This is a genomic window from Candidatus Centipeda massiliensis, from assembly GCF_900290285.1.
Lineage (GTDB): Bacteria > Bacillota > Negativicutes > Selenomonadales > Selenomonadaceae > Centipeda > Centipeda massiliensis.
On record NZ_LT985756.1, the window covers coordinates 115,343 to 173,013 of the forward strand.

The 57,671-nt window shown below is 58.1% G+C and carries 56 protein-coding genes, 2 tRNA genes and 1 other RNA gene (2 of these 59 running past the window's edge); 12 read left to right on the forward strand and 47 right to left on the reverse strand.

Annotated features, from left to right (window positions below; translation table 11 throughout):
* Positions 1-350, forward strand: the end of a protein-coding gene (gene fumC / locus C8273_RS09035; RefSeq protein ID WP_106627402.1) for a class II fumarate hydratase. The gene continues 1,015 nt to the left of window position 1, outside the view; the window shows 350 of its 1,365 coding nt (coding positions 1,016-1,365); the start codon falls outside the window, past its left edge; the stop codon is at positions 348-350.
* Positions 351-438: 88 nt separating this feature from the next.
* Here fumC and C8273_RS09040 read toward each other — a convergent pair whose 3' ends face one another.
* The 4 genes from C8273_RS09040 to C8273_RS09055 all read right to left on the reverse strand — a co-directional run bounded on the left by C8273_RS09040 (position 439) and on the right by C8273_RS09055 (position 2,444).
* A complete protein-coding gene (locus C8273_RS09040) occupies positions 439-849 on the reverse strand; it encodes a protein-export chaperone SecB (protein ID WP_106627403.1) in 411 nt (136 codons plus the stop codon).
* Positions 850-859: 10 nt separating this feature from the next.
* Entirely contained in the window at positions 860-1,105 is a 246-nt protein-coding gene (locus C8273_RS09045) for a hypothetical protein (RefSeq protein WP_106627404.1), read from the reverse strand.
* Positions 1,102-1,620, reverse strand: a complete 519-nt coding sequence (locus tag C8273_RS09050) for a hypothetical protein (RefSeq protein ID WP_234343994.1) — start codon at positions 1,618-1,620, stop codon at positions 1,102-1,104. The genes C8273_RS09045 and C8273_RS09050 overlap by 4 nt, the downstream gene beginning before the upstream one ends.
* A 128-nt stretch (positions 1,621-1,748) precedes the next feature.
* Entirely contained in the window at positions 1,749-2,444 is a 696-nt protein-coding gene (locus tag C8273_RS09055) for a Crp/Fnr family transcriptional regulator (protein WP_106627406.1), read from the reverse strand.
* Positions 2,445-2,609: 165 nt separating this feature from the next.
* On the opposite strand from C8273_RS09055, the gene C8273_RS09060 reads away from it, so the two are divergent.
* The 5 genes from C8273_RS09060 to C8273_RS09080 all read left to right on the forward strand — a co-directional run bounded on the left by C8273_RS09060 (position 2,610) and on the right by C8273_RS09080 (position 6,291).
* Complete coding sequence (locus C8273_RS09060; protein ID WP_106627407.1) at positions 2,610-3,974, forward strand: FAD-dependent oxidoreductase; 1,365 nt, start codon at positions 2,610-2,612, stop codon at positions 3,972-3,974.
* A gap of 13 nt (positions 3,975-3,987) precedes the next feature.
* Positions 3,988-4,644 (forward strand): hypothetical protein, encoded by a 657-nt coding sequence (locus tag C8273_RS09065; protein ID WP_106627667.1) that lies wholly within the window; start codon positions 3,988-3,990, stop codon positions 4,642-4,644.
* On the forward strand, positions 4,605-5,603 hold the full coding sequence (locus C8273_RS09070) for an alpha/beta hydrolase (protein ID WP_106627408.1): 999 nt from the start codon (positions 4,605-4,607) through the stop codon (positions 5,601-5,603). The genes C8273_RS09065 and C8273_RS09070 overlap by 40 nt, the downstream gene beginning before the upstream one ends.
* 79 nt (positions 5,604-5,682) lie before the next feature.
* Positions 5,683-5,940, forward strand: a complete 258-nt coding sequence (locus C8273_RS09075; RefSeq protein WP_106627409.1) for a type II toxin-antitoxin system HicA family toxin — start codon at positions 5,683-5,685, stop codon at positions 5,938-5,940.
* Between the two features lie 12 nt (positions 5,941-5,952).
* Positions 5,953-6,291, forward strand: coding sequence for a type II toxin-antitoxin system HicB family antitoxin (locus C8273_RS09080; RefSeq protein WP_106627410.1), 339 nt, complete (start codon positions 5,953-5,955; stop codon positions 6,289-6,291).
* A gap of 72 nt (positions 6,292-6,363) precedes the next feature.
* Here C8273_RS09080 and C8273_RS09085 read toward each other — a convergent pair whose 3' ends face one another.
* From C8273_RS09085 to ilvB, 17 genes are all read right to left on the reverse strand, one after another.
* Positions 6,364-7,989: a peptide chain release factor 3 gene (locus tag C8273_RS09085; protein WP_106627411.1), complete on the reverse strand. Its 1,626-nt coding sequence runs from the start codon at positions 7,987-7,989 to the stop codon at positions 6,364-6,366.
* Positions 7,990-8,086: 97 nt separating this feature from the next.
* Positions 8,087-8,839 (reverse strand): exodeoxyribonuclease III, encoded by a 753-nt coding sequence (locus C8273_RS09090; protein ID WP_106627668.1) that lies wholly within the window; start codon positions 8,837-8,839, stop codon positions 8,087-8,089.
* Between the two features lie 14 nt (positions 8,840-8,853).
* Positions 8,854-9,381: a signal peptidase I gene (gene lepB, locus C8273_RS09095; RefSeq protein WP_106627412.1), complete on the reverse strand. Its 528-nt coding sequence runs from the start codon at positions 9,379-9,381 to the stop codon at positions 8,854-8,856.
* A gap of 71 nt (positions 9,382-9,452) precedes the next feature.
* Positions 9,453-9,794, reverse strand: a complete 342-nt coding sequence (gene rplS, locus C8273_RS09100) for a 50S ribosomal protein L19 (protein WP_021685579.1) — start codon at positions 9,792-9,794, stop codon at positions 9,453-9,455.
* A 114-nt stretch (positions 9,795-9,908) separates the two neighbouring features.
* On the reverse strand, positions 9,909-11,711 hold the full coding sequence (locus C8273_RS09105; protein ID WP_106627413.1) for a GGDEF domain-containing protein: 1,803 nt from the start codon (positions 11,709-11,711) through the stop codon (positions 9,909-9,911).
* Positions 11,712-11,768: 57 nt separating this feature from the next.
* Positions 11,769-12,857: a 3-dehydroquinate synthase gene (aroB, locus tag C8273_RS09110; protein WP_106627414.1), complete on the reverse strand. Its 1,089-nt coding sequence runs from the start codon at positions 12,855-12,857 to the stop codon at positions 11,769-11,771.
* Between the two features lies 1 nt (position 12,858).
* Positions 12,859-13,380: a shikimate kinase gene (locus C8273_RS09115; protein WP_106627415.1), complete on the reverse strand. Its 522-nt coding sequence runs from the start codon at positions 13,378-13,380 to the stop codon at positions 12,859-12,861.
* Entirely contained in the window at positions 13,377-14,546 is a 1,170-nt protein-coding gene (gene aroC / locus C8273_RS09120) for a chorismate synthase (RefSeq protein ID WP_106627416.1), read from the reverse strand. Before aroC ends, C8273_RS09115 begins: the two co-directional genes overlap by 4 nt.
* Before the next feature lie 167 nt (positions 14,547-14,713).
* The gene (gene pilO, locus C8273_RS09125) at positions 14,714-15,256 is read right to left on the reverse strand and encodes a type 4a pilus biogenesis protein PilO (RefSeq protein ID WP_106627417.1); all 543 of its coding nucleotides are present in this window, start codon (positions 15,254-15,256) and stop codon (positions 14,714-14,716) included.
* A gap of 8 nt (positions 15,257-15,264) precedes the next feature.
* Complete coding sequence (locus C8273_RS09130; protein WP_106627418.1) at positions 15,265-16,443, reverse strand: PilN domain-containing protein; 1,179 nt, start codon at positions 16,441-16,443, stop codon at positions 15,265-15,267.
* Complete coding sequence (locus tag C8273_RS09135) at positions 16,421-16,909, reverse strand: hypothetical protein (RefSeq protein WP_106627419.1); 489 nt, start codon at positions 16,907-16,909, stop codon at positions 16,421-16,423. Before C8273_RS09135 ends, C8273_RS09130 begins: the two co-directional genes overlap by 23 nt.
* On the reverse strand, positions 16,899-17,429 hold the full coding sequence (locus C8273_RS09140; protein WP_106627420.1) for a prepilin-type cleavage/methylation protein: 531 nt from the start codon (positions 17,427-17,429) through the stop codon (positions 16,899-16,901). Before C8273_RS09140 ends, C8273_RS09135 begins: the two co-directional genes overlap by 11 nt.
* Positions 17,395-17,787, reverse strand: a complete 393-nt coding sequence (locus tag C8273_RS09145; RefSeq protein ID WP_106627421.1) for a hypothetical protein — start codon at positions 17,785-17,787, stop codon at positions 17,395-17,397. Before C8273_RS09145 ends, C8273_RS09140 begins: the two co-directional genes overlap by 35 nt.
* On the reverse strand, positions 17,777-18,286 hold the full coding sequence (locus C8273_RS09150) for a prepilin-type cleavage/methylation domain-containing protein (protein WP_106627422.1): 510 nt from the start codon (positions 18,284-18,286) through the stop codon (positions 17,777-17,779). Before C8273_RS09150 ends, C8273_RS09145 begins: the two co-directional genes overlap by 11 nt.
* Entirely contained in the window at positions 18,286-18,849 is a 564-nt protein-coding gene (locus tag C8273_RS09155) for a prepilin peptidase (protein WP_106627423.1), read from the reverse strand. Before C8273_RS09155 ends, C8273_RS09150 begins: the two co-directional genes overlap by 1 nt.
* Positions 18,850-18,863: 14 nt before the next feature.
* Positions 18,864-19,304: a competence type IV pilus major pilin ComGC gene (locus C8273_RS09160; RefSeq protein WP_407695413.1), complete on the reverse strand. Its 441-nt coding sequence runs from the start codon at positions 19,302-19,304 to the stop codon at positions 18,864-18,866.
* The gene (gene ilvB / locus C8273_RS09165) at positions 19,288-20,952 is read right to left on the reverse strand and encodes a biosynthetic-type acetolactate synthase large subunit (RefSeq protein ID WP_106627425.1); all 1,665 of its coding nucleotides are present in this window, start codon (positions 20,950-20,952) and stop codon (positions 19,288-19,290) included. The genes C8273_RS09160 and ilvB overlap by 17 nt, the downstream gene beginning before the upstream one ends.
* A 433-nt stretch (positions 20,953-21,385) precedes the next feature.
* Here ilvB and C8273_RS09170 point away from each other — a divergent pair, with 433 nt between their 5' ends.
* The gene (locus C8273_RS09170) at positions 21,386-23,545 is read left to right on the forward strand and encodes a PTS transporter subunit IIABC (RefSeq protein ID WP_106627669.1); all 2,160 of its coding nucleotides are present in this window, start codon (positions 21,386-21,388) and stop codon (positions 23,543-23,545) included.
* Positions 23,546-23,683: 138 nt separating this feature from the next.
* On the forward strand, positions 23,684-24,796 hold the full coding sequence (locus tag C8273_RS09175; protein ID WP_106627426.1) for a 5-methyltetrahydropteroyltriglutamate--homocysteine S-methyltransferase: 1,113 nt from the start codon (positions 23,684-23,686) through the stop codon (positions 24,794-24,796).
* Between the two features lie 79 nt (positions 24,797-24,875).
* Here C8273_RS09175 and ttdB read toward each other — a convergent pair whose 3' ends face one another.
* Genes ttdB through C8273_RS09190 form a run of 3 tightly spaced genes read right to left on the reverse strand, consistent with a single transcriptional unit; the run spans position 24,876 to position 27,822 of the window.
* Entirely contained in the window at positions 24,876-25,487 is a 612-nt protein-coding gene (gene ttdB, locus C8273_RS09180; protein ID WP_106627427.1) for a L(+)-tartrate dehydratase subunit beta, read from the reverse strand.
* Positions 25,487-26,386, reverse strand: a complete 900-nt coding sequence (gene ttdA / locus C8273_RS09185; protein ID WP_106627428.1) for a L(+)-tartrate dehydratase subunit alpha — start codon at positions 26,384-26,386, stop codon at positions 25,487-25,489. The genes ttdB and ttdA overlap by 1 nt, the downstream gene beginning before the upstream one ends.
* 35 nt (positions 26,387-26,421) lie before the next feature.
* Positions 26,422-27,822 carry an anion permease gene (locus C8273_RS09190; protein ID WP_106627429.1) on the reverse strand — a complete coding sequence of 467 codons (1,401 nt, stop codon included), beginning with the start codon at positions 27,820-27,822 and terminating at the stop codon, positions 26,422-26,424.
* Between the two features lie 343 nt (positions 27,823-28,165).
* Here C8273_RS09190 and C8273_RS09200 point away from each other — a divergent pair, with 343 nt between their 5' ends.
* On the forward strand, positions 28,166-29,083 hold the full coding sequence (locus tag C8273_RS09200) for a LysR family transcriptional regulator (protein ID WP_106627430.1): 918 nt from the start codon (positions 28,166-28,168) through the stop codon (positions 29,081-29,083).
* A 66-nt stretch (positions 29,084-29,149) separates the two neighbouring features.
* Here the strand turns inward: C8273_RS09200 and C8273_RS09205 are convergent, their stop codons facing one another.
* The 7 genes from C8273_RS09205 to dhaL all read right to left on the reverse strand — a co-directional run bounded on the left by C8273_RS09205 (position 29,150) and on the right by dhaL (position 33,223).
* Positions 29,150-29,569, reverse strand: a complete 420-nt coding sequence (locus C8273_RS09205) for a rhodanese-like domain-containing protein (protein WP_106627431.1) — start codon at positions 29,567-29,569, stop codon at positions 29,150-29,152.
* A 21-nt stretch (positions 29,570-29,590) separates the two neighbouring features.
* The gene (locus C8273_RS09210) at positions 29,591-29,995 is read right to left on the reverse strand and encodes a rhodanese-like domain-containing protein (protein WP_106627432.1); all 405 of its coding nucleotides are present in this window, start codon (positions 29,993-29,995) and stop codon (positions 29,591-29,593) included.
* 39 nt (positions 29,996-30,034) lie between these two features.
* The gene (locus C8273_RS09215; RefSeq protein WP_106627670.1) at positions 30,035-30,793 is read right to left on the reverse strand and encodes a sulfite exporter TauE/SafE family protein; all 759 of its coding nucleotides are present in this window, start codon (positions 30,791-30,793) and stop codon (positions 30,035-30,037) included.
* 79 nt (positions 30,794-30,872) lie between these two features.
* Positions 30,873-30,947 (reverse strand) — tRNA-Glu (locus tag C8273_RS09220).
* An 8-nt stretch (positions 30,948-30,955) separates the two neighbouring features.
* Positions 30,956-31,030, reverse strand: a tRNA-Glu gene (locus C8273_RS09225).
* A 68-nt stretch (positions 31,031-31,098) separates the two neighbouring features.
* Positions 31,099-32,571 (reverse strand): glutamate--tRNA ligase, encoded by a 1,473-nt coding sequence (gene gltX / locus C8273_RS09230; RefSeq protein ID WP_106627433.1) that lies wholly within the window; start codon positions 32,569-32,571, stop codon positions 31,099-31,101.
* A gap of 28 nt (positions 32,572-32,599) precedes the next feature.
* Positions 32,600-33,223, reverse strand: a complete 624-nt coding sequence (dhaL, locus tag C8273_RS09235) for a dihydroxyacetone kinase subunit DhaL (protein WP_199821064.1) — start codon at positions 33,221-33,223, stop codon at positions 32,600-32,602.
* Between the two features lie 241 nt (positions 33,224-33,464).
* On the opposite strand from dhaL, the gene ssrS reads away from it, so the two are divergent.
* A non-coding RNA gene (gene ssrS / locus C8273_RS09240) (6S RNA) lies at positions 33,465-33,639 on the forward strand.
* A 152-nt stretch (positions 33,640-33,791) separates the two neighbouring features.
* Complete coding sequence (locus C8273_RS09245; protein ID WP_106627434.1) at positions 33,792-36,272, forward strand: cell division FtsA domain-containing protein; 2,481 nt, start codon at positions 33,792-33,794, stop codon at positions 36,270-36,272.
* Between the two features lie 63 nt (positions 36,273-36,335).
* On the opposite strand, the gene C8273_RS09250 is transcribed toward C8273_RS09245, so the two are convergent.
* The 15 genes from C8273_RS09250 to C8273_RS09320 form a co-directional block, all read right to left on the reverse strand.
* On the reverse strand, positions 36,336-37,205 hold the full coding sequence (locus tag C8273_RS09250) for a lysophospholipid acyltransferase family protein (RefSeq protein ID WP_106627435.1): 870 nt from the start codon (positions 37,203-37,205) through the stop codon (positions 36,336-36,338).
* 1 nt (position 37,206) lies between these two features.
* Entirely contained in the window at positions 37,207-38,232 is a 1,026-nt protein-coding gene (lpxD, locus tag C8273_RS09255) for a UDP-3-O-(3-hydroxymyristoyl)glucosamine N-acyltransferase (protein WP_106627436.1), read from the reverse strand.
* A 14-nt stretch (positions 38,233-38,246) separates the two neighbouring features.
* Positions 38,247-38,678, reverse strand: a complete 432-nt coding sequence (locus tag C8273_RS09260) for an OmpH family outer membrane protein (RefSeq protein ID WP_106627437.1) — start codon at positions 38,676-38,678, stop codon at positions 38,247-38,249.
* 36 nt (positions 38,679-38,714) lie between these two features.
* Positions 38,715-39,770: a hypothetical protein gene (locus C8273_RS09265; protein ID WP_106627438.1), complete on the reverse strand. Its 1,056-nt coding sequence runs from the start codon at positions 39,768-39,770 to the stop codon at positions 38,715-38,717.
* Between the two features lie 79 nt (positions 39,771-39,849).
* Positions 39,850-40,314 carry an OmpH family outer membrane protein gene (locus C8273_RS09270; protein ID WP_106627439.1) on the reverse strand — a complete coding sequence of 155 codons (465 nt, stop codon included), beginning with the start codon at positions 40,312-40,314 and terminating at the stop codon, positions 39,850-39,852.
* A gap of 72 nt (positions 40,315-40,386) precedes the next feature.
* Positions 40,387-40,791 carry a hypothetical protein gene (locus tag C8273_RS09275; RefSeq protein ID WP_106627440.1) on the reverse strand — a complete coding sequence of 135 codons (405 nt, stop codon included), beginning with the start codon at positions 40,789-40,791 and terminating at the stop codon, positions 40,387-40,389.
* A gap of 92 nt (positions 40,792-40,883) precedes the next feature.
* Positions 40,884-42,344: an ArnT family glycosyltransferase gene (locus C8273_RS09280; protein WP_106627441.1), complete on the reverse strand. Its 1,461-nt coding sequence runs from the start codon at positions 42,342-42,344 to the stop codon at positions 40,884-40,886.
* Entirely contained in the window at positions 42,337-43,293 is a 957-nt protein-coding gene (locus C8273_RS09285; RefSeq protein ID WP_106627672.1) for a glycosyltransferase family 2 protein, read from the reverse strand. Before C8273_RS09285 ends, C8273_RS09280 begins: the two co-directional genes overlap by 8 nt.
* Positions 43,294-43,313: 20 nt before the next feature.
* Positions 43,314-44,624 (reverse strand): acylphosphatase, encoded by a 1,311-nt coding sequence (locus tag C8273_RS09290; RefSeq protein WP_106627442.1) that lies wholly within the window; start codon positions 44,622-44,624, stop codon positions 43,314-43,316.
* A complete protein-coding gene (locus C8273_RS09295; RefSeq protein WP_106627443.1) occupies positions 44,624-46,570 on the reverse strand; it encodes a BamA/OMP85 family outer membrane protein in 1,947 nt (648 codons plus the stop codon). The genes C8273_RS09290 and C8273_RS09295 overlap by 1 nt, the downstream gene beginning before the upstream one ends.
* Positions 46,571-46,625: 55 nt before the next feature.
* Positions 46,626-47,159 (reverse strand): preprotein translocase subunit SecG, encoded by a 534-nt coding sequence (locus tag C8273_RS09300; RefSeq protein WP_106627444.1) that lies wholly within the window; start codon positions 47,157-47,159, stop codon positions 46,626-46,628.
* An 83-nt stretch (positions 47,160-47,242) separates the two neighbouring features.
* Positions 47,243-47,869, reverse strand: a complete 627-nt coding sequence (locus tag C8273_RS09305) for a sigma-70 family RNA polymerase sigma factor (protein ID WP_106627445.1) — start codon at positions 47,867-47,869, stop codon at positions 47,243-47,245.
* 13 nt (positions 47,870-47,882) lie between these two features.
* Positions 47,883-52,214, reverse strand: a complete 4,332-nt coding sequence (locus C8273_RS09310; RefSeq protein ID WP_106627446.1) for a translocation/assembly module TamB domain-containing protein — start codon at positions 52,212-52,214, stop codon at positions 47,883-47,885.
* A 10-nt stretch (positions 52,215-52,224) separates the two neighbouring features.
* Positions 52,225-53,742, reverse strand: coding sequence for a TolC family protein (locus tag C8273_RS09315; RefSeq protein WP_106627447.1), 1,518 nt, complete (start codon positions 53,740-53,742; stop codon positions 52,225-52,227).
* A gap of 184 nt (positions 53,743-53,926) precedes the next feature.
* Entirely contained in the window at positions 53,927-55,969 is a 2,043-nt protein-coding gene (locus tag C8273_RS09320) for a flagellar hook-basal body complex protein (protein WP_106627448.1), read from the reverse strand.
* A gap of 530 nt (positions 55,970-56,499) precedes the next feature.
* Between C8273_RS09320 and C8273_RS09330 the strand changes: the two genes are divergently transcribed.
* Positions 56,500-57,270 carry an enoyl-CoA hydratase/isomerase family protein gene (locus tag C8273_RS09330; RefSeq protein WP_106627450.1) on the forward strand — a complete coding sequence of 257 codons (771 nt, stop codon included), beginning with the start codon at positions 56,500-56,502 and terminating at the stop codon, positions 57,268-57,270.
* A 58-nt stretch (positions 57,271-57,328) separates the two neighbouring features.
* On the opposite strand, the gene C8273_RS09335 is transcribed toward C8273_RS09330, so the two are convergent.
* A protein-coding gene (locus tag C8273_RS09335; protein ID WP_106627451.1) for an RpnC/YadD family protein crosses the window boundary here: on the reverse strand, positions 57,329-57,671 show its end. Its footprint extends 548 nt past the window's final position; only the last 343 of its 891 coding nucleotides appear in the window; its start codon lies off the right edge, out of view; it ends in the stop codon at positions 57,329-57,331.

Below are 57,671 nucleotides of genomic sequence, written 5' to 3' on the forward strand. Positions count from 1 at the left end.
CCGCCATCGGCTTTGCCGCCTCGCAGGGCAACTTCGAGCTGAACGTGTTCATGCCCGTCATGATCTTTGACTTCCTCCAGTCCGCACGCCTCCTCACGGACTCCCTCAAGTCCTTCAACGACCGCTGCGTCGCGGGGATCACGGCGAACCGCGAGAAGATGCACGAGAACCTCCACCGCTCACTGATGCTCGTCACGGCGCTGAACCCGTACATCGGCTACGAGAATGCGGCGAAGACGGCACACAAGGCGTTCGACGAGAACATCAGCCTCAAGGAGGCATGCGTCGCCCTCGGCTTCCTCACCGCCGAGAAATTCGATGAGGTCTTCCATCCCGAAGAGATGGTGTAAGATTTACGTTTCATGAGAAAAGACCTGCTGCAAAAAAGCATCAGGTCTTTTTGTTTACAAAAACTGAATGAACATTTCCGCAAAGACGTTATTCGCTATACGATTCATTCTGTTTATCTATCATTTTATTAATATTGAATACAGGTAGAACAACAGGGGTCAAGTTCGGTTGTGCGGTCAAAAGTGAAATTTGACTGCGCATATATGGCATCAAGATAGCAACGGCGTTTCTTGAAAGCAACACTCGTTTCGTTGTATCCTCCATATCGGTAGAATTAAATTCAAAAAAACCAATAAGGCTCATAGAAAAAAAGTATTCGTCTTCTTTTTCTCCTTCGATCTTAAGGTTTACAATGTAAGGAGCATTTTTCTTTTCTCCGATCTTGATTCGGATATGCGTTTTCAGTTCATGGTCACTTTGATCTCCTCGTCTTTCAAAGTGAATTTGATCGAACATCAATTTAACCAACCGCATAGGGCTTAATACATCTGTTGGCATAACATTCTCCTTATGCAGCACAGATCACTAAATCAAACGACTCTGCGGCTTCCACTTTAGGTACTTCCTCCCACGAAAACTCTGCAAAATCTATTGCCAGTGTCTTATGTTCGTTTTTCACCTCAATTTGATAGCAATAGCTTTCCATAAATTCAATTGCAAAGATTCGTTCAAAGCTCTCTGGAGTATCACTCGATTCCATCTCTACATCAAGACCATATTTCTCTTTTGCATATTTTATAAATTCTTTCATCATGAGGACACTCCCTTTCTAACATTGCCTATGATACTTGTATCCTTGATACAAAATATTTCTTCTTTACGATTGATAATATGAAGGTCTTGTGCAAACCGATCATATTCATCTTGTTCTCTTTCCTGCTCAAAATCTCCAACAATCAACTTCTTGTTATGTTTATAGGCATAAAAAGAAATTAAAGCCGCCCGAATTTGACGTAACGTCTCATTATCCCCTCTAATCTTAGCTTTCACTTCATCAAACATATCCTGAACAAAATCCTTAAATGACTTAAAATCCTTTTGTTTTCTTAAATCTAGAATATTATTTACAGGCAGTTCACAAATATCGGCAAATAGAATTATAGCTTTAACTTTTCTCCCTCGCCCCTTTTTTAGCTGATGACACTTTCTTTTTGCGGCCCACCACGCCTTATCTTTATCCCGATAAAAATATACACCTTCCCCACACCAGCTACTCAAATTCCCTCGCAGTTCGAACCCTTGTGCTAGTATATTTTCAGCAGACTCCATATCCGTCCCGTGTACGAGGTCTCTATACGTCGACATAATCCCTCCTATATGATATGACATGAAGGGAACTCTTTATTAAGATTATATCACACTGAAGTGCAATTTTTCAATTCACAATCTACGTGACATCAGATTGCCAAAAAATCCGGATTGAGCACGCGCAGCGTCTTGCGGTCATAGTCAATGATCCCCTCGTCGCGCAGATGGCTCATCTCGCGGCTGAGTGCGCTGCGCTCCACGCCGAGGTAGCGCGCGAGCTGCGTCTGGTTCAGATCACGCACAGCGGTACCGCCCTCCTCCACGGGGATCGCCTGCAGATAGACGCTGAGCTTTGCGCGGATGCTCTTCTGCCCCATGATGCGAATCTTGTGCTGATAGAATATACCCTTCTGCGAAATTCTGCGCAGCATATTCAGCGTGAAGCGCCAGAGATGCGGATCGCTGCACGCGGTACGCTCATAGAGCTGTCGGAACTGCAGCCGCAGGATCAACGTATCATGGAGTGCCTTGACAAACATCCGGCTTGCTGCGAGATTCGCTCCCTCCATTGTCTCGCCAAAACTCTTGCCAGCCTCGAAGATGTTCATGTCGATCTGGTCAGCGTTCTCGTTGAGAAAGGATACCTCGACCGCACCCGTGAGAATGATGCCCGTCACAATCGGCGCACGTCCCATGCGCATGATGTTCTCTCCCGCCGCATAGTGCTTCAGCTCACCGCCAAGTGCATTCACGAGATCCAGCAGCCCCTCCTCCGGGATTCCATCGAACAGGTCGTGCCGCAGCAGCAACGTTGTATGCGGCACCAGCATTTCATGCGTCAGCATAGCCCGCTCCTTTCCGTTGACAGAGAATAATTCTCTATCATTATAAGGGGGATCCTATACTTTGTAAATGAGGCGCACATTTTTTCCACGATATTTCTCTGCATTTTGTCAAAAAATGCTATAATAACAGCAGTCATACAAATTTCAACAGAAATGGAGCATACCATGCAGAACACATCATATCAGAATCTCATCATCGGATTTGGCAAGGCGGGCAAGACACTCGCGGGCTTCCTCGCGAAGAAGGGGGAGACGGTCGTCCTCGTCGAGCGGTCAAAGGAGCGCTACGGCGGCACCTGCATCAACGTTGCCTGCATCCCATCGAAGTCCCTTGAGTACAGTGCGCGGCTCTCGGCAGCGGCGGGCGGAGACTTCGCGGCAAAGGCAGAGCGCTATCGTGCGGCGATTGCAGAGAAACGCCGCCTGACTGCAATGCTGCGCGAAAAGAACTACGCGAAGGTGACGGGCACAGGTGCCGTCGTGATCGACGGCGAGGCATCGTTTGTCGATGCACATACGGTACGCATTGTCGGTGCAGACGGAGAGCAGACCGTCACGGCGGAGCACATTTTCATCAACACGGGCGCACTCCCCTTCGTCCCGCCAATCGAGGGCGCGGCAGAGAGTACCCATGTCTACACGAGTGAGACGATGATGGAGCTGGACGCGCTGCCCGAAAAGCTTGTCATCATCGGCGGCGGCTACATTGGTCTCGAGTTCGCATCGTACTACGCCAACTTCGGCTCGTCCGTCGCCGTCGTGCAGGACGGCGATGCCTTCATTCCGCGGGAGGACAGAGAAATCGCCGAGCGCGTCCGCACACAGATGGAGGGGCGCGGCATTCATATCCTTACGGGTGCAAAGATTCTGCGCATCGAGGACGGCGCGGCCGGTGCAAACGTCATTGTGCAGACATCGGAAGGGGAGAAAGTACTTGCGGCAAACGCCATCCTCATCGCCACGGGGCGCCGTCCGAACATCGCCGCACTGAACCTTGCGGCGGCAGGCATCACTGTGACGGAACGCGGTGCGGTCGCCGTTGACGAACATCTGCGCACGAACGTCCCGCATATCTGGGCGATGGGCGACGTTACGGGCGGGATGCAGTTCACCTACATCTCCCTCGACGATTTCCGCATCGTCAAGGATCAGCTCGCGGGCAGCGGAACACGCACAGCGGCAAATCGCGGAGCCGTCCCCTACGCCGTCTTCCTTGACCCGCCGCTCGCACGCGTCGGCATGACCGAGGAACAGGCAAAAGCCGCAGGATTTGATGTGCGTATCGCACGGCTTGAGGTCGCCGCCATCCCAAAGGCGCAGGTCTACAAGAAGCCTGCCGGCATCCTCAAGGCAATCATCGACGCGAAGACCGACACGATCCTTGGTGCGCATTTCTTCTGCCCCGAGTCGCAGGAGATGATAAATCTGATGAAAATGGCGATCGACCACGGTATCACCGCCGCCGCACTCGGCTCTGCCATCTACACACATCCGACCATGACCGAGGCGCTGAATGATCTGTTCGCATGAAAAGGAGCCGATGATGAGATTCGCACGAAAACGCCTGCTTTGCTTGCTCGTAGCCGTGTGCGTCCCGCTGCTCTTCCTCGGCGCGGGGTGTCCTGCTGCGTCTGCGGAAGTTCCCTCGCACGAAACCGCAAAGACCGGCGTTTCTGACGCAGCAGGTGAAATCAAACTCTTTGTGATGGAGTTCCGCCATCCCGTCGCGGACGGCACGCTGATGCGCATGATCTGGCAGGTCGACGCCCCCATCAGGCGCGTGTTCTCTGCCGAGGAGATTGCAGCGCAGGGACGCGACCCGAACGGCTTTATCACCTGTCTCAACGAACTCGTCGGCAAGGAGTACACAAACGGACGCCATCAGGACATCCGCGAACGCTATGTCCCGTGGACACCCGAGCTGGAGGCAAGTCTTCATGCCGTTATCACCGCACAGAATCTCGCCGCCGAGAACGACTACGGCGCACGCGCGGAGGCGGTGACGAATCCCGCCTACAACATCCTCATTGCATACGCGGATGGTCGCAGTCTTCACATCACCAGTGCGGGACAGACCGTAGATGCACACGAAGCACACATCGAGGATGCCCTGCTCACATGGTGCGACGAAGCCTTTGCTGCAGGAGGAAGCCAGACGCCATGCACACATGGAAGAGATATATCGGCGGCATCGCCCTGATCCTGGGGCTTGCCGTCCTTCCGCACTGTGGATTTGGCGAAACATCTGCCGTCCCCGAAGTGCGTGGGATCGTTCTCACAGGCGAAGCGAAACAGGCGTACATCAAGACGCAGATGGACGCACTCTACGCCCCGCCCGAGGACAAAAAACCTGCGCCGTTCACCGCCCCCGAGGGCTGGGTGTATGAAAAGACTGCCATCGGAAACGTTCCGATCGAGCGCCTTGTGCCACCGAACTCATCTTCTAAGAGCGTCGTACTGCAGCTGCACGGCGGTGCTTATATGAGCGGACTCACCGATCTCTACCGCACATTTGCCGTACGTCAGGCGGAGTATACGAACGCACGCGAAATCTACTGTGTGGAATACCGACACGCACCGCTCCATCGCTATCCGGCGGCACTTGAGGATGCGGCAACGGTCTATCAAGGACTCCTTGCGCGCGGAACAAAACCATCGGACATCATCATCTATGGAGATTCGGCGGGCGGGAACCTCGCCGTGGAGCTTGCGGTCTATCTGCGCGACGAGGGATTGCCGCAGCCTGCCGCACTCATCCTCCTTTCGCCGTGGGCAGACTTCGCGCACAAGGACGGCACATCGCGTACGGAGAACTTCACGAAGGACAAAGTGCTCGGCAAGGGTACGCCCTTCGCTCCCCATCTGCGCAGCATTCCGCCCTATGCGGGTGGTCTTCCGCTCGACGATCCGCGCCTCTCCCCGATCCACGCTGATCTCAGCAATCTGCCGCCCATGCTCATCCAGACAGGCGGCTACGATCTCCTGCTGACAGAGGACGAACAGCTTGCGGAAAAAGCAAAAGCAGACGGCACAAACGTGACCTTCACCGTCTACCCCGAAATGCCTCACGTCTTCCCGCTCGTTCTGCCCGAACTCGCGGAAAGTTTCGCTGCATGCGAGGAGGTACGGGAGTTTGTGAGTCAATATATGACACCATAATACACAAAGAGCACAAAGCAACTGAAAAATGGTTGCTTTGTGCTCTTTATTATGTTACGATTCAGGTGAGGTGATCCCAATGCCGACAAAAGAAACGCTGCTCCAAAAGATCACACGAACACCTTCGCCGACAAATTTTACGGTACGCGAACTCGATGCCTTGATGAAAAAGTGTGGCTGTGAAAAGTTTCAAGGAGGGAGAGGCTCAGGAATTGGATATTTTCATCCGGCGACAAAGCGCATCCTGCAATTTGATGGTCCACACCCCGGAAAAGAATTATATCGTTATCAGATCAAGAAAGTTCTCCAATTTTTGAAGGAACTTGGAGCATGTTAAGGAGGGACGGATATGTTGGAATACAAGGGATATCACGCGAAAGTCTCATTTGACGAGGAGGATGGTCTCTTTATCGGAGAGGTGTTCGGGATCAATGACTCTCTGAACTTTCACGGCAGGAGCGTCGATGAGCTGACGGAGGCTTTTCACAACAGCATTGATAATTATTTAGATGCCTGTGCAAAATTTCATCGAAGTCCTGACAAAGAGTTTAAGGGCAGCTTCAATATCCGCATCCCGAGTGACCTCCATCGACGACTGGCACTGGAAGCCGCGAAAGAGAATCTGTCACTCAATCAATTTATCAAGAACACATTGACACAAGCTGTTCCAGAAACGGCAGAGGTATAACTCCATAAATACAAAAGGGGCTGTTGCACGAAGCTATAAAACTTCGTGCAACAGCCCCTTTTCATTTCTCTATTATGCCTCTCTGCGGTCGAACGGTACCTGTCCAAGCTGCAGATCGGGGTTGTTTTCACGGATCCAGCCGAGCGCCCACTCGTTGCTGACGAGGAGGACGGGGTTGCCGTTCCTGTCGTGGACGAACATGCCGCGATCCGCGCCGCGCAGATCGGCAGGCGTGATCGTACGCCCGTCGGGGAACGCGAGCCAGCGTGCCGTTTCGAACGGCTGCATCTGCATCGTGATCTCCGTGTTGTACTCGCTTTTCAGGCGGTACTCGAGCACCTCAAACTGCAGCGTGCCGACGGTGCCGACGATATAGCTGTCCAGACCCGCACCAACCTGCTCGAAGAGCTGAATCGCGCCCTCCTGCGTCAGCTGCTCGATGCCCTTGACGAACTGCTTGCGCTTCATCGTGTCCTTTGCCGCGACACGCGCGAACCGCTCGGGCGGGAACACGGGGAAGTCCTCGAATTTGAACTTGTGTGAGGAGTCACAGAGCGTGTCCCCAATGCCGAATACACCGGGGTCAAAGAGTCCCACGATGTCGCCGGGATATGCCGTGTCGATGATCTGGCGATCCTGCGCAAGGAACTGCTGCGGCTGCGCGAGCTTGATGAGCTTGCCCGAGGGCGCGTGCCAGACGCTCATATTGCGGTCAAACTTGCCGGACGAAATACGGATGAACGCAAGACGGTCGCGGTGCGCCGGATTCATATTCGCCTGAATCTTGAATACGAAGCCCGAGAACTTCTCATCATCCGGCTCGATGACACCATCCGAGGACATACGCGGCGCCGGTGTTGGTGCGAGCCGAATGTACTCCTCAAGGAAGTTCTGCACACCGAAGTTCGTCATCGCCGAGCCGAAGAACATGGGCGTCAGTTCGCCCGCATCCACCGCCGCACGGTCGAACTCCTCACCCGCGTCGCGCAGCAGCTCAATGTCGTCAAAGAGCGCGGCGGCAGTCTCCTCCCCGACGCGTTCCTTCCACGCGGGGTCGTCCATCTCGAACACCTCGGAGACGCGCGTCTCCTGCCCGTGTGTCACGTCCTCGGCAAAGAGTTCGATGCGGTTTTTCTCGCGGTCATAGACACCGCGATACGTCCCGTCCGTGCCGATCGGCCAGTTCATCGGATAGGAGCGGATGCCCAGAACATTTTCCAGCTCGTCCATCAGATCGAGCGGCGCCTTGCCGAAGCGGTCAAGCTTGTTGACAAAGGTAAAGATGGGGATGCCGCGCTGACGGCAGACGCGGAAGAGCTTGCGCGTCTGCGCCTCAACGCCCTTCGCCGCGTCGATAATCATGACGGCGCTGTCCACCGCCATCAGCGTACGATATGTATCCTCGCTAAAGTCCTGATGCCCCGGCGTATCGAGGATGTTGATGCGATAGCCGTCGTAGTCGAACTGGAGGACGGACGACGTGACGGAGATGCCGCGCTGCTTTTCGATCTCCATCCAGTCAGAGACGGCATGGCGCTGCGTCTTGCGCGACTTGATCGAGCCGGCGAGATGGATCGCGCCTCCGTAGAGGAGCAGCTTCTCGGTGAGCGTCGTCTTGCCCGCGTCCGGATGCGAGATGATGGCAAAGGTACGGCGCTTCTCGATCTCACGCGCGAGTTCTTCTTTCAAATCTGCCATAAATCTCCTTACGATTGTTCAATAATCATAGGAACTGCACTGCTGCAGCCTATCTTTTTGCCCCTCCCCCGCAAGCGGGGCAGGCTTTGAGGGATGCCTATTTCAAATTCAACGATACGGGGCAGTGATCGCTCCCGAATATGTCTGCATGGATCTCTGCCGCCGCAATGCGGTCACGCAGCTCCTCCGAGACGAGGAAGTAGTCGATGCGCCATCCCGCGTTCGTCTCGCGCGCATGGCGCAGATACGACCACCACGTATAGGCTCCCGTCTTGTCCGGGTACAGGGCGCGGAAGGTATCGACAAATCCCGAGGCAAGGAGCTCCGTGAATTTGCCGCGCTCCTCATCCGTGAAGCCCGCATTGCGGCGGTTGCTCTTCGGGTTCTTGAGGTCGATCTCCGCGTGCGCGACGTTGAGATCGCCGCAGACGACGACGGGCTTTTTCGCACGCAGATCAAGCAGGAACGCGCGAAACGCGTCCTCCCAGACCATGCGGTAGTCGAGGCGTGCGAGCGCATTCTTCGAGTTCGGCGTGTAGACGGTGACGAGGTACACATCCTCGTACTCCATCGTGATGACGCGCCCCTCGTGGTCGTGCTCCTCGATCCCAATCCCGTAATTGACGGAAAGAGGCTTGACCCGCGTAAAGATCGCCGTGCCGGAGTAGCCCTTTTTCTCGGCGCTGTAAAAATACTGCTCGTAGCCCGGCAGATCGAGGATCGCCTGCCCCTCCTGCATCTTTGTCTCCTGCAGGCAGAAGGCGTCGGCGTCAAGTTCCTTGAAGGACTCCATAAAGCCCTTTTTCAGCGCGGCGCGCAGCCCGTTGACGTTCCATGATACAAAGCGCATCATGCTTCCCTCCATCAGAGTGTCTTATACTGCGAAATCGGCCAGAACACGAGGATCGCCTTGCCCTTGATGAGATCGTACGGCACAAAGCCGACATCGGCGAAGCGGCTGTCCTCGGAGTTGTTGCGGTTGTCACCCATGACGAAGATGCGCCCCTCGGGCACGGTCGACTTCGGATACTCGCTGCGCGTCTTTTCGAGGATGTAGTCCTCGGTCAGCAGCTGATCGTTGACGAGCACGCGCCCCTCGCGGATCTCAATCGTATCCCCGGGTGTCGCGATCACGCGCTTGATGAAGTCGCGGCTCGGGTCGCGCGGGTACTGAAAGACGAGGACTTCGCCCTTCTCCGGCGTGCGGAACCGGTAGATGAATTTATTGACGACGAGGCGCTCCTCCGACTCAAGCGTCGGGCGCATCGACGGACCGTCGACGACATAGAGCTCCACGATGAATGTACGGATGAACATGGCAAGCGCGACGGCTATGACGATGGATACAATCCAGTCCTTGATCTCCGACGCGGTTGACGTTTCTTTTTCCATAAAAACCTCCTCTCATACGGCGAATACAGCAAAAATAGGGACTGCCGCAGCAGTCCCTATCCATCGTACAATTAGCGCTTTTCCCGAATACGAGCCGCCTTGCCCGTGAGTCCGCGCAGATAGTAGAGCTTCGCACGGCGGACGATACCGCGGCGCGTCACCTCGATCTTGGCGATACGCGGGGAGTGCACGGGGAAGAGACGCTCCACGCCGACGCCTGATGCGATGCGGCGCACGGTGAAGGTCTCACGGACACCCGAACCCTGACGCGCGATGACAACGCCCTCGAACACCTGAATGCGCTCGCGCGTGCCCTCGACGATACGCGCATGGACGCGAACCGTATCGCCCGGTGCAAACTTCGGGATGTCGGAGCGAAGCTGCTCCTTCTCAAGGATCTCGATAATATTCATAGTTTTTCCTCCTTCGCTCGGACGTTCATAGCCGGCTCATGCCGCCCAGCGGACCATCCACACACATACCCAGTGACTATAGCATAAGACGGCACTCTATGCAAGAAAAATTTTTCAGCGATTCCAGAGCCCGCTGATGCCGTTTTCCACCCGCACCGTTTCAGCGGGCTTTTCCACCGTCTTCTGCCGTGGACGGCGCGGCGGCATATTCTTTTTCCAGTCCGGCTCACAGGTGATCTGATTGCGCCCGTTCTCCTTCGACTGATAGAGCGCCGTATCCGCGCGCTTCACCACGCGCTCCACCGTATCCTTTTCCGTTCCGTACCAGATCGCCACACCGCCGCTGCACGTCACGTGCGTCGACGGATGGATGTGTGCCTCGGCGACTGCCTCACGGATCGTATTTGCAAACGCCTCTGCCTCCGCTCCGTCGTAGTGGAGGCAGAGCAGGATGAACTCCTCGCCGCCCCAGCGGATGAGGATATGGCGGCGATCCAAAAAGCTGCTGATCGTCTGCGCAAATCCGACAAGCACCACATCGCCCACATCGTGTCCGTAGGTATCGTTGATGTTCTTGAAGTGGTCAATATCAAACATGATGAGCGCAAACGGTTCCTTGATCTCAAGCGAAATGCGCATAAAGTCACGCGTTGCCGACGGGAATTTATTGCGGTTGAACACGCCCGTGAGCGGATCAACCTCCATGCGCCGCGTCACTACAGAGACCTCGTTCTCAAGGCTTGCGGAAAGCTCTGCAAGATAGCGCTCATGCGCTGCGCGTTCCAGAATCAGCTGCACGATAAAGAAGCTGATCGTGTAGATACCAAACGGAACCAGATACGTGTGCCAGCTGAAGATGCGGTACTGGAACGCAAGACCGTCGATCACGGCAAGCCCCGAGAGCGTGCCAAATGCGATGAGCAGCGAGCGGCAGCGCAGATTTCCGCGCTCGTAGCACGACCAGAGCCAAGATGCGGTCACAAGCCCGCAGACGAAAAGAGCGGGATAGTAGAAGAACCGCATGAGATACAGCCCGTTCTGCCCTGCAATTTCAAGCAGAACAGCAAGGGCAATGATGAGTATGTATACGGAGGATATCCGAAGAATTTTCTTTTTATACGACTCATCGATCACACTATAGATCAATAGGTTTGCGGCAAGTGGGATCAGATAGGCAGAGATGATTTCCAGATTCCACCAGAACGCAGGAAAGTCCAGCCAGAGCTGGACGAGACTCGCCGCACTGAACATCCACACAAAGAATACCGCAAGGACAACAATCAGCCGCAGATAGATATCGCGCAGATCCTTCTCTGTAAAAAAGTAGACGCCAAGCAGCATGATGAAGATGATGAGTGCTGTAATGCCGCTGACATAGGGGAAATCATAGAGAAAGAGATCCTCGATCTGATGTGCCGGACGACTCAGCTGTATGCGGTCGAACTGCCCAAGCACCCAGATATTGTCCGAATGCAGCTGAATGTAAAGCTGCCGCCCGACCGCCCACGCGGGCAGATCAATGAGATGCCACTTCCGCCCGTAGGAGGCGGTATGCTGGTTGAGATCGCCATAGTGATAGATGGAGACACCGTCGAGGAAGATCTGCAGCGCTTGATCCCTCGTGAAGAAGAAGAGACTCTCGTCTACGCCCGTATCGGGCGGAATGTAGACGCGCACCCAGACATAGTGCGTTCCCTCGGGAACGGCGATGCCAAACTGGGGGTTGAACCGCCGCCATTGCCCCTCGTCCTTTGGAAAGGAGGGTACACTTTTTGCCGCCGATTCGGCGGAATCATACGTATTGGGCTTCCAATATTCCCATGTGAGCTGCGAGGTCTCAGCAAAAACTGGATGCCCCATGCAGACAAGCAAAGCGAACAGAAGTACCTGCACGAATGCGCACCGTCTGCAGTTCATGCACCACCACCTCCTCTCAAAATTATTCGTTGAAAAATGAAGTATTCTTAAATAGATTTAGGAGGAAAGACCCAACAATGTTTGACGTACAATCTCCTCCGGCACGTCGCTGCACACCGTAACACGACCAATCGCCTGAGCAAGCACCCAATGAATGCGACCGCCCACGGTTTTCTTATCATGAAAGAGATCCTCGTACATGGCATCCGCCGTCACACCCTTGGCAGAAAGAGGCAGCCCCATCGCGCGGATGAGTTCCTTCGTACGCACGCACTCCGTCTCCGCGAGCAGCCCCAGCCGCACACTGATGTCTGCAGCCCCTGCCATGCCGATTGCGACCGCCTCGCCGTGGCGATAGCGCTCATAGTGCGTTTCCTTTTCAATCGCATGCGCAATCGTATGACCAAAGTTCAGGATGCGGCGCAGCCCACCCTCACGCTCGTCCTGCCGCACAACATCCGCCTTGATCTCGCAGGAGCGTGCAATCGTGTGCGCCGTCGCAGCGGGTTCCAGTGCGAGCACATCCATGCGGTGCTCTTCGAGCCATGCAAAAAAATCCGCATCGTAGATGATGCCATACTTGATGATCTCTCCAAGTCCTGTGGCGATCTCACGCGCCGGTAATGTCTTTAGAACATCCAGCTCCATAAAGACGGCGTCGGGCTGATAGAAGGCACCGATGAGATTCTTCCCGAGCGGATGATTGACCGCAACCTTCCCGCCGACGCTCGAGTCCACCTGCGCAAGGAGGCTCGTCGGCAGCTGGATGAAGGGGACGCCGCGCATATAGGTCGCCGCAGCGAATCCGGCAAGATCGCCCACCACGCCGCCGCCGAGTGCAAAGATCGGCGAGCGCCGATCCAGCCCCAGCTCAATCGCGCGTGTGTAGATAACATTCGCCTGCGCAAGGCTCTTGGAACGCTCCCCTGCCGGAACCTGCACGATCTCTGTCTGCACGCCCGCACGGTCAAGGATCTCTGCAATCCGCACCGCACAGAGCGGTCCAACATTCGTATCGGTAACAATCATGCCACGTGCGGAATATCCTGCCGCACGCACAAACGAAGTGATCTCCTCCGCAAGTCCGCTGCCAATCGTGATCGTATAGCTGCGTGCCCCGAGATCAACGTTCACCCTCTGCATCATATTACTTTCTCCAAATCCGCGTTGCCTGTACGATATACTCCGCGATCTCAAGCGGGGATCGTCCCGTCGTATCGACGGTGAGATCCGCCCCCTCGTAGAGACCGCTCCGCTCCTTCAGCAGCTGCGCAATCGCTGCACGGCGGTCGCCCGCGTCAGCATTGTCGAGAACGGGACGTGCTCCGTACGCAGCGGTGCGCGCAAGGATGGTATCAATGTCAGCGATAAGTGCCACGAGGATCCCATTTTGCCGCAGCAGTGCCACGTTCTCCGGATCTTTGACCGTGCCGCCGCCCGTTGCGATGACGAGACGCGTACGCCCTGCCGCATCGTGCACGGCTTCCTTTTCCCGTGCGCGAAAGTACGGCTCACCGTGTTTCGCAAACATTGCAGGGATGCTCATACCGCAGCGTTCCTCGATCTTCTTGTCGAGATCGTGAAACGAACAGCCAAGACGCGCGGCAAGCAGACGGCCGACACTCGTCTTGCCCGTCCCCATAAAGCCGATCAGCACCACATTTTTCATGGCGTACCCCAGCGCTGTTCGAGGCGTGCACGGTAGACAGCAAGCGACGCCCTCAGATCTGTCATCGAATCCGCGTGGAACTGGCTGCAAAGTGCATCTGCAAGGACGTAGGAGACCATTGCTTCCCCGACAACAGAGGCAGCGGGTACGGCGCAGACATCACTGCGCTCCTTGCTTGCCGAGACCTCCTTGCCCGTGGCAAGGTCAACGGTCTTCAGCGGTGCCATCAGCGTCGGAATGGGCTTCATTGCCGCACGCACGACGAGCGGCTCACCATTGGTCATGCCGCCCTCAAGTCCGCCCGCACGATTCGTCCTGCGATAGGGCTGTCCGTCCTCACCCATATAGATCTCATCGTGTATCGCGCTGCCCGGCAGATGCGCACACGCAAAGCCGGCGCCGATCTCCACGCCCTTGATCGCCTGAATGGACATGAGCGCCCCCGCGAGTTTTCCATCGAGGCGGCGATCCCACTGCGTATGGGAGCCAAGTCCAATGGGCAGACCGCGCACGACAATCTCGAAAACGCCGCCAAGCGTATCGCCCGCCGCCTTTGCCTCGTCAATACGCGCCTTGATGCGCTCCTCTGCGCTCGGATCGCAGCAGTTCAGATCACTGCTGTTCGTCACGCCGATGGCCTCCGCGCGGATTGCCGCAGGATCAACACCCACGCCGCCGATCTCCGTCACATGGGAGGCGACAGTCACACCGACGGCGGCAAGCAGCTGACGGCAGACAGCCCCCACCGCAACGCGCATCGTCGTCTCTCGCGCGCTTGAGCGCTCAAGAATATCGCGCGCGTCCTGCCGGTCATATTTGAGGACACCCGTGAGATCGGCGTGCCCCGGCCGTACGGCCGTCACCTTCGATCCCGACGGGCTGCCAAAGGGATCCATGCGATCCGTCCAGCTCACAAAGTCACGGTTGACGACCTGCAGTGTGATGGGGGAGCCCAGCGTCTCACCAAACCGCATTCCCGACAGCACAAGGGCACGATCCGTCTCGATCTTCATGCGGTCACCGCGCCCATAGCCGCACTGACGGCGTGCAAGCTGTGCATCAATCATCTCACGCGTGAGCCGCAGCCCTGCAGGAACTCCGTCGAGAATCGCCGTCAATGCTGCACCGTGCGACTCTCCGCCCGTAACAAAACGCAGCCCACTCATGTAATTTCCTCCCCATAGCACACGCATAATGATTTCAAAAAGATAGGAACCACGGATCCTTTGCTTTCGTCCCCGCGCACATATCTTACCAGCTTAATTCGCTGTATACGCATCTTTTCCTGCAAACCATTTCCGATTACGCCTCCAATCGTTCAGCGGATCGGACCTCATTCCGCTCCATCCGCCGCGCGTGCCGCGATTTTGACGAGAAGCACGCACTGCAGCGCATCGCCCTCTGCTTCGAACGAAAAATTGCCAAATGCTACGCAGCGCTCCCCTTCCTGCACAGCATGCAGAAAGGACAGAACGTCGAAGTAATTGCCGCGAAAGCGCAGTTCAATCGGCTGAATCAGCGTTCCGTTTACCATTTCCGCCGCACGCGGAGCAAAGCCCTCCATGACCAAGCCGCTGCGCACGGCAAGACGCTCCATGGCATACATGAATGCGCCCTGTTCAACGTCCTCCGGCAGCGCCTCCATGAGGTGTGCATGCCGCGCACGCAGCTTTTCCTCTGCATGCGCATCTCTCAGCAAGAGCTGCTGATATTCTGCAATGCGCGCATTCTGCGCCAGCAGTGCGCCCCGCTCCGCCGATGCCGCCATCCGCTCCGCCGCAAAAAGCGGCGCGAGCACAAGGACATAGAGGAGAAGCAGCCCCAGTGCCCAGAGCAGGGCGAGTTCCATGCGTTCCCGCTGTGAAAGCTGTCGCATCACGCCTCCTACCATGTACTGTGCAGGGTAAACCGTATCTGCTTCCGTCCATTCACAGACACTTGCTCCGCGTGTTCCAGCGTCACCTCTGACGGAAAAAACGAGTCCGCCTCCAACGCCCCTATGAGCCCCGCAAGCACCTCATAGTTTATGGCTTCCCCCTCAATGCGGAGGTCATGCTCCTCTGCCCGCAGTCCCGAGATACGCACGCCCTCCGCCGTCATGGCGCCGAGGTGAACAAGCAGTGCACGCAGAGGGTGCGACTCCGTCATAAATTCCGCCAAAGCCTGCTCGCGCTGCGACGCATCACTGCCCAGCAGGGAGAATGCCTCCATGCGCACCCGCTCGGATTCCCGTTGTGCCAACTCCTCTGCCGCATGATCGCGTGCCTCACAGGCGATCCAGCAGGCCGTGAGATCAGCGGACACCCCCGCCAGAAAGAGTGCTGTTGCGAGTACACCAATGCACATTGCCGCATGCGAGCGCATCCGTACAAGGAGGGGTTGATCTGCGCTCCAGTAGAGATGCACAGGTGCCGATGGACGCACGAGCAACCCTGCGTAGACGGCGGAAAGAACTCCGCCTGCATCGGGCTCCTCCGTCTCCCACGATGCGAATGGATCGTGCGCCGCCTCGATCTCTGCCGCGAGTATACCGCCATGCGGCGGACAGACCGTTAGTCTGCGCAGGTGCAGCGCCTGCGCGGCAAAGGCAGAAAAATATGCCCGTATCCGCTCCTCCTCCATGCGCGCCGTCCAATAGCGCTGCGGTACCGTGTGGGGCAGAGCCGTGCAGCAGAGCCGCATGGTGTCGGAGAGCACCTCCCCCGCTTCATCCGCCTCCGCACGCAGACTCCAAAGCAGGGCACCGCGCAGCTCCTCCCCCGCAAGCAGAACCGGAAGTTCCCGTTCGCAAATCTCCGCCTCGGTCACAGGGAGCGCCAGCGCGAGCGGCAGCCTCTCCCAGTCCGCCCGCACGAGCTGCGTTCGTACAAAGGAGGCGAAGGCAGACGCATCCGCACAGTCCGGACAGGATTCCTCCGCAGTATGCAGCTCCACCGTCTTCCATGCGCCGCCCGCTTCCTCATCGGCGCACATACGCACAAGGACAAGTCCCTGCGCAGAGGGACTGAGTCCGACTGCCTCACGCACCGCCCACGGCACGCTAAAACCAGCGCCGCCAAACATAGCGGTCTCCCTTCTTCTGCATGCGGGCACGAACCGTCTTTGCCCGCATCCACGGCTCTCCGTCCGAAACGCGCGGCGAGCCCTCCTCGATCGAATCATACGCAACGGCAACTAATTCAATCGTATCCTTGGGCGGCTCCTCTTCCCTCGGCGTATGAACAAAAACATGGAGTTCGATGTCCTCGCCCACAGGAATCATATCCACGCCAGCCTCTCGATCGACATTCTTATACACATCCGGCTTCGGCAGCGAACCAAAGGCATCGGCAGACTGCTCAATCCTTGCAGCTGCTGTCTCAACGCCACTCTCGGCAGCGAGACGCAGCTGCATTTCACGCTCATACTCTGCGGCAACACTGCCGCCGCTGCGGACGAGCTGTGCCGCAGAAAGCCCCAGCAGCAGCACGGCCGTCAGCACACAAAGACCGACCGCAGAGATGGAACCGCGCTCATCATTACGTGCCATCCATATCCTCCCGCAGATAGACGGCGGTTGCAAGATGATACGTACGCCCCGTCACCATGCTGACCCCCGACATCTCGACATGATAGAGACGCGGTGCACGCGGGTCGGGCTGCACAGAGAACGACGTGATATGCACGCCCGCTCCCGAAAAGGCACCCGTCATTGGAAACGAAGCATTATTATAGACCAACTGTCCCCCCGTGAGCCAGTATTTGTCGCGTGGTTGCCCGCTGTCCGCAGAGCCTGTATTGGCGTTTTGCGCCATTTCATAAATACCCCGCTGACGCTCTCGGATCTGATCGGACAACAGCGCTGACTCTACAATGCGTGCCGCCGCAATCTGCATCTCCTGACACAGTTCGGCATCCGCAATCTCATGCTGATAACTGCGCCACCCCCACGCAAAGACAAAGGCAAGAACGGTCAGCAGCAGCACGAAGATCGGCAAACTGACGGCGAGCTCCGTCAACAGGAGCCCACGCTCATCAAGGTGTACTTGTCGGTTCCACCGTGCGCACATGCTGTCTCAGCCTCCGTACGTATTCCGTCTGCGCCCTGCGTCCCAGAATCTGCCACGAAATACGCATGCGTACATCGTAAAACTCTGCTGCACGTACAACCTCCGTCTCAACGTGATAGGAGATACGGTTCGAGGAAACCTCTGCCGTCCCCCCCGCAGGCGGAGTCCCTTGATCCAGCGCCGCCTCCATCGCAGAAAGCTGCGCCCGTGCAAGCAGGGCGGCCTCCATACGTGCTGCCGCGTGTTCTCTCAGCAGCGCAGTCCGCGCAAAGATACCGACGGCGGCAACCGTCGCGAGAACGATCATGCCGAGTGCGACGGCCTCAAGGAGAACCCAGCCCGCCTCATCACTCCTCATGTTTTACGCCTCGCTGCAGACGAATCCGCGCCGCGCGGTCGATCACGACGCGCAGTGCATCCTCCTTATACCCCTCGGCATAGACAAGGATCGTCATATTGTGGCTCCACTTCTCCGAGAGTTCTCCATTGCGATGAAAGACCACGCGCGTATTTTTCAGTGTCATCTGCTCAAAGCGCACGAGCGGCAGCGGATGGTGTATGTGCAGCGTCTCCCCAAAGGGGCGGTTCAGAACATAGCCTCCATCTTCGAAGCGGAGGCGCGGCACACGTTCCCACCCACGGCGATCCTGATACATATTGAGCGGCATTGCCGTCGTGCGGCTGATCGCCTGGATCCGCCGCAGCTCTCCAATGAGGCACATCGCCTCATACTGCGTTGCCGCGCGCGCATACAGAGAAATTGCGTGCGGAAGCCCCACAGCGAGCAGAACCGCAAGTGCGGAGATGGCAAGCAGTACATTCAACAGTGCAAGCCCGCGCATCCCGACGGTACGCATCAAAATGTCCCCCAGTAGAGCTGCCAGAGCCGCGCTCCTGCCACGAATCCGACATAGCCCCCCACAGCGAGAAATGGGCCGAACGGGAGTGCATCCTGCCGCCTCCTGCGCCGTGTGATGAGCAGCAGAGCCGCTGCCATACCGCCCAGCAGAAACGCGATCCAAACGGCGATGATGGCAGCTTCCCACCCAAGCCATAGACCGAGTCCTGCGGCAAGCTTCACATCACCGCCGCCAAGCCCGCCGCGCGCAGCGATATACAGGCAATAAAATAAGACGCCGCAAAGCGTCCCGCCAATGAGCGCATCCTCCACAGGCATCAAAAATCCGAGCAGAGAGAACAAGGCACCCGCTGCCGCGAACGGCAGGGTAATCACGTCGTAGAGAAAACCATCCCGCAGGTCAAGATATGAGAGCCACAGAAGAACCGCTGCAAAGATGCTGCCGCAGAAGCTGCGCGGATTGATACCGACGAGAGCGAGCAGCCCCGCCACAGCCATGATCCATAACAGCACAAGCAGAATGAGGAAACGGCGTGCGGGAAAAAGCGCCGCCTCCTGCATAATGCGTTCCTCCCCTACTTTGCGGACTGCTTGGTACGAAAATCCTCTGCCGTATGCCCATCACAGGTGGCACGTACCGTCTTGGCTGTCCCCTCGCCTTTTTCCTGGATCTCATAGGACTTACCGTCCATGGGTATTTCCTGATCACCAACACGAACATTGCCCGATGGGGGCTTGAGCTTTGTGACATCGGTTACATATTCCGCCAAATCCTCAAGCTTCGTTGGTTTCTGTCCCTTTGCCGTCTGATAGAGGACAATCGCCGTATCGAGCGCCGTAAGATCCGCCTGTACTTTCACCGTATTCGCCGTTGTAATGGCAGATGTAAAGCGCGGCACGGCAATCGAGAGGATCACCGCGAGGATCATTACGGCAAGCAGCGTAGAGAGCAGGGAAAAGCCCCGTTGGCTGCGCCTGCTGCGGCGCAGAGATGTGCATTTACTTAAAGTCGACAAACTCATCAATGCGCGCACCGCCCTTTGCCATCGGCTCCACGAAACTGCGCCACACATCCATCACAATGACACGCGGGTGCGTGCGATCCTCCAGCGCATTTTTGAATGCCGCCGCGAACTCCTCCTGCGTTGAGACACGCACCGCCTTGATGCCAAAGCACTCCACATATTTCACATAATCCATCTCGTGATCGAGTTCACAGGCGATGTAGCGCTCATCGTAGAGCACCTTCTGCAGCTGACGGATCATGCCAAGACTGCGATTGTTCACAAGAATCGAGATAACGGGCAGCCCGAGACGCGCAATCGTGTAGAACTCATTGCCCGTCATCTTGATGCCGCCATCCCCCGCAATGTGAATCACACGGCGGCGGTCGCCCCATGCTACCTGTGCCCCCATCGCCGCCGGCAGCCCGTAGCCCATCGTGCCGAGACCGCCTGAGGTCAGCCACGTCCGGGGCTCCTCGACGCGCAGGTGGAGCGCCGCCCACATCTGGTGCTGTCCGACATCCGTCGCATAAGCATACGCCTTCCCCGTCGTACTCTGCGCCACCTGATGCAGCGCCCAAGGCACCGTCAGACGACCGACGTGGTAGTCGTAGTCATACTCCTCCTGCCACGAGCGGATCTGCTCCCACCATGCGGCAAGATCCCCCTTGGGTGACTGGCGCATGAGAAGCCCCAGAATCGTCCGCATATCGCCGGCAAGACCGAGACTGTTCTCAATGTTCTTATCGATCTCAGCTGGATCGATGTCAATGTGGATGAACTTGCGGTTCGCCGTGTACTTGCTGAGATTGCCCGTCTGGCGGTCAGCAAAACGACTGCCGAGCGCAATGACGAGGTCGGCAGCGCCAATGGCATAGTTCGCCGCCTTTTCCCCGTGCATCCCCGCAAACCCAAGCATCTGCGGATGCGTACTCGGCACAGCGCCCATGCCCATGAGCGTATGCACCACGGGCAGATGATATTTTTCGATGAACGCCGTGACCTCGGCCGACGTACCCGCCGAAATCACGCCGCCGCCCACAATGACGAGCGGACGCTCTGCGGATACGATCTCCGCCGCCGCCTCTGCCGCACAGATCATGAAGTCCGCATCGGGCTTGCCCGGTGTGCGCACCTGCGGCTCCTCACGCGTATAAGAAATCTCCTCGAAGAAGAGATTGCGCGGCACATCAAGGAGTACAGGACCCGGACGGCCGCTGCGTGCAAGATCGAACGCCTCACGGATCGTCGGTACAAGATCCGCCGCATTCTTTACCTTATAGTTGTGCTTTGTCACGGGCATCGTCACGTCAAGGATGTCCGTCTCCTGAAAGGCGTCACGGCCGAGCATGGCGATATCCACCTGCCCCGTGATCGCGACCATTGGAATCGAGTCCATATACGCCGTCGCAAGCCCCGTCACGAGATTCGTCGCGCCCGGTCCCGACGTAGCGATGCAGACACCGACACGCCCCGTCGCCCGCGCATAGCCGTCCGCCGCATGCGCGGCATTCTGCTCATGCGTCACGAGAATCTGATGCACAGCATCTTGCCCATAGAGTGCATCATAAAGAGGCAGGATCATCCCGCCGGGGTAGCCGAACAAAGTATCAACGCCCTGCTCCTGCAGACACGCCAGAACAGCTTCCGCACCTCTCATACACACACTCCTCAACTTCACGAAACAATGATAGAAATATTATAGCATACGTAAGACAACTATAGCAAGCTGTGTACTTTGCCAATTTCCCGATTTTTTCGACCGACATCTCCGACACGGTGCGGTCACAGCGAGCGGAAGTTTTTCCTTCAGCACATTGAGAATGATTTTTTCGCATGCCTGCTCATAGCCTTCTTCGATTTTTGCTTTTTCAACAAGTTGCTGAACAGATCTTATTTTTCACAGACCATTCTCCCCTTTACACCCCATCCCCATCTAATGTATAATTATCGTGTATGATTTTATAGTTTCCGCACTTTATCACGACAGGCATCGGCAAGAGTTTCACCGGCACTTTCGGATGCTTTTTCTGCATCGCCCAAAGGGGAGGGCGGACGGCGCGATGAAGGCGGAGGGGGAAAGGGGTTACGTTATGAAAGATGAAATCTTTAGTGTGCTCCAACGCGTCGGGCGCAGCTTCATGCTGCCGGTCGCGATCCTGCCGATTGCAGGTATCCTGCTCGGCATCGGCGCGTCGTTCACGAACCCGACGACGATCGAGACGTACGGTCTCGGCGGTGTCCTCGGTGCGGGCACTGCGCTGCACTCACTGCTCTCGATCATGGCGAGTGCAGGCAGCACGATCTTCGGCAATCTGCCGATCATCTTCGCGGTCGGTGTCGCCATCGGCATGGCAAAGGCAGAGAAGGAGGTCGCGGCACTCTCGGCGATGATCGCCTTCTTCGTCATGCACACCGCCTGCAACGCGATGCTGAAAATCGGCGGACAGATCCTGCCGGACGGTTCGATTGCACCGACGGTCCTCGAAGGCACGATTGCCGCCTCCTGCGGCATCATGTCATTCCAGATGGGCGTGTTCGGCGGCATCATCGTCGGTATCGGCGTGGCGTGGCTGCACAACAAGTATCATAAGATCGTTCTGCCGAATGCACTCTCCTTCTTCGGCGGTTCGCGCTTCGTCCCCATCATCTCGACGATTGTCTTCCTCTTTGTCGGCATCGCGATGTACTTCCTCTGGCCGCTTGCACAGCAGGGCATCTTCGCTCTCGGCGGACTTGTCACGGGTACGGGCTACATTGGCACGCTGATCTTTGGCATCGTCAAGCGTGCGCTCATCCCGTTCGGTCTGCACCACGTCTTCTACCTGCCGTTCTGGCAGACGGGCGTCGGCGGCTCAATGATGATCGACGGTCAGCTCATCCAGGGCGGTCAGAACATCTTCTTTGCACAGCTCGCCTCCCCGAACGTCGCACATTTCAGTGCGGACGCGACGCGGTATTTCTCGGGCGAGTTCATCTTTATGATCTTCGGTCTGCCGGGTGCGGCACTCGCAATGTACCACTGCGCACGTCCTGAGAAAAAGGCGGTCGCGCGCGGACTTCTGCTCTCGGCGGCGCTCACCTGTATGCTCACGGGCATCACGGAGCCGATCGAGTTCTCGTTCCTCTTCGTGGCTCCCGCACTCTTTGCGGTGCAGGTCGCACTTGCGGGCGCGGCATACATGATCGCGCACATGCTGAACATCGCCGTAGGCCTCACGTTCTCGGGCGGTCTGCTGGACTTCTTTATCTTTGGTATCCTTCAGGGTGAGGCAAAGACAAGCTGGATGTATGTCATCCCCGTCGGCGTAATCTACTTCTTCCTCTACTATTTCATCTTCCGCTGGATGATTCAGCACTTCAACTTCAAGACGCCGGGGCGCGAGGATGATGACGAGGAAACGAAGCTCTACACCAAGGCAGACTACAAGGCGCGCGAGGGTGCGGGCGGCGCTTCCTCTGACGGGGCTTCAGGCGACGCAAAGAGTGCGGCGATTGCGCGCGGGCTTGGCAGCAAGCGCAACATCACGTCCGTCGACTGCTGTGCAACGCGTCTGCGCTGCTCCGTGGCGGACTCCTCACTCGTGAATGAAAAGCTGCTCAAGGCAACGGGCGCGGTCGGCGTGATCGTCAAGGGTACGGGCGTGCAGGTCATCTACGGACCGCAGGTCGCCGTTATCAAGTCGAATCTCGAAACCTATCTGGAGACGGCTCCTGATGTCGAGCCGGAGGACGATGCGCCTGCCACAGCGCCTACCGAGGAAAAACCGGCAGCGGAGGCAAAGACAGCAGCTCCCACAGGCGAGGGACGCACACTTTGCAGCCCCGTCACGGGCACGGTGCATCCGATTACGGAGGCGCCCGATGAGGCGTTTGCGAGCAAGATGATGGGCGACGGCTTCTTCATCTACCCGAGCAAAGGCGAGGTGCTGGCGCCCGACGATGGCGAGGTGGTCTTTGTCTTTGACACGAAGCACGCCATCGGCATGAAGAGCGCGGACGGCACAGAGTACCTGCTCCACATTGGCGTGGACACGGTCGCGCTCGGCGGCAAGGGCTTCAACGTCTTTGTCGAGTCGGGGCAGCAGGTCAAGAAGGGCGACAAGCTCATGGAGTTCGACATCGACTACATTCGTGAGAATGCGAAATCCGATGCCTGCCTTGTGATCTTCACAGGACTGCCCGAGGGCACGAGCATCAAGATGACCGCCACGGGCGAGGTCACGGCGCTCGATCCGGTCGCGAAGGTCTGATATCTAAATTTCCACCAAAAAGCAGCTTGTTTTCGGGCAAGCTGCTTTTTGGTGGTATTTGTGACTTGAGAAACATTTCCAAAGCGGAATTCTGTGTTATAATAACGCAAATACAATGACACAATAGGAGGTTTTTCAATGAATAATACAAAGGCACCGTTCCGCTATGATATTGTCGGGAGTTTCCTGCGCCCCGCCGCGCTCATGAAGATGCGCGAAGCATTTGCAAGCGGGAATGCCACAGCTGAGGAACTGCGCCAGGCAGGGGACGCAGCGATCCGCGACCTCGTCGCAAAGGAGAATGAGGTCGGGCTCTGTGCGGTCACGGACGGGGAGTTCCGTCGCCGCTACTGGCACCTCGACTTTCTCGCGGCACTCGGCGGCGTGGAGGAGGTCGGCGCTGCGCATTGGTCGGTCGCATTCAAGGGCGCACAGCCAAAGGCGGCGACGGTAAAAATCGTGGACAAGGTGGACTTCGGCTCGCATCCGTTCCTCGATCACTTCCGGTTTTTGAAGGATTGCGCGGGAGATGCCATCGCAAAGATGACGATCCCCTCGCCCAGTATGCTGCACCTCATCTGCTGCGTGCGCGCGACGGACTACGCGCCGATTGCGCGCTACGAGAATGAAGATGCGCTCTTTGAGGACATTGCACGCGCCTATCAGAAGGCAATCCGGGCTTTCTACGAGGCGGGCTGCCGCTATCTGCAGCTCGACGACACGTCCTGGGGTGAGTTCTGCGATCCGGAGAAGCGTGCGGCATACGAGGCGCGCGGCTTCGACCTCGACCGCATCGAACGTGCCTATGTTGCGATGATCAACCGCGCACTGGAGGCAAAGCCCGCGGACATGACGATCACCATGCATATCTGCCGCGGCAATTTCCGCTCGACATGGTTCTCCTCCGGCGGCTATGAGCCCGTCGCAGAGATTCTCTTCGGCGGCTGCAAGGTTGACGGCTTCTTTCTCGAATACGACTCTGACCGCGCGGGTGGATTCGCACCGCTCGATCACATCAAGGATCAGCGTGTCGTGCTCGGACTTGTCACCTCGAAGTCGGGCGCACTCGAAAAGAGGGAGGATATCATCGCACGCATCCATGAGGCGGAAAAGCACGTTCCGCTCGATCAGCTCTGCCTCAGCCCGCAGTGCGGTTTCTCCTCAACCGAGGAGGGCAACATCCTGACGGAGGAGGAGCAGTGGAACAAGCTGCGCTTCATCAAAGAGGTCGCGGAATCGGTTTGGAAATAGAAACCTTCATCGTGTAAAGTGCAAAACGGCGACGCATCAGTCATCTCGACCGATGCGTCGCTGTTTTTTCTATGCGTATTTACTTGATAAACCCAACCTGCTTGCAGATCTCCGCGCACGCTTTTTCCTTGCGTTCGTTGAAGATCACCTTGTTCTCCTCGAAGATGTTGCGCCCGTGACTGTCGATGGAGACGATGAGGGGACCAAACTCCTTCACCTTGCATGTCCAGAGAGTCTCCGGCATGCCGAGGTCGAGCCAATTCGCAGCGACAATCTCCTCGACGCATTCGGCGGCGACAACGGCGCAGCCCGCCGGGAATACACAGTGGAGCGCCTTGTGGTCGCGGCACCCGCGCATCGTGCCGTCCTTCATGCCGCCCTTGCCGATGATCAGGCGCACGCCCGTTTCCGCGATGAACGCCTCCTCAAATTTCTCCATACGCATACTGGTCGTGGGACCGACCGTGACCATCTCATACTTTCCCTCGCTATGCTTGCGGATGATCGGTCCTGCGTGGAGAATCGCGCCGTCCTTTACGTCGACGGGGAGTTTTCGTCCCTCCTCAATGACGCGGCGATGCGCCACGTCGCGGCAGGTTGTAAGGTATCCCGTGAGGTAGATCACGTCACCGACGTTGATGTCCGCGAGATCTTCGGGCTGAATCGGGGTTGTCAGAACTTTCTTCTCCATCAGAAATCCACCTCCGCGTGTGAGAGAATCCTATAGTCGAGGTTCCTGTCAAAGACGATGTGTCCGCGCCTGTGTGACCAGCAGCCGACGTTCACGGCGACGCCGATCACAGACGGATGGCGCGCGCTGTTCTCGATGTTGACACCGAGCACGGAGTGCTTCCCCATCAGTCCCTGCGGTCCGAGGCCGATGGCGTTGATGCCGTCCTCGAGCAGCTGCTCCATCTTGGCGGCGCGCGGGTTCGGATTATGCGAGCCGATCGGGCGCATGAGCGCCTTCTTCGAATGGAGTGCCGCGACCTCGACCGATGTGCCGACACCGACGCCGACGAGGAGCGGCGGGCAGGCGTTCAACCCGTAGCTCGTCATGACATCGAGAACGAAGCGCGTCACGCCCTCGTAGCCCTCGCCCGGCATGAGCACCATCGCCTTGCCCGGCAGCGTACAACCGCCGCCCGCCATGTACGTATGGATCTCGATGTCGTCACGCTCGGGCACGATCTCCCAGAAAATCGAGGGAATCTGCTTGCCGACGTTCTTGCCTGTGTTGAACTCGTCAAACGTCTCCACGGCGTTGTGACGCAACGGTGCATCCACCGTCGCCTGCACGACCGCTGCGTGCAGGATCTCCTCCATCTCAGCCATGTACGGAAAGTTCGACCCGCATTTGAGAAAGAATTGCGCTGCACCCGTGTCCTGACAGCTCGGGCGGTTCAGCTTCACCGCAAGTTCCTGATTCCTTTCCATCGTTTCATAGATGGACTTTGCAAGAGGAGCGTCCTCCTGCGCGGCGAGTTCCGCGATCTTTGCGCGCACATCGTCCGGCAGACGCTTGCCCGTGTACGCCACGAACTTTGCGAGCACATCCGTCATGCGCGCAGAGGCTTCCGCTTTCGTCATAGAAATCTCTCCTTTATCCTAATATCAATACACAGTTACCAAATCCCGAGGATCTTCCACCAGACGGAGCCGATGCCGATCCATATAATGATGTTGATGACGGAGCAGACGAAGCCCAGCTTCCACCACTGCCCCTGCGTCACATAGCCCGCACCGAAGTAGATGGGTGCTGAACCCGTGGAGTAGTGTGTCAGCCCCGCCATGAGGTTCGAGAGGAAGGCGAGCCCAAGTGCCGCAAGATAGGGAGGTGCGCCCGCCGCAACGGCAACGGCGAGAAATGCCGCGTACATCGCCGTCGCATGCCCCGACAGACTCGCAAAGCCATAGTGACTGTAGAGATAGACAAGGAAGAGAATGCCGAGAGTCAGCCCCCATGAGACGCCCGTCATCGCCCCCGTAACGCTTGCTGCGAACCACGGGATGAAGCCGATCTTGTTCAGTGCACCCGCGAGGCTCACAATGCCGCCCATCCACATCATACCGTCCCACGCGCCCTTTTCCCCCAGCACATCCTCCCATGTGAGGACATCCGTGAGGAGCATCGCCGTCACACCGAGGAGGGCGGCAATGGTCGCGTTCACGCCCGTGTAGCCCGACGTACTCCAGAGGAGGAGCGCACCGACAAAGATGCCGCAGATGATTTTCTCATCCCGCGTCATTGCGCCCATCTCCGTGAGTTTTTCGCGCGCAAGTGACTGTGCCTCGGGCGTCCTCTGAATCTCGGGCGGATAGAGCTTGTAGAGCACATAGGGCAGAACGATCATCGAGAGCAGGACGGGCACGATGCCCGCCATCGCCCAGAGCCCCCACGAGATCTCAAGCCCTGCCGTATCCCGTGCGAGCTCCGCCATCAGAGGATTCGGTGCGCACGCCGTCAGAAAGGCGGCGGCGATCGGCGCATCCACTTGAAACGACACGACGAGGAGGAATGCGCCGATCTTGCGTGCCGTCGCCCCCGGCTCCGAGCCGAAGACCGAAGCGAGGCTGCGCACAATGGGAAAGAGAATCCCGCCCGAACGTGCCGTGTTCGACGGCGTTGCAGGCGCGATAATAAAATCACTCAGAACGAGGGTGTAGGCAAGTTTCAGGCTGCTCGACCCGAATTTCAAAATGAGATAATATGCTATCCGCCGCCCCAGCCCCGTCTTGATAAAGCCCTGCGCGAACAAAAACGCCGACACGATCAGCCAGATCACCGTATTGCTGAAGCCCGCCAGCGCCTCTGCCGGCTTGATCGTATTCGTCAGTGCTGCAAACGTGATTGCCGCGAGCGCGACCGTCCCGAGCGGGAATGGCTGTAAAATAAAGCCGAGGATTGTGCCCGCGAAGATTGCGAACAGATGCCAAGCTGCCGGTGTCAGCCCCTCGGGCACTGGCAGGAACCAGAGGACGGCGATTAGTCCCGCCGTCAGAAAACATCGTACTCCCTTGCTCAAAAGAGTCCCCTCCCGTGATGATAATACACATTGTTTTAAGGAAGCACTGATAAATTCAGCACCGCCATCTTGACGTATCTTTTTTGCCCGCACTTCGTCGGCAAATCCTCCACATAGCTTTAGCTATGCGTCCGGTTTGCCTCCTTGTTCGGACGAAAAAATCTGCGCCAATCTGACGGACTTCATTTTATCAGCGATTCCTTAAGCGTTTATGCGCCCATTCATCCGAGAGAGTCTGCGCAGACCCTTTACTTATTTTGCATTATACGCTATCCTTCCTTATAAGTCGAATACGTAAATTCCTATTCTCTCTATAGGAAAATAGTTATAAGGAGATAGCTTTATGGAGTTCCGACAGTTTCGCTACATTTTGAAAATCGCCGAGGAGGGTACGCTCTCGCTCGCCGCGAAAAAACTCTACATCTCACAGCCGTCGCTCTCGCAGTTGCTCGCCGCGCAGGAGAAGAAGATCGGTGCGCCTCTCTTTGACCGCGGCGGCGCACGCCTCACGCCGACCGCCGTCGGCAGGCTCTACCTCGAAACGGCGCGCTCCATCATCGCGCTCGACGAGGCGTTTCATCAGCAGGTGGATGACTGCGTGCACGGCGCGGCGGGCGACGTGACACTCGGACTCACTCAGTTTCGCAGCACACATCTCCTCGCGCCCATGCTCCCCGCCTTTCGCGCGAAGTATCCGAAGATCACACTGCATCTGCGCGAGAACACAACCTATCGCCTCGAAGAACTTGCCGAGGCTGGAGAAACGGACTGCATCATCTCGTTGCTGCCGATCAATGAGCACCGCTTTGACTATGATGTACTCTTCGAGGAGCGGCTCCTGCTCGCTCTCCCGCCCGCGCATCCCATGTGCACGACACTCGGACTTGTCCCCGGTGCGCGCAAAAACATGCCCAAGGTGTCGCTCGACGCGCTCCGCGAAACACCATTTCTACTGATGCACCGTGAGCAGAAACTCCACGATACGCTCTTCTCTCTCTGCGAGGCGGCGGGCTTCCTGCCTCAGATCACGCTCGAAACGCGCAGCATGAACACGGCGCACGCACTTGCGGGTGCGGGACTGGGTGCAGCGATCCTTCCCGAGACGCTGATTGCCGCCGCGCCGCCCGCGCATCCCCCCTGCTACGCCGCCATCGAGGGGGAGCCGCACCGCACAATCATCCTCGCCCGCGCAAAGAAGCGTTACCTGCCGCGCGCTGTCAATATTTTCCGCGAGGAGCTGCAGGCGTTCTGTGCGAAGTGAACACGAAAAAAGATTGCTGCAGGAAGCTTTTTACTTCGTACAACAATCTTCATTTATCGGTAGTGATTATTTCACGACATCTCCGTGCCAGTCCTTGATGCCGCCCATCTCGACGATGTTCGTGTAGCCCATGTCGGCGAGTTTCTGCGCCGCCTGCTGGCTGCGTGCACCGCTGCGGCAGTAGACGAAGATCTTCTGCGCCTTGTCGGGCAGCTCCTTCGGCGGTGTGGTGTTGATCGACTCATTCGGGATATTGATCGCGTGCGGGATGTGACCGCCCGCGAACTCTCCCGATGTCCGCACATCGACGATCAGATAGCCCTGCTCCGCCGCCATCATCTTTGCCGCCTCATCCGAGGTCACGCGCTGAAATGCTGCCATACTCTGCTCCTTTCCTCCGTTTGTCTCGGAAGACTGTGCACTGCCGCAGCCGCAGAGTCCCAATGTTAAAACGCTCAAACAAAGAAATATAAATAATTTACGCATAGATTCACCTCATCAAACAAATTACTTCACAACCTCCCCATGCCAGTCCTGAATCCCGCCCATTTCCACGATGTTCTTATAGCCCATGTGGGCAAGGCGGTTGGCGACGTTCATACTACGAACCCCCTTGACACAGTAGACGAAGATCATCTGGTTTCGGTCGAGCAGTTCTTGGGGAGGACTCTCCCCGATGCTGTCCATCGGTATGTTGATCGCGTTTGGGATATGCCCCTTGGCGAACTCCTCCGGGCTGCGCACGTCGAGAATCAAATAGTTCTGTTCGCGCTGCATGAGCACCTGCGCCTCATCGGCGGTAATGCGCCGATACTTCGCCTGATCCTTTCGTTCCTCCACGGTATCCCCCGCACAGCCGGCGATGGTAAAGCCCATCACAATGAGCAGCAGCATCGCCAAGATCTTCCCCATAAAAATTCCCCCAAACTCTCTCTGCCGCGCAGCAGCAATCTATCGAAAGAACACCATAATCATACCACCGATCGTCGGCAGCGCGACAATCCAGAAACGCAGCACAGGGAGCGGCGCAAGATGCGTCAGCTTCGCTCCGAAGAATGACCCAACGGAAAGCGCGACAAGTGTCTGAATAAAGAGCCACGGCTCGAGCTGCCCGTAGAGAATGTAGCCGATTCCGCCGCTGATCGAGATCGGCACAATGATCATCATCGTCGTTCCGATTGCCTGTAGAAGCGGCACGCCGAATACGACCATGAGCGCGATCTGAATGTACGCTGCAGAACCGATGCCGAACGCTCCCGAGAGGACGCCGCAGAGGAAGCCGACAGGCAGCCCGTAGAGGTAGAGCCGCCGCCCCGTCAAGAGTTCCTCCCGCACAGAAATCTGCCGCCCGAGCCACTCCGCCTGATAGATGCGCAGGTAGAGGAGAGAGGCACTTGAGAGCAGCATGATCCCTGTAAAGAGGCTCAGATGCGGCGCCTCAATGTGGTTCGAGAGAACGGCACCAATGAGTGCTCCAACGAGTCCGCCCGTACCGAGCACCGTACCCGTCAGCGGAACGACCTCGCGCTCACGGTAGTGACTGATCGCGCCCGAAAGCGTGGTGAACGCCATCGAGCCGAGCGCGACGGCAAGCGCCTGATGGATCGGAACGCCAAAGCCCACGACGAGCAGCGTGATGATAACGCCGCTGCCGCCCGCCCCGACAAAGCCAATGAGCCCTCCCATAAACAGCATAGACAGAAACAGCATCGCAATCTCCAAACAAGGAGGACAGTCCCCGCCTCCATAAACACAAAAGGAGCTGCATAGCAGCCCCTATCTATTACGATGGTGACGCCTATGGGATTCGAACCCATGAACCCGCCGTGAGAGGGCGGTGTCTTAACCACTTGACGAAGGCGCCGATGAAATTGGTGACGCCTATGGGATTCGAACCCATGAACCCGCCGTGAGAGGGCGGTGTCTTAACCACTTGACGAAGGCGCCACTATGTCAACAGGAGATACTATATCATGGAATTCAAAAAAACGCAAGTATTTTTTTGCAGGACATTCCTACGCCGATAGCTGTGCAAGCGCTTCCTTAAGACGCGCGAGTCCAGCCTCCCTGCCAAGGATGGCAAGGATCTCCGTCGCACCGCCCGGCGTCACTGCCTGCCCCGCCGCAGCGATGCGCAGGATCCACATGACGGTGCCCTTCTTCCACCCCTCGCGCTCAATGCACTCTTCGAGCAGCGCATAGAGAAGATCGTTCTCCCAGCGCTCTGCGGGCAGTGCCGCGAGGATCGTGATGAGTTCGGGCAGAAGCTGCTTTGCCGCCTCCGGCGTGACCTTGTTGCGCTTATTCTCATAAAGCGCGGCGTCAAATGGCGGCGGCTCAATGAGAAATGCAATCGCCGGCCGCACATCGGAGAGCTTGGTGACGCGCGTGCGCAGGAGGCGCGCAATCGTCGCCCACTGCTCCTCGATGTGTGCGGGCAGTTCCCCCGCATAGGGGCGTGCGGCGGCAGCAAAATCCGCATCCGACATCGCCTTGAAATACTCCCCGCACATCCAGCCGAGCTTGTCGTAGTCGAAAACGGCGGGCGACTTCGAGAGCCCCTCAAGCGAGAACGATTCGATCAGCTCGTCCATCGAGAATATTTCCTGATTCGTCGTCTTCGGGTTCCAGCCGAGAAGTGCCACATAGTTGACAATCGCCTCGGCGGGATAGCCCATCTTCACGAGATCGTCAAAGCTCGTTGCCCCGTGCCGCTTGGAGAGTTTGCTCGTTTTGCCCGTCGCGTCATCACGTCCCATGACAGGAGCGAGATGGACGAACACAGGTGCCTCCCAGCCGAACGCCTCATAGAGAAGGACGTGCTTCGGCGTCGATGTGATGAACTCCGTCCCTCGGATGATGTGGGATACCTTCATGAGGTGATCGTCAACGACATTTGCAAAGTTATACGTCGGCATGCCGTCGCGCTTCAAAAGAACCTGATCCTCAAGCTCCGTATTCGGGATCGTGACATTTCCATGAAGAACATCGTAGAACGTCGTCTCGCCGACAAGCGGCATCTTCTGACGGATGACATACGCCTCGCCGCGCGCAAGATGTTCCTCCACCTCAGCGGCGCTAAGCTCACGGCACGTGCGCGGGTAGCCTCCGAACGACTTCTCCGCGTCCGTCTCCGGCTCCTCCGTATGGCTGCAGAAGCAGCGATAGGCGTGCCCGCTCGCAACAAGCTGCTCTGCGTATTTCTTATAGATATCCATACGCTCGCTTTGGACGTATGGTCCATAGTCGCCGCCAATATCATCCGGTCCCTCGTCCGGCACAATGCCCGCCGCATCGAGCGTACGGCGGATAAAGTCCACCGCATCCGCGACGTAGCGATTGCGGTCGGTATCCTCAATCCGCAGGATGAACGTCCCATCATTGGCACGCGCAAACAGATAGGCATAGAGTGCCGTGCGCAGGTTGCCGATGTGCATATAGCCCGTCGGACTCGGTGCAAAACGTGTGCGAATCTCCGTAGTTGTCAACGTTGTTTCCCCCAAACTCCAAGTTGTCTCAGCCGCGCAGATAGCTGCAGAGTGCGCGGAACATGATGAGCGAGCTCATCGCGCCCGGATCCTCGATGCCGATGCTGCGCGCTCCAATGAGCGCCGCTCTCCCCCGCCGCGCTGCAATCGTCTTTGTGTACTCTGCGCCCGCACGCCCCGCATTCAGTGCATCCTCAAGGCATTCGCGCAGACTCTTGCCGTCCGCATTCTCTGCACGGAACGCATCGCGAATCGGAATGAGGGTATCCAGCATTGTCTTGTCGCCGCGCACGGCACGCCCGCGCCGCTGAATCGCGTCGATCCCCGCCGTGAAGAGTTTCTCGAAGCTGTATACATCGAGCCGTGTCTTGTCATTGACCGCCTCGCCCGCACGCACAAAGGCGATCCCGTAGAGAGGACCTGCCGCACCGCCGACATTCTCGATGAATGCGCGTCCAATGTGGTGGAGCACTTCCCCGACGGGCGCGTCCGCAGGCAGCTCGGCGAGGCGTTCCTCTGCCGCCGTAAACCCACGCGCCATGTTCAGACCGTGATCCCCATCTCCGGTCTTTGCGTCCACCGCTGTAAGGTAGTCCTTCTGCGCCATAATTGCGGTGATGACCGCATTCACCGCATCCCGAACATTTGCCATCTCATCGCACCAACTTTCCATGTAATTGAATAATTCCGTATTCTCATGGATATTATAGCACGGCTTTTTCCAGAGGAAAAGAGGCTTCCTATATTTCTGATGAAGTTTTCCGAAAAGACAGATTTCAAGAGGGTTGCTGAATGTATTCGTACTTCCTCCAATCGTTTGAACAAATTTCGTTTCCATTGTTTGTCAAGTCTTGCGGTGTATTTTTTTTTATGATATCATAATGGACAAGAAGGTGAGCCTTAGGTGTGCGTATGCCTTAGCAATGTCTAACCTACAGATCTTTTAGGGAATCCGAATTGATTCCGGTGAAAGCGATGCACCTCGGTGAACGCGGCAGCCGGACTTAGGGTACCCACCTGCTTTACGCAGGTATAGACATATAAGTCATACGGCATTTCAGACCCCTCTCTTGTGGTCAGAGTGAAACTGCCCGCGCGGCGGCTTTGTTCTGACCTTTTTTGTGTGCAGTTCATAGCGCCGCGGCGGCAGGATTTTCTTGAAAAGAAACGAAATAATATAATATTATACTTTAGTTGACACAAGATCGAGGGAGATCGAAATGCCGGATCTGGATAAAACGAACGAAGAGATGAATACAGACGCGTCTGCTAAAAGGCGTGGTCGTCCCAAAAAACGCATACAGGAAGAGCCGGAAGATGGCGCGACCAAAAGGCGCGGTCGCCCAAAGAAGGGAGAGGCCGCCGCAGCCCATGCCACGGTGCGGCGTGAGCGCCCCACGGAACTGGTCTTTGCGCTCGACATCGGCACGCGCAGTGTCATCGGCATCGTCGCCGAACAGCGTGACGGGCAACTCCATATCCTTGCCACCGAGCGGCTGGAGCACAAGACGCGCGCCATGCTTGACGGGCAGATTCACGATGTGCCGCAGGTTGCCGCCATCATTCGCGAGGTCAAACGCCACCTCACCGAGCGTACGGGAGCACTGAGCAGTGCCGCCGTGGCTGCCGCAGGACGCGCACTCTACACGATGACTGCCGAGGCGGAGCAGGATATCACGGGCACGATCACACCGGCGCAGCAGCGCGACCTCGACTTTGCGGGCGTACAGGCGGCGCAGAAGAAGCTCGCCCACTCACATACGGTCGATGATCCGACGCGTTACTACTGCGTCGGCTACAGCACGATCCGCTATATGCTCGACGGCAACGAGCTCAAGACGCTCGTCGGACAGCGCGGCAGACACGCACAGGCGACGGTCATCGCCACATTTCTCCCGCGTCAGGTGGTCGACTCCATGCAGTCGGCACTGCGTGAGACACACCTTGAGATGCGTGCGCTCACCCTCGAACCAATCGCGGGGATCAACGTGCTCATTCCGCCGACGATGCGCCACCTGAACCTCGTCCTCGTGGACATCGGCGCGGGCACCTCCGACGTTGCCATTACGCGCGGCGGATCGGTCATTGCCTACGGTATGGTTCCGATGGCGGGCGATGAGATCACGGAGGCAATCTCCCGCGAGTATCTCCTCGACTTCAACATCGCCGAGGACATCAAGCGCAAGGCTGCGGAGGGACAGGATGTCTCGTTCACGGATATTCTCGGCATGAAGCTTTCGCTCACAGCCGATCAGGTCATTGCCGCAATCAAGCCCGGGGTGGAAAATCTTGCAAACGCGATTGCAAAGCAGATCCTTGAGCTGAACGGCGAGCCGCCGCAGGCGGTCATGCTCGTCGGCGGCGGTGCGCTCACGCCCATGATGCCCGAGCTCGTAGCAGCGGCGCTGGGGATTCCCGAGGCGCGCGTCGCCGTACGGCAGCCCGACGAGGTGGACGGCGTTGCAGACCTGCCGGAGGAGCTGCACGCCCCCGATGCCGTCACGCCGCTTGGCATTCTAAAAATTGCCTCGATCAACACCCTGCACTTTCTCGCTGTCTGGATCAACGACATCGAGTACAGCCTCTTCAACTTCCGCGAACTGAACGTCTCCGACGCCCTGCTCGCTGCGGGCATCAGTCTGCGCAAGTACAATGGCCGCCCCGGCATGGGACTCATGATTACCGTGAACGGCGAGCGCCGCAGTTTTCCGGGCACAATGGGCACGCTCGCACAGATCACCATTGACGGCAAGAGCGCGAGCCTCGACTCCCCCATCCGCGACGACTGCCGCATCAATCTCGTCGCCGGTGAAAACGGCACGCAGCCCGAGGTTCGCCTCAGCGACATTATCGGTACAATCGACAGCTATCAAGTCTCTCTCAACGGAGAGGAACGGGTCGTAACGGCGAGCATCCTCGTCAACGACAGCCCCCCTGAGGGCGATCCCATTCTGCGTGACGGTGATGTGATCATCTCGCGGCGTGAGCGCACGCTTGGCGAGGTGCTGCGCGCCGCAAACCTCCCGCCCACGGGACGGCGCATTTCCTACACGCTGAACGGAGAAGCGCGCCGCTTCTCCACTCAGCCGAGGATCACGCTGAACGATGCGCCCGCTCCGCTCTCCACGATGCTCCATGAAGGCGATGTGATCGAGTACGAGGAGACCGCGATCCCAACCGTCGAATCCGTCCTGAATCTCTCCGCTGCCGCCTCATTCGCAACGATTACCTACGAGGGCAGAGAGCACCAGATTCCCGCTGCGGGGTTCACCCTGACGATCAACGGACGTGAGGCGTCCCCCGGTACAGTGGTCGAGGACGGCGCCGTGATCGCCTATCAAAAGGGCACGGGCAGTGCCAACGTCAGCGAAGCCCTGCTCGCCGTCGGCTTCACGCCGCCGCCCGCGACGAGCCGCGTCACCTTCACCATTCTCGTGAACGGCGTCAAGGCGGACTTTACCAGCCCCATCCGCACGGGCGATACCCTCGAAGTCGTATTTGTGCCGCTGGAGTCGTTGAACACAGCTGCCGAAAAATCCGAGGAGAATCGTCCCGCAGCAAGCGCCATTCTTTCCGGTATTGCAGCGCGTGCAGGGCTTGGACAGGACATTGCAAATCCCCTCGACCGATCGGAACGAATGGGGACGGGAAAGCCCGCATCGGGCGCAGTCACACTTGACTCGCTCATGCGTTACGACTGATTCCTTCATCACACAAAGGGGGCTGCGCTCCGAAGTTTTAGCTTCGGAGCGCAGCCCCCTTTTTCATTCCTCCCGCAGCGATTTCCAGCGGTCGTGCAGCCAGAACCACTCCTCTGGATATTTGCGCACCCACGCCTCGATGCGCGTGTTGATCATCTGCGTCACACGCAGGACATCCGCCGCACGATCATCCGTCTTTTCGACCATGATTCCCTTTTCGACGGTGAGAACATGGTGCCCGTCCGCCTCACGGTGAATAAAGACGGGAAAGATCGGTACCGCACAGCGGCGCGCAATCGCCGCTGCTCCCGTGAACGCATTTGTCGGTTGTCCGAAAAAGTCGATGATGACACCGTCGCGCAGACTCGGATCCTGATCACTGATGAGTCCGATGATCCAGCCCGCATCAATCATGCGGAACATCTCGCGCACGCCCGTCTGATAGGTGATGTGCATACCGACAAGCGCGCGGTACTCGTTGATGAAGCGATCCATGCCCGCTGCACTCTGCCGTTTTGCCACGCCGACGATGGGAAGCCCCGCGCACGCAAATGCGCCGCCCATGAGTTCCCAGTTGCCGCTGTGCGAGGTGGCAAAGATCGCCCCCTTGCCCGCAGCGACCGCCGCACGCACCTCGTTCATTGCGCCCGTGATCGTCACATAGTCCGCCATGCAATCCTTCATGACGGGAAAGCGCAGCACCTCCATCAGCATGGGTCCAAAGCGCAGGCTGCTCGCGCGCGCAATGCGCTCCGCCTCCGCCGCAGGGACAGAGAGGCAGCGCATGACCTGCTCCCGTGCCAGCCTCTTGCGCTTGGCGGGGACGAAGATCCACGCGATCTGCGCGAGACCTGCGCCCAGTGCCATGGCGGCGCCATGCGGCAGGAGGCAGATGAGGCGACTGAGGGCTTTCACCGCATAGTAGGAGAACATCTCAGTTCTTCCCTCGCAGTTCCTCAAGTTCCTTTTCGAGGGCCTTTATTTTTTTCACCATTTCGGGCAGACGGCGAATGGCCGCCTGTACGCGCAGCCATTCCGCATGCGGCTGCACGGGGAATCCCGCGCAGAAGACCCCCTCGGGCATATCGCCGATGATGCCGGAGCGTGCGGCGTAGACCGAGTTCGCGCCGATATTGATATGACCGACCGTCCCGACCTGTCCGCCGAAGGTGACGTTATGCCCCACCTTCGTGGAGCCGGAGATGCCCGTCTGCGCGACGATGAGGCAGTTGGCGCCGATATTGCAGTTGTGCCCGATGTGAACGAGATTGTCGATCTTCGTCCCCTTGCCAATGACGGTTGCCCCAAGGGTCGCACGGTCGATGCCGACGTGCGCGCCGATCTCCACATCGTCCTCGATGACGACACCGCCGACCTGCGGCACCTTCGTATGCACGCCCGCCTCGGTGGTAAAGCCGAACCCGTCCGCACCGATGACCGCGCCGCTGTGGATCGTGCAGCGTGCGCCGATACGGCAGTGCTCGCGCACAGTCGCATTCGGGTAAAGAACGGTCTGATCGCCGATCTCGCTGTACTGCCCAACATAGACATGGGGATAGATGGTCACGCCCGCACCGAGCACGGCATGATCGTCAATGTAGGCAAAGGGAAGGACAGTCACGCCCTCTCCGATGCTGACATCCGCGCCGATGTACGCCTCGTCGCTCACGCCAACCGCGTGCTCAATGGGCGGGGTAAAGCTCGTCAACAGCTTGGCAAATGCTGCCTTTGGCTCCTCGACGAAAATGACGGTTCCTGCAAAGCCCTCCGTCCCCTTCGGCAGGAGGAGTGCGCCTGCCTTCGCCGATGTGCGTGCCGCATCGATATGCGGCGGCACGGCAAAGGCGAGATCATCCGTCCCCGCCTCATCGAGCGCAGCAAGACCGCGGATGATGCGTGTCCCATCACCGCTCACGGTACCGCCGATGATCGACGCAATCTCATTGACTGTCTTTTCCATGCTTCATGCCCCTTTTATTGGAGTTTTTGAATCACATCGTCGGTGATGTCCGTCCCGCCCATAATGACGCTGGGATAGGTCTTGGAGGAGTCCATCACAATGTCGAACTTCTTCTCCTTGACAACATCCTGCACAGCAACGTTCAGTTTCTGCTCAAGCTGAACGCTATACATCTGATTGAGTCCCGCCATCTTGCGCTGGGTCTCCATCTGAAGCTGCTGCGCCTCCTCCGTGGTCATCGCAGGATTTGCCTCGAACTTCGCCTGCGCCTCGGACTGCGCCTCCATGAGTTTTGTATTTGCCTCGGCGACCACCGCCTTAATCGCAGGAGCCTCCTCCTGCACGCGCGCGCGGTCAATCGTGCCGATGTGCACCTGACCACAGCCGGCAACAAATACACTTGCGGTAAGAAGGCCGGCCGCGGCCGCCTTGCTGAAATAATTCATCTCTCGATTAGTCCTTTCAATCCTTCATGAAGAGCCTCATCGGCTTACAGCGGGTTCAATGCGCTGCATCTCCCGCACCATCTCCGCCGTTACATCGCGTGCCGTACTGCTTAGGATCGGTGCATAGCGGTGCACGACAAAGGGTTCTGCATGTCCCAGCAGCGTGATCCCGTCAGCCTCCGGTGAGGCAAGTATCAGAACGAACCGATACTGTATGGCAATCTTCGCCGCACGGCTGCGCACATCGCGCAAGATCTCCGCCTCCAGGGCGTTCGCCTCTGCGCGCACGGCGGCAAGCCGAGCGACGCGTGCAGCGACGGCAGAGGCGTCCTCCTGCGCTGCGCGGGCGCGTTCCATCTCCGCGGCACTGCGTTCCTCCACGTCACGCTTCAGCCGCTCCGCCTCTGCCTTCTGCGCATCCACGGTCTCCTGCACACTCTGCGTCCACGCGGCCTGCTTTGGCTCCATCTGCGCGGCAACGCGCGCATGGATTTCCGCCTGCCACTGGCGATAGAGAGCCATCTGGCGCTCGGTACGTTCTTCTTTGAGTTCGTCACGCTCCGCCTCCCAGACGGCACGCTCGCGCGCAAGTTCCTCCGCCGTGACCGCAGGCGTGTGCATGGAACGCTGATTGTCAATCTTGAGGTTGATGTTCAGAATGGCGTTCAGATACTCGTCGTCAATCGCTTTCTTGCGCGCCTCATAGTCCGGCTCCGTCTGCTTGCGGTAGACCTCCGTCAGCCGCTTTTGCTCACGCTCAAGTTCGACACGCGTCGAGATCACCGTCTGCGCATTCTTTTGCCAGACGGAATCCTCGAATGGTGCTTCCTCCGTCTGCGGCGGATCCACCGCAGGCAGTGCGGGCAGATCGCGCAGGAGCAGCGTAAGCGTTCGCTCCTCGGCGCGCAGTGCGCTAAGCCGTGCATAGGAAGGATGCGCCGCAAGCACCTCTGCCATACGGATCGTTCCGATATCGCTTTCCTCCGCCGGCGGCTCGTGCTCGGGTCGGAGGAAAAAGACGGCTAAAAGAATGAGGAGGCACGCTCCGCCCGCAAGGATCTCCCTGCGCCTCGTATGCCATAGTTTTTGCAAGCTGCCCTCCTCATTTTGTCTGTCTACAAAAATGTACCGAGCAGCACTCTGCCCGGTACATATCCGCATCTTTTACAGATTACTTGCTCAGCTGCTTCACGACATCCTGCGTGATATCCTGTCCGCCGTACACAACGGCGCCCTTCTCAATCACGACCGAAAGTCCCTTCTTCTCAGCAACACTCTTGACAGCATCCTGAATGCTCTTTTCGATCGGCTCCATCAGCTCCTCGTTCTTCTGCTGAAGACGCTGCATCGTCTGCTGATAGTAGTCCGACTTCTCCTGATCGTTCATGCTTGCGGACTTCGTCTCAAAATCTGCCTGTGCCTCCTGCGATGCCTTCTGCATCTCGGCGTTCGCCGCCGCAAGCTGCGGGTGCTGGCTGCCAACCTGACGATAGTCGACCACGCCCACGGAGGACGTTGCCGCCGAGGCAATACCCGAACCGCTCTGCGTAAGTGCAAGCGCAACCACCGAACCGACGAAGACGACGGCGATGAGAATGCTGATAATCTTAACCTGCTTCTGCTGCAATTTGATCATGAATAAAATCTCCTTTTCCATCAAAACTGCCAGTGTGCTCCATTATAGCAAAGAGCGGCGTGCAGTTCAATATCATTTTGTTGGGCGATGTGCGACGAGCGGCATCTCCGTAAACGCCAGATCTGCGATCTTGGGGCAGCTGAGCGGATGGTTCAGCCAGTTCTCATGCGCAAAGGTTACCTCGACAATCTTGGGTCCATCCTGGAAGCGATAGGTGGAGCTGTAGACACCGTCCACAATCGTCTTCTGAACGAGAACCGCCTTGCCGTACATTCCCTCCAGTTCACTGAGGCTCAGCTCGGTTGGCAGACTGTCAAAATTCTCCTTTGTGATGACATCCTGCTTGTCATAGTCCCCCTGCAATGCGCCGGGTCCCGGTGCCCGATCCGCCGTCTTTGCGCCACCGCAGCCCGCGATGAGCATCGACGACGCTGCAAACGCTGCTGCCACAAGGGCAATCTTACTGACCTTCCTCATGATAATCCCTCTTTCTTATGAACTCTCCTAATATGACGCTTCTATCATACACCATTCCATGAATTCATTCAAGGAAAACAGAAGAAGATTTTTCACGGCGTCGCCGCCGCACGCCGATAGAGACGCAGCTTCGTCCGTCCCTCCGTTGGGATCTCGCCGAGCTCCTCCCAGTCCGCGCCCGCAAACTCCGTCTCAAAAGCGTCGAATGCGTGGCGCTCCACGACGAGATACACCGTCCTGTCCGCGGGAAGCTCATCCATGGGCAGAAACGGCATGACGTTCTTGCTGTTCCAGCTCATCTCCTTCGGCGCACATGCCGCGATCTCCTCACGCGTCGCGAGCGCATACATCGTATGCCCCGTATAGTAAGGCACCGTCGCCGTGTAGTCGCCATAGCAGACAAGCAGATCGTCCGCACGCATCGTTTCGGAGAGGATCGCCGCCGCACGCTTGCCGCTGAAATGCCCATCACGCTCCGAATAATTCGTCGCAATAAAGACGACGGCGAGATAGAGCCCCATCCCGAGGATCGCCCCCCCCTTCAGCACGCGCGGGTTGTGTGCGAGAAGGCGCGCCGTGAGAATCGCCGTCGGTAAAAAAGCAGGGAAGCTGTACGTCGGATACTTGGTCGCCATCAGCTGAAAGAAGACGGGCACGACGACCGCCCAGACGAGCAGGAAGAGCGCGCGTGTGTCAATGCTGGGGCGAATGCGCCACACACGGTAGAGCGCAAGCGGCAGCGCAAAACTCCACGGGAACATCCCGATGAAGTAAATCCCGATGTAGAAATACCAGACATTCCATTTCGCGTGCTCGGACACCGTCGCGCGCAGGACGTTGTGAATGCCGAGGAACGTATTGATGAAATCCGCCCCATGCACGAGATACATATAGATGTACCACGGTGCGCAGACCGCTGCAAAGACGAGCAGCCCCGTCGGCAGACAGATGCGCCGAAGCGCGGAGAGGTCGCGTGCCGCCAACAGGAAGACGAGGATCACAAGCCCCGGCAGGAGAAAGCCGACCGGTCCCTTCGTGAGAACCCCCAGCCCCGCACAGGCGTATGCGATGTAGAAAAACTTTTGCTGCCGCTCATAGTACCCAAGAAAGAATGCCGCGAGCGTGCCGCCGAAGAAGACGAAGAGGCTCATATCCGTGAGGATGAGCTTTGCGAGGAAGGCGTAGAGTACCCCCGTCCCGAGGATGATCGCCGACCAGAACGCCGTCCGCTCATCGTAGAGCCGCCGCGCAAATCCATAGGTCAGGAGGAGTCCCGCCGCCGCAAAGAGCGCAGGGAAGAACCGCGCAGCGAAGTCCGTCACGCCGAACGCGGAGAACGCCGCGAGCAGCTCCCAGTAAAAGAAGATCGGCTTGTCGTACCAGTAGTTCCCGTAGATCTGCGGAGAGAGCCAGTCCCCCGCTGAGAGCATTTCCTTCGCTGTCTGTGCGTAGTTCACCTCGACGGGCGCCGTCACAGAGAGCGATCCGTTGCCCCAGAAATACAGTATGACAAGGCAGAGTATTGCCGCACCGCTCGTCAGCCGCTCATTCATCACAGCACTCCTTTGACCGCGCTCCTGCGTGCCTGTTGTCGCACGCAATCAGGTAGAGCGGACGATTTTTCACCTCTTGCAGAATACGCGCGATGTACTCGCCGCAGACACCGAGCATCATCATCTGCATGCCGCCGAAGAACAGGCTGCATACGACGATGGTGGACCAACCCGCCACAGTCTCTCCACTGAGCGTTTCAAAGAGGACGTGGAGGAAGATCAGCATGGCAATCAGTGCCGAGAGCACGCCCATGTAGAATGCAGCGCGCAGGGGCTGTACCGAATACGCAAGAATGCCGTCGAGCGCGAAGGAGATCATCTTGTGCAGGGAGAACTTGGACTTCCCGGCAAAGCGCTCGTGCGCCACAAACTCCACCGTCGTCTTCCGAAAGCCCATCGCTCCCACAATGCCGCGGATGAAGCGTGCGTGTTCACGGTAACGGCGCAGGGCGAGCACGGCTTTGCGATCCATCAGACGGAAGTCCGACCCGCCCTCCTGGATCTCCACATCGGTCATCGCATTGAGAAGGCGATAGTAGTATTTCGAGGTCAGCCGCTTAAAGAGCGAGGCTCCCTCCGTCGTGAGGCGCACGGTCTGCACGATCTCATAGCCCGCCTCCCACTGTGCCAGCAGCACGGGCAGGAGTTCCGGCGGGTGCTGCATATCGCCGTCCATCGTGATAACCGCATCGCCATTCGCATGATCCGTACCGCAGGTCAGTGCCAGCTGGTGCCCCGAATTGCGCGCGAGAAAGATCGACTGCACGCGTGCATCCCGCTCCCCCAGTTCGCGCAGAATCGCGCGGCTGCGGTCACGGGAGCCATCGTCGATAAAGAGCAGCTCATAGTCATACGGCAGCTGTTCCATAACCGCCTCGACGGACTGCACAAAATGCTCGATATTGTCCTCCTCGTTGTAGACCGGAACGACAATCGAAACCCGTTTCACCGTGACCATTCCTTCTCTCATCAAAAATGTCCGATCAGACGCAGCCAGCGGTCATTTCTGTCCGCAAGCCCCGCAATGCTCAGGAAATCATGGAGCTTGTACCGCAGCTCCCACTCCCACGCTCCTGTATCCGTCCACTGCTCGTAGCGCAGGAGCCAACGCGGATGTATCTCATAGCAGCCCGCAACGGAAAACCGCGCGTCACTCACATCGTAGCGCAGATCCCCTGTCAAACGGGGAAGGAGTGCGCGTGCATAGCCCATGCGCCACGCGAGCCGCACATCCTCAGGGGCTGCGTCCGTCTCGACATAGAGTTCATCGCGCGCACTCATCATCTGCCCCGCATGCAGCCGCATACGCAGATCGCGCTGTTCACCGATGCGATGCTCCGCCGCGTGCCCGATATCGAGCCAGCCCGTCAGGCGAAGGCGGTAGCGTGTCGTATCCGTGCGGCTCATGACCACCATGCGCTCTGCCGGCAGGATCGTCACGCGTGTCGTGAGATGCAGCCGACGAAAATCGGGGGCATCGTCCACCCCCGCTTGCAGCTGCTGTTCAAACGCAGTGCGGTGGCGTGCAACAAAGGCGACGGGCACGCCGACGAGGCGGTTCACCGCCGTCTCCATCGCAGGGCGCCGCGCGAGCAGCGTGACATTCGGAATCGTGTCGGAACGCATGGAGAGATCGACCGTCCGCACAACGGGCAGACGCGGATAGACGGTCAGATGCACCCGTGCCGCTTCATCGACATCGATATCGTAGTCCGCACGAAACTCCGGCAGATGCTCCTCCATATAGACGGTCAGACTTTTTTTCAGCGCACCCGCAGCCCAGTCCGTTGCAGCGACGGGCAGTCCAACAAGGGCATTGGAAAAGACCGTACCGACATCCGCGAGATCGGCGCGTACGAGTGCCTCAACGTCGGAGGGCATCCCCTCCACTGCCAGCTCCACGGATACGCTTTGAATCGTATCAGCCCACGGTGCAAGGTGGATCTCCACCTCTGTACGACTTGCAGGACGCACCGTCACCCCCGTCACCGTATAGCCGACGAGCAGGCGGTCAAAGACCGCACCGATGATCTGCGCCTCCTCCGACGGAGCGACTGCCGTTATGGGGCGCCCCTCCATCCGCTCCGCCGCAATCGCCGCAACCGTACGCTCCATGCGCGTCCGTACAATGGGTGGGATCGTTTGATCGCCTACGACAATAGCCGCAGTCTCCTCCACGCGGGAGGACTCTGCGGCATAGACGGGAGCATACAGCCCCAAAACTGCGAAAAAGAGAAGCACGAACACGCAGGCGCACACAGCGAGATGCGCCGCGCGCATCAGAACGTGCCGCCGACGCGGAAGTGGACGCGCCCGCCCTGCGAGCCACGGCCGTAGTCGAGGCGCAGCGGTCCGATCGGCGTGTTGAGACCAAGACCGACACCGACGCTCGCGTGCAGATCCTCCGGCATAAAGCCACTGTTCCACGCTCCGCCGTAATCGGCGAAGAGCGCACCCGTCACCTTGGACACGATTGGGAAGCGGTACTCCGCAGAGACGAGTGCCATGCGCGTCCCACGGAACTGATCCTCGCGGTAGCCGCGGATCGTATCCTGACCGCCCACACGGAACTGACTGTACTCCGAAATCGATCCCTTGCTGATGCCATACTGCCCGCGCAGGACGAATACCTGTGAACGCCCCGCCTTGAGATAGTGGGCATCGCCCGCAATGTATTTCTGATAGTTAAAGTCGCCGCCAAGCCCCGCGAACTCCGCCGAGAGGGAGGCACGTGCCCCCGTGGTCGGCTCGTAAACGTTGTCGCGCGTATCCGTCACGTGCTCAAGCGTAAGGCTGCGCGTCGTACCGAAATTATTCTTGATCCACGTCGTGTTCCCGCTGCGGTCGCCCGCATTGCCTGTCTCCGTGTGCTTGACATATTTATCCTGACGACTGCGCAGCGTGACAAAGTTCGTCGAATACTCACTCATGGGGCGGCTCAGGGTGAACTCACCGCCGGAGTATTTGCGCATGAACGACTCCTTGTGGTTGCCGTTCTCATCGTAATCATCGTATTCATACGTACGGTTGTAAACGCGCAGCGTGCCCGCCGTCTCCTTCTTGTCGAGCCACGGACGGCGGTACATGAACGTATAGCCGCGTGCATCCGTATCATCACCGCTCATTTCATAGCTGAGGCTGATCGTATCGCCTATGCCGCAGAAGTTCGTATCGCTGACACTCACCATACCGACCATGCCGTCCGAGCTGGAGTAGCCCGCGCCGATGCCGAACGAACCCGTGCGCTTCTCCTTGACATCGAGTTCCATGATAACGGCATTCGGCTCCACGCCGGGGTTCATCTTGACATTGACATCCTCGAAGAAGCCGAGGTTGTAAACGCGCTGCATACTGCGGCGTGCCTGATTCGCATTAAACGGCTCACCAGGTTTCTGGCGCATCTCACGCAGGATGACGCGCTCCTTCGTCTTCTTATTGCCCTTGACCTTATAGCCCTCAAGTGTGCCCTCACTGATTTTGATCGTGAGCGTACCGTCCTGTGCAATGTTGAGGTCCGTGATCTTTGCGAGGATATAGCCGTCCGCACGGTACTTCTCCTGAATCGCCTGCACATTCTCCTGCAGAACGCGGGAGTTGAGCAGCTCGCCGTTCTTCACCGTGACGAGCGACATCAGCGCCTCCGTCGGCTCGACCGTATTGCCCTCGATCTTCACTTCCTTCAGCTCCGGGTTTTCAAGCACGTTGTAGGTCAGAACAACGCCCTCGGGCACCTGCTCGAACGTCGGATAGAGATCGTAGAAATAGCCCGTTGCATAGATCGCATCGCGATCCTTCACCAGCCCCTCCTCCGACACGGCATCGCCCACGTGCATTGCGAGTGCCGCGCGTGCCGTCGGCTCGGTCGCCTTCGTCGCACCGCTGAAATTGATCTCCACAATCGTCTTGCCAACCTGCGCCGCAAGGTAATTGGAGATCTCCGTCTCAGCGGGACGCTTCGCTGCCCACGCGGCGGCACGCTCATCCGAGGTTGCGGGAACCTCCGTTGATGTCAGTGCCGGCGCATTTACAACCGGCGCATCTGCCAGACTTTGCGTGGCAGATACTGCGGCGTCACTCAGCACGGGAGCGCCCGTCACCGCATTGGCAGATGTCGTTTCTGCGGCAGTGTTCTTCTCTGCGGCATAACCGTGCGGCAGGGCGAGGGTAGACACCCCCACGCCCAGGACAACGGCGCGTATGAGACTCTGATATTTCTTGCTGTTCAAAGGCGAAACCTCCTAGATATGCACGAACCTCCGCCACAGAGGACGGATGTGCTTCCTATTCCCGTAAAATCTTGCCGCCGACCTGCATGAGACGCTGCATATCAGCACTGGGGAGCGGCGGGGGGGCAGCCGCCTCCGTCGCTTGCTCCGCATTCTGCGGCGAAGCGGGCGCAGCAGCGGTCATCGTCTCGTGCGCTGCCCGTGTAGGCTGTCCCTGCGGAGATGCGCCCTCTGACGGCAGCGTCTCCTCATATTCGATTCGTTCCGCTTCCGCAGGGAGAGGCGCTGCCATGCGCTGCTCCGTCTCCTGCGCCATGGACGAACCCGACGAAACATCCTCCGCAGGCGGAGAACCTCGGAGGAGCCAGAAAGCTCCTGCCGCCACGGCGAGCAGCGGCAGAAGGCGCCCCGCCCATCGCCTCAGGCGTACGCGGCGGTCGGTCGCAGCGCGCGCGAGCTCCGCGCGTGCAAGCATGAGCTTCAGATCTCCCGCGAGATCGTCCTCGCCTGCAAGCGCGTGTTCCGCACCCGCGAGCCATTCGCGCGCCGCACGAATGGATTTTGCGCGCTCCCTGCGGTCGACATCCATCGCCGTACCTCCTCTCAAGGGATTATACTACAGTCCACCAGATAGATTCAAGAACCCAAAATTAAAATGAGGTCTTATAAAAATTACCAATGCTGCATAAAGCGCGCGAGCATACCGCGAATGCGCCGGATGCCGTTCTGCTGCAGCCGATAGATATGCGCCGGTGTCACGCCAAGCGTTTCCGCCATCGTCTGTGCACGCGCACCGCCGATTGTCACGCCCTCAAGCACAAGCCGCTCTCGTGCGGGCAGACGCTCCATTGCAGCCCCCAACACATGAACCAGCGCGTGATGCTCCGCAATCTCCGCCACGGAAGGACACCCATCGACAAGGAGCTCCTTCCCTGTCTCGTGCATCTCCGTATCCGCCTCAAGACAGGGGAGATCAACGCGTCCCTCACGCCGCAGAAAATCCAGAATGCGCCCACGTACACGGTGCACGGCATAAAGGCTGAATGCTGCGCCGCGCGCGGGATCGTAGTGCTCCACTGCCTCGATCAGACCGATGGTCCCCTCCTGCACCGCATCCATCACGGCAGACAGCGACCGATACGGCATCACCTCACGGAAGACGAGCGGCTGATACCGCTCGATGATCTCCTGTCGCGCAGCCTCATCGCCGTGCTCCTTGTAGGCACGCCAGAGTTCCCGCTCCTCTGTGGGCGTGAGCTTCTGCACGGCAGAGAGTTTTTTTACATAGTCCGAGAACACGGGCACACCTCCTTCAGAACCTGATTCGTGCCTCCACGCTGAACAGCTGATCCGCGCCTTCGCGGTCATACGAGATGCCGAACTTGTCGCTGAAGTCATACTGCACACCGAAACGATGCTTGTCCGATGCTGCGCCCAGCCCCTGCACATAGCGCACCATGACGCGGTCACCGAAGTACTTGCCCACCTCAACGTTGTATTCGTTCTCATTTTTTTTGATAGCCTCATCGTTTTTCGTTTCAAAGAGCGCCCCACTGCCGCTTGAGAGCCGCAGCACATCGAGATGCAGGAAATTCTTCACGGAGTCCTCGACCTCGGAGAGAATGCTCATCTGCAGCCCAATCGAGAGAATGTCTGCCGCCGTGATGCCTCCTTCTCCGTTTCGATAGGCATTGCGCAGCGTGAGCATGCGGATGATTTCCTCCTCCGACATCTCAGGACTGGATCCCAGACGGAAATCCATGTGATCGAGCGGTCCATGCGCCGAGAGGAAGACGCGCGTATTTGTGAGACGTGCCTCCGCATAGAACGCAATCTCCGGCAGGAACGACTCCGGCTGGTTGAACGTCGCCGTCCCCTCACGGATCTTGAACACCGTTCGGAGATAGCTGACCGAGTCCCCGCGCCGCACACCGATGAAGCCCGATGTGTGCGGATGGTGCGTCGTGCCGCCAAAATGCACATGACCGGACGGATGGATGTCATAGAGGTTGGGGCTGAAAAAATGTACGTGGCGATCCACATTCAGATCGACGTCCAGAATGATGTGCGGCAGCTCATCATTCGTGTCGGGAATCGACGGGATGGAGATAAGCGCACGATCCAAGTCGATGTTCCCTACAATTTTGGGCAGCTTCTCCCCCCAGTATTCGCCCTCCGTTAGATGCAGCGAGCCGTTCAAAGGCCCCTCAAAGAAGGACGCTTTAATGGCAAGCGCATTCATCACGAGCGTAACGTCATACTTCGTCAGCTCGGTGCCGCTCAGCTCCATGCGCCCCGTCATCGTGTATGTACCATCGCCCATGCGCCCCGTACACGTACGCAGGACAATGGCATCACCGAGGGCATCAACCTGGAGCTGCATATCCGTGATAGGATTCTCAAGATATTTGATCTTCAGTGCGCCGTCCGCCACGCGCACCATCCCGTCCAGACGCGGTGCAGCGAGCGTTCCATGCAGCTTCAATGTGCCCTCCGTATGCCCGAGTGCCCACTCCACATGCTTGGAAAAGACCGGCAAAAGGGAGAGATCGGCATTGTCGAGCACAACCGTCAAATCAAGCTGTTCATACGCAGACAGCTTCTCATCACGCGCGGCGGTAAGTGCACGCAGGGGTAGTGTCCCGTGCGCACTTGCCATGTAGCGGACACCGTCGATGTACTTCGTCACGACAAGCTGCTGCAGATCAATGATCGAATTGCGCAGCCGCGCCTCCCCGAGCAGCTCATCGAACGAATTGCCGCGCATACCGCCATCCTTCGCCATGAGGTGCACATCCGCCTCTGGATTCTGCGTGTAGCCGCCGATATGCGCCGTCAGTGTCGCCGTACCCGCCACAGGCTCTTCCACCCCGGCAAACTTTGTAAAGAGCCCAAGCGAGATATCCGACGCTGCAATATCCACCTTTGTCATACCGTCGAAATCTACCGTTCCGACCACAGAGAATCCACCCGTCCCCTGCGCACCCGCAATCTGCCGTATGGTCAGCACACGATCCGCAAGCGCGGCATCGAGCTTCACATTGTTCACCGGATAGGTAGCAAGGGTACCGTCTGCAAGCGTCCCCGTCAGAGCGATGGACGGATTGTCCGGCGTGCCGCCGAGGTGAACCTCACTCGTGATCATCCCCGTAATCCTCTGCTCCCGCTGATTTGCGAGTGCCAGCAGCGCCGTCACATCCATTTTTTCAATATCGAGCGTACCGCCGAGTGCCCGCGTCTCCATATCGTAGCGCAGACGCGCCGTCACAGAGCCGTCCGTCCCCTGGCGGAAGCCCGTATCCTCCAGATCGACGATCCCGTTTTCATAGTGCGCGAAACTGCGAATCTCCCGCAGCTCCACACCGTTCATCGTGATCGTATCCGCCTTCAGCTGTCCGCGGAAGATCGGACGGGAGATCGTGCCCCCCACCTTGCCGTTAAAGACGCCGTGCCCGGAAACCTCGTAGGGCAGCTTGTGCTCAAAGCGCTTCATATCGAGATCGCGCACCTCGGCATCGAAATTGAGAAGCCCCTGTGCACTGATCGTGCCATTCAGAACCATATCCACCATCGGTGAATAGATGTGGAACACCTGCACGCGGATGATCCCGTCATCGAGGAAGTAGTCGCCGTCCATACCCGAAAGCACCGCCCCCGCGTAGCTGCCGCGATAAAAGTGGACATAGCCCACGGCGTGCGGATTGTCGAGCGTCCCTGTGAACTTGATGATATTGTCGATATTGCCCGTGATCGGCTGATCGGGGGCGACGAGCGCCGCCACATCCTCCATGCGTGCCCCCATCGTATCGATCTGCAGATCAATACGGCGTTCGCCCGTAAAGCCAATCGTGCCGTTTACGAGCCAGACCTCGCGTCCGCCGCGCTCCATCGAGAAGTCATAGATCCCGACCCCGGAGAGCGAGCCGTCCGCGCGAAAGAGAAGGCTGTCAAACGGCTGATACATGAGGTCGCCGTTCGTTGCCGAAACCCGTATATCCACATGAGGATCATGGATGTCGCCATGCACTTCACCGCTGAAATCCGACAGCCCCGAAAAGCTCAGACGATCATCCAGCGCATTCAGCAGCGAGAGATCCACATGACCGCCATAGACACGCAGGTCGAGTGCAGAACCGTCCGTGATCGTCCCCTCAACGCCGAGATCGGTATCATTCGCAAGGTTCAGACTGAGAAAATCAATCGTCAGATCCTTTCCATGCAGCAGAAAGGACGCGCTTGCCCGTTCCACAGGAATCGCACGGTAACTGCCGTCCAAGACCTCCGCGCTGCCGTAGACCGAAAGCGTGGAGGCATCTGTGCCCTGACCGCCGACGCCGAGATCGGCGTGCAGTCTGCCGCTTACATCCTCCGGCACGGGAATCCCTGCCGCACGCAGCTCCGCAAGCGCAATACCATCTGCCGTCAGATGCGCCGTATAGGATTTGTTTCCTGCAGCAAAAACACCCGCACCCGAGACCGTACCGCCGAAGACCTGTGCCGTCAAATTCTGAAACGAGAGCGCGCCGTCAGCATAGGTGACATCCGCCGCCGCATTTGCCACGGAAATACCATTGACCGTCCCGCCCTCCGTACGCAGCTTCCCTTCCGCCATGGGGACAGCGAGCGTCCCCGTAACGTGCATATCCGCCGTTGCCGTCCCCACATAGGGACTTCCCGCGAAAAGCTGATCAACGGCAACGTCATTTGCCCGCAGCATGAGATCGAGATAGGGTTCATCCGTATCAAGACGAATCGTCCCATCAACACGCGCTGTCTGCCCCGCTGCCGCGACGGTCGCCGCGAGAAAAAGCTCACGCTCGCTGAACGTGAGCGCCGCACTCCGCAGCTCGGTCTCCGTGCCGTAGATCTCTGCCGCAGCACGCGCACCATCCACGCGCCCATCCAAGGTGAGCACGCCGTCCACGCGGCGCAGATGCAGCCCGATGTGATCTGCACGCACATCGTGAATATGAACATCCTCGGACAATGTCCCCGCAGGGAGGAAGTCCAACAGCGGGGTCACATCCGCATCATACGAGTTCAACCGAAGATCGTGTGTCCCTCCGACATAGTCGCCGCGCACACGCAGGGAAACGCCGGCGAGCGCACCCGCCAGATCGTAGGAAACATCGCTGCGGTCAATCTCCACCGTTCCCGCAATGCCGGTCAGCGCGTACGTACGTCCGCCTGCGGCAACATCCGCCGTCGCATCCTCCATGCGGATGCGTCCCTCAAACGTACTCGGCTCGCCATCCTGTGCGCCGAGATCGCTGTAGTTCCACGTACCGTCGTCACGCTGCACAATCGCTGCATGCGCCCCCGTAAGCAGGATCTCATCAATCGAGGTTTCGGGCGATGAAAGCAGAGAAAGCAGACGAAGCGTCACCCGTGCCTCATCGGCACGGAGGACAGGCTCCGCCTGCTTATCGTAAATAATGACATCATCCAATTTCAGCTCGTGCAGAGAATGGATCCCCACCGCGCCGACGTGCACGGTTGTCCCCAGCTTCTCTGTCATGAAGCTCTCTGCCAGCTGCCCCGCCTCCGCCATAAAAGACGTGGCACGCACAACGTGAATGAGAACTGCTGCGCAGATGAGGACGGCGGCAAGTACCAGAGTCCCGACATACGCCTTCCGTCTCATAGAAAACCTCTTATTTCATCGCCGCTTCGTAGGCAGTATTCGCCGCCCGGACGCGCTCCGCCGAAGCCTGTGCAGCCTCCGGCGGGGACTGGACAGGCGCGGGGCGCACGGCAGCCTCCTTCGGTGTCTCAAACAGTGCCCCCTCATGCAGCTGTGCCTCTGCACGTACGGCGGGGGCTCGCTTGCCCTCCGCCTCTGCCGCACGATAGCGCATAGCATCGAGATCGACCGGCACGCCCATCGCATTGTCAAGACTTGCCTTGCCCATATTGTAGCTGTAGAGTGCCGTTGCGTAGTTCATGCGCGCCGTCGTGAGATTATCCGAGGCACGCATGACCTCAAGGTTCGTTCCAACACCCGCATTGTAGCGCACACGCGCGATGTTATAGTCCTCTTCCGCTTGCTTGACCGCCGTCTCCGCCGTCTTGATATTCTGCTCTGCCGCACGCAGGTTCAGATACGCCGTGTGCACATCGAGACGGATCTTCTCGTCCGCTGCCGCAAGCGCTTCCTCTGCCTTGCGCAGCGTTGCCTTTGCCGCATCCACCTGTGCCGCCGTCACACCGTTATCGAAGATATTCCACGAGGCGCTGAGTCCCGCCGCCCATGTATCGCTCGACCTATGATCGTCCTTGAACGGGCGCTCGCCCGCAATCGAGCGCGTCGCCGCCGCATTCACCGTTGGCCGATAGCCTGCCTTTGCCGCACGTACGCCCGCCTCCGCCTGTTTCACCGCATAGAGTGCCGCCGCGCCGTCCGCGCGATAGAGAAGCCCGTAGTCCGTGCAGTCGTCCAGCGAGAGTTCATACCCCGCATAGCGCAGCTCATCGTTGATCGTCAGCGTTGTATCCGTTGGCACGCCGATCACATTGTTCAGCGTCGCCACCGCAACCTCATAATTATTCTTCGCCGTCGTGAGGTTCTGCTTCGCATTCGCCAGCTCCACCTCCGAGGCAAGCACATCGGCGCGTGCCACCGTCCCTGCACGGAACTGCGCGTTCACATCCGCGAGATGCGTTTGCAGCGTCGCCACCGTATCCTCGCGCACCTTCACCAGATTGCGCGCCTGCAGGATGCTAAAATAATCCGTCGTCGCCGTCAGTCGAATTGACTGCTTCGTCTGCTCAAGCGCAAAATCAGCAGCGTTCAGGGCATAGCGTGCAGCGCTCCGCTTCGCATGCAGTGCCGCGTTGTAGACGGGAATGGAAATCGTCCCCGTATTGCCGTAGTTATGTTTTACCCCCGAACCCTCATAAGCTTTGCCGCCGACACGATTTGCCGAAGTCGACCACGAAAGTACCGGACCCATCGAGCGGCTTGCCTGTGCGAGCGCAGCGTCTGCCGCATCTACATCCGTCAGTGCCTGTTTAATCGTACGGTTGTTTTCGAGTGCCATCTGTATGCTGCGCGTAAGATCCATCTGCATGGTCTCCGCCGATACCGTCCCCGAGAAAAGGCCGACGGCGGCGGTCAGCGCGAGAGCCCGCAGCAATCGTTTGGCGAAACGTTCCCTATTTTTCAAATCCATTTCCTCCTCGCCCGTAACGGATGCACCCGAACGACGGGCAGCTCCAGAGATCGTCAACACATAGAACTCGTATTGACAGGTTCTATCATTGTATCAGTTCCATACATTTTTTTCAAATGAATTTATCGTTAGGTACATAAAAAAGAGTCGCCCGAGGGCGACCCTTTCAAGTATATGTGTTTCCTTACCGCTTCATATTGATCAGTGTCTCAAGCATTTCGTCCGAGACGGTAATGATCTTGGAGTTGGACTGGAAGCCGCGCTGCGTGATAATCATATCGGAGAACTGATCGGCGATGTCCACGTTCGACATCTCAAGCGCGGAGGTCGTCAGCTCCGTGCCGATGTCCGCCGCGCCGCTGACCGTGCGCGTACCGGAGTTGTTCGACTCCTGATAGAGATTGCCGCCCATCTTCGTCAGACCCGAGGGGTTGTTGAACTGCGCCATAGCGATCTGCGCCTCGACGCGACGCACATTGTTCGTGTACGTCCCCGTGATCACGCCTGAGCTGTCGATGGAAACGCTTGAGAGCGTGCCCGCCGCATTGCCGTCCGAGGTCGCCGAGATCGTGGATGTTCCCGCATACTGCGTGACCGCCGCGAGATTCATGCTGACCTGCTGCGCCGCCGCACCGTTTCCGTACGTGAGGTTCAGTGCAGCCGAACCGCTGAGATAGGCACCCGTCGTGTCGAAGTTCAGATCACTCTTCGTAAGCGTCACATTCGTCGTCGTGCCGTCCTTCTCGGTGATGCTATACGTATCGCCGCCCGTGCCGAGCGACATCGTCCACTTGTTGTTGCTGGACTTCGTAAATACCACAGGGACGGAGTGCGCTGCACCAAGCGAGTCATAGACCGTCACGAGGGTCGTCACCGACGGATAGAACGTATCGTTGCGGTTGTACTCCTTGCCAATGAGTCCGCCGATGGACGTGCCCGTCTTCGTGTTCAGTGAAATCGTAGAGACCTTCTTGCCGCCGTACTCGTAGGTGGACTCACGGGTAATCGCCGTAATCGTTCCCTCACCGGGAGCGCCGCCCGTGTGTGCATACGTCGCCGCAGCACTCGTAATCGCTGGTGTTGGAGCAGAGAGTATCGCACTGTTGCCGTCTGCCGTCGTCACCGTCGCGCCCGCCTGCGGCGTGAGGCTCGTGATCTTGAGCTGACCCGTATAGGTATCGCCGACCTTATAGGTGAAGCTCGTCGGCTTCGGCACGGTCACCGTGACCACCGTGCCTGGGCTGATCGTATTGTTTGCATCCAGCGTCAGCTTGACATCAGAGGGCGGCGAGCTGACAATGCCGGTGATCTTTCCGCTGATGTTGTACGCATCCCCGTACGCATAGGTGCCGGAGTCAAACGCCGTTGCACCCGTACGTGTGATCGGCACAGTGACGCCCGTGATCGCCTTCGGACTGGCAGAGTTGGCGGGGTCGAGGCTGAGTACTGCATCCACCTTGCCCGTCGTGGTCGCAGTGACATTGGAAATGGTAGAGGTATAGAGCGTACCCGTTGCAGCGGAGCCGACCGTCTGAGCCGGAGCAGACGAATCCAGATAGATCTTCCTGCCCGTGCTCATCGTGAGGACAAGCTTTCCTGTTTCCGTCGGCGTATAGCTGTTCGTCGTACCGGACGTACCGTCTGCATACTTCACGAGGATGTTCGCGACATCGTAGCCCGGCGTGGTCGCATTGAGGTTCTTCGTATAGGATGCCGAGATCGTGGACGAGGCCTCCATCGACTTGCCCGCCGGGATCTGGATCTTCGTCGTGTTCTCGCCCGAGGGTGTCACCTCACCGCCGCTCGCCATATACCCCTGCACGTAGAGACCCGTACTCGGGATCGTGAGGTTGCCCTGCGCATCAAACTCGAACGCACCGTTGCGCGTATAGTATTTCTGATCGCCCTTCGATACGACGAAGAGCCCGTTGCCGCGCGAGATGGCGACATCGGTGTTTTTTCCTGTCTGCTGTACCGAACCGTTGGTATAGATGAGGTCGGTGCTCGCGACACTCATGCCGAGACCGATCTGCTTCGGGTTCACGCCGCCGAGTGTGCCGTTCGGGGCAGCTGCACCCGAGAGGTTCTGCGAGATCATATCAGCGAACGTGACGCGGCTCGCCTTGAAGCCCGTCGTGTTGACGTTTGCGATGTTGTTGCCGACGACATCCATTCGGGTCTGGTGACCTTTCAGTCCCGAAACACCCGAGAACATTGCACGCATCATTTTTACATCTCTCCCCTAGATTTCTATAAATTGCAGTATGATGACAATGTATTCCTTCGCGCATGCTCAGACCGCCATCGGTCATGAAACGCACAAAGGCGTTCGTCGCGCATTCTGTCCCCCCACGGCTCAGTCCACGAGTCTGTGTGTGACGAGAATTTCGTGCGAACGGTCAATCGCCTCTTCGAACGATTTCCGAAAAAACATTTGCGGGTAGAGACTCTCCCTGTCCCCTGCCGACGCGTGCGCTTCCCTGCTCGGCGCCCCCTTGTACAGCAGGATGTAACTCCATATTTTCACCCTTCGCCTTATGATAGTTTGCTCAAGACATTTTACAATCACTATATCGTCATCTTTTTATATTTACTTAAATTTTTTGTAGAGATGTTTTGCGGATCCGCATTTCGTGTGCGTTTTCCCAGCGTGTATCGGTCAATTATGCTTGCATTGCAGGGGTAAATACGTTACCATAATGATGGATGTAATATTTGGAAAAGTATCATTTTATAGAGTGCAAAGGAGGATCTCCCATGTCCGAACACATCAAATTATCCGTTCAGGCCGGCATCGCGACGCTCACGATCGACCGCCCCGCCTCGAACAATCCGCTGAATGCGCAGATGTTCCGCGACCTGATCGCCGCAGTGGAGCATTGCGATGCGGACGACACCGTAAAGCTCCTCATCATCACGGGCGCGGGCAAGAATTTCTCCGCCGGCGGCGACATCAAGGAGATGGCGACGTTCGACTTCATCAGCTACGATCTCTCCATGCTGACGGGTCAGGCATCGCTCGCCCTGCGCCGCTGCTCCAAGCCCGTCATTGCGATGGTGAACGGTGCAGCGGCAGGCGGTGGCTGCGGTATCGCGCTCGGCGCGGACTTCCGCATCATGACGGAGGAGAGTTATCTGCTCACGGCGTTCTCGAACGTCGCACTCCCCGGCGACACGGGCTGCATCTACCATCTGAAGCAGATTGTCGGGCTCGCGAAGACAATCGAACTCATGGCACTGAGCCCGCGCATCTACGGCAAGGAGGCGCTGCAGCTCGGCCTTGCGACACGCCTCGCCCCCGATGGGAAGCTCGCGGAGGAGACGAACGCATTCGCCGCAAAGCTGCTGCGCCGCCCGCTCGGCACAATCGCCATGCAGAAACGGCTCTACTACGAGGTATTCTACCATGACTACATGGCATACAGCCGCCTTGAGGCGGAGAACCTCGCAAAGGCGGGTGCATCCGCTGACCACCGTGAGGCGGTGACGGCATTTTTGGAGGGCAGGAAGCCGCAGTTTAATCAATAAGTTTCCATCAAAAAAAGCAGATGCACGGGATGAATGTGCATCTGCTCTTTTTTCGTGGCTACAACAGGCTGTGTACTCTGCCGAGTTCGCGGATCTTGTCCAATGAGAGGTTGGAGATCTTTGCGATAGTCTCAAGCGGCATCTTCTCGCGCAGCATCCCGAGGATCATCTCGATCTTTCCCTCGGCACGGCCTTCGCTGCGACCTTCAAGACGACCATCTTCGCGTCCTTCCTCATATTTCGCAGCCTCGAACTGCTCCTGATTCCACTCAAAGTTCACCATATCAACTACCTCCCTCTCGTGCTCCTCTAAAAATTTCTTCATGATATCCCGCTCTTTGCAGTACCGCATCGCGGTGCGAATCGCATCCGCGCGCTCCATCCCTGCCACAATGTTTTTC

Coding starts and splice junctions, on each gene's coding strand:
- C8273_RS09080 (WP_106627410.1), top strand. CDS start 5,953: ATGTTGGAATACAAGGGATATCACGCGAAAGTCTCATTTGACGAGGAG.
- C8273_RS09105 (WP_106627413.1), bottom strand. CDS start 11,711: ATGAACTGCAGACGGTGCGCATTCGTGCAGGTACTTCTGTTCGCTTTG.
- C8273_RS09210 (WP_106627432.1), bottom strand. CDS start 29,995: ATGGGGAAGATCTTGGCGATGCTGCTGCTCATTGTGATGGGCTTTACC.
- C8273_RS09075 (WP_106627409.1), top strand. CDS start 5,683: ATGCCGACAAAAGAAACGCTGCTCCAAAAGATCACACGAACACCTTCG.
- C8273_RS09065 (WP_106627667.1), top strand. CDS start 3,988: ATGAGATTCGCACGAAAACGCCTGCTTTGCTTGCTCGTAGCCGTGTGC.
- aroB (WP_106627414.1), bottom strand. CDS start 12,857: ATGATGCAGAGGGTGAACGTTGATCTCGGGGCACGCAGCTATACGATC.
- C8273_RS09130 (WP_106627418.1), bottom strand. CDS start 16,443: ATGTTTGGCGGCGCTGGTTTTAGCGTGCCGTGGGCGGTGCGTGAGGCA.
- C8273_RS09320 (WP_106627448.1), bottom strand. CDS start 55,969: ATGATGCGTGCAATGTTCTCGGGTGTTTCGGGACTGAAAGGTCACCAG.
- C8273_RS09145 (WP_106627421.1), bottom strand. CDS start 17,787: ATGAGGAGTGATGAGGCGGGCTGGGTTCTCCTTGAGGCCGTCGCACTC.
- C8273_RS09205 (WP_106627431.1), bottom strand. CDS start 29,569: ATGCGTAAATTATTTATATTTCTTTGTTTGAGCGTTTTAACATTGGGA.
- C8273_RS09155 (WP_106627423.1), bottom strand. CDS start 18,849: ATGCAGGAGGCGGCGCTTTTTCCCGCACGCCGTTTCCTCATTCTGCTT.
- C8273_RS09040 (WP_106627403.1), bottom strand. CDS start 849: ATGCCAACAGATGTATTAAGCCCTATGCGGTTGGTTAAATTGATGTTC.
- C8273_RS09175 (WP_106627426.1), top strand. CDS start 23,684: ATGAATAATACAAAGGCACCGTTCCGCTATGATATTGTCGGGAGTTTC.
- lepB (WP_106627412.1), bottom strand. CDS start 9,381: ATGGAAAAAGAAACGTCAACCGCGTCGGAGATCAAGGACTGGATTGTA.
- C8273_RS09170 (WP_106627669.1), top strand. CDS start 21,386: ATGAAAGATGAAATCTTTAGTGTGCTCCAACGCGTCGGGCGCAGCTTC.
- C8273_RS09290 (WP_106627442.1), bottom strand. CDS start 44,624: ATGCGCGCGGCGCATCTCGCTGTGTGCGCCTGCGTGTTCGTGCTTCTC.
- C8273_RS09090 (WP_106627668.1), bottom strand. CDS start 8,839: ATGCGCTTTGTATCATGGAACGTCAACGGGCTGCGCGCCGCGCTGAAA.
- C8273_RS09310 (WP_106627446.1), bottom strand. CDS start 52,214: ATGAGACGGAAGGCGTATGTCGGGACTCTGGTACTTGCCGCCGTCCTC.
- C8273_RS09270 (WP_106627439.1), bottom strand. CDS start 40,314: ATGATCAAATTGCAGCAGAAGCAGGTTAAGATTATCAGCATTCTCATC.
- C8273_RS09275 (WP_106627440.1), bottom strand. CDS start 40,791: ATGAGGAAGGTCAGTAAGATTGCCCTTGTGGCAGCAGCGTTTGCAGCG.
- ilvB (WP_106627425.1), bottom strand. CDS start 20,952: ATGAGAGGTGCGGAAGCTGTTCTGGCGTGTCTGCAGGAGCAGGGCGTT.
- C8273_RS09045 (WP_106627404.1), bottom strand. CDS start 1,105: ATGATGAAAGAATTTATAAAATATGCAAAAGAGAAATATGGTCTTGAT.
- C8273_RS09200 (WP_106627430.1), top strand. CDS start 28,166: ATGGAGTTCCGACAGTTTCGCTACATTTTGAAAATCGCCGAGGAGGGT.
- C8273_RS09300 (WP_106627444.1), bottom strand. CDS start 47,159: ATGGATGTCGACCGCAGGGAGCGCGCAAAATCCATTCGTGCGGCGCGC.
- dhaL (WP_199821064.1), bottom strand. CDS start 33,223: ATGGCAAATGTTCGGGATGCGGTGAATGCGGTCATCACCGCAATTATG.
- ttdA (WP_106627428.1), bottom strand. CDS start 26,386: ATGACGAAAGCGGAAGCCTCTGCGCGCATGACGGATGTGCTCGCAAAG.
- C8273_RS09140 (WP_106627420.1), bottom strand. CDS start 17,429: ATGTGCGCACGGTGGAACCGACAAGTACACCTTGATGAGCGTGGGCTC.
- C8273_RS09315 (WP_106627447.1), bottom strand. CDS start 53,742: ATGGATTTGAAAAATAGGGAACGTTTCGCCAAACGATTGCTGCGGGCT.
- C8273_RS09060 (WP_106627407.1), top strand. CDS start 2,610: ATGCAGAACACATCATATCAGAATCTCATCATCGGATTTGGCAAGGCG.
- C8273_RS09250 (WP_106627435.1), bottom strand. CDS start 37,205: ATGTTCTCCTACTATGCGGTGAAAGCCCTCAGTCGCCTCATCTGCCTC.
- pilO (WP_106627417.1), bottom strand. CDS start 15,256: ATGCGACAGCTTTCACAGCGGGAACGCATGGAACTCGCCCTGCTCTGG.
- C8273_RS09330 (WP_106627450.1), top strand. CDS start 56,500: ATGTCCGAACACATCAAATTATCCGTTCAGGCCGGCATCGCGACGCTC.
- C8273_RS09050 (WP_234343994.1), bottom strand. CDS start 1,620: ATGGAGTCTGCTGAAAATATACTAGCACAAGGGTTCGAACTGCGAGGG.
- C8273_RS09260 (WP_106627437.1), bottom strand. CDS start 38,678: ATGAATTATTTCAGCAAGGCGGCCGCGGCCGGCCTTCTTACCGCAAGT.
- C8273_RS09135 (WP_106627419.1), bottom strand. CDS start 16,909: ATGGCACGTAATGATGAGCGCGGTTCCATCTCTGCGGTCGGTCTTTGT.
- C8273_RS09245 (WP_106627434.1), top strand. CDS start 33,792: ATGCCGGATCTGGATAAAACGAACGAAGAGATGAATACAGACGCGTCT.
- ttdB (WP_106627427.1), bottom strand. CDS start 25,487: ATGGAGAAGAAAGTTCTGACAACCCCGATTCAGCCCGAAGATCTCGCG.
- C8273_RS09085 (WP_106627411.1), bottom strand. CDS start 7,989: ATGGCAGATTTGAAAGAAGAACTCGCGCGTGAGATCGAGAAGCGCCGT.
- C8273_RS09115 (WP_106627415.1), bottom strand. CDS start 13,380: ATGAAAAATGTGGTGCTGATCGGCTTTATGGGGACGGGCAAGACGAGT.
- rplS (WP_021685579.1), bottom strand. CDS start 9,794: ATGAATATTATCGAGATCCTTGAGAAGGAGCAGCTTCGCTCCGACATC.
- C8273_RS09215 (WP_106627670.1), bottom strand. CDS start 30,793: ATGCTGTTTCTGTCTATGCTGTTTATGGGAGGGCTCATTGGCTTTGTC.
- C8273_RS09055 (WP_106627406.1), bottom strand. CDS start 2,444: ATGCTGACGCATGAAATGCTGGTGCCGCATACAACGTTGCTGCTGCGG.
- C8273_RS09070 (WP_106627408.1), top strand. CDS start 4,605: ATGCACACATGGAAGAGATATATCGGCGGCATCGCCCTGATCCTGGGG.
- C8273_RS09150 (WP_106627422.1), bottom strand. CDS start 18,286: ATGCGTACCGTCGGGATGCGCGGGCTTGCACTGTTGAATGTACTGCTT.
- aroC (WP_106627416.1), bottom strand. CDS start 14,546: ATGAGTGGGCTGCGTTTTGTTACGGGCGGAGAGTCGCACGGTGCAGCA.
- C8273_RS09280 (WP_106627441.1), bottom strand. CDS start 42,344: ATGAATGAGCGGCTGACGAGCGGTGCGGCAATACTCTGCCTTGTCATA.
- lpxD (WP_106627436.1), bottom strand. CDS start 38,232: ATGGAAAAGACAGTCAATGAGATTGCGTCGATCATCGGCGGTACCGTG.